At 72.0% G+C, this 57,671-nt stretch carries 47 protein-coding genes and 3 pseudogenes (1 of these 50 running past the window's edge); 34 read left to right on the top strand and 16 right to left on the bottom strand.

Annotation, left to right across the window (positions count from 1 at the left end; all coding sequences use genetic code 11):
- Positions 1-825 (top strand): inositol monophosphatase family protein, encoded by an 825-nt coding sequence (locus CXR04_RS07280; protein WP_101421052.1) that lies wholly within the window; start codon positions 1-3, stop codon positions 823-825.
- Positions 826-1,056: 231 nt separating this feature from the next.
- Here CXR04_RS07280 and CXR04_RS35115 read toward each other — a convergent pair whose 3' ends face one another.
- Complete coding sequence (locus CXR04_RS35115) at positions 1,057-1,233, bottom strand: hypothetical protein (protein ID WP_164492590.1); 177 nt, start codon at positions 1,231-1,233, stop codon at positions 1,057-1,059.
- A 293-nt stretch (positions 1,234-1,526) separates the two neighbouring features.
- Here CXR04_RS35115 and CXR04_RS07275 point away from each other — a divergent pair, with 293 nt between their 5' ends.
- From CXR04_RS07275 to CXR04_RS07260, 4 genes are all read left to right on the top strand, one after another.
- On the top strand, positions 1,527-2,180 hold the full coding sequence (locus CXR04_RS07275; protein ID WP_101421051.1) for a response regulator transcription factor: 654 nt from the start codon (positions 1,527-1,529) through the stop codon (positions 2,178-2,180).
- Positions 2,181-2,219: 39 nt separating this feature from the next.
- Entirely contained in the window at positions 2,220-3,488 is a 1,269-nt protein-coding gene (locus tag CXR04_RS07270) for a sensor histidine kinase (protein WP_101421050.1), read from the top strand.
- A gap of 317 nt (positions 3,489-3,805) precedes the next feature.
- Positions 3,806-4,105 carry a DUF4193 domain-containing protein gene (locus tag CXR04_RS07265; RefSeq protein WP_018838171.1) on the top strand — a complete coding sequence of 100 codons (300 nt, stop codon included), beginning with the start codon at positions 3,806-3,808 and terminating at the stop codon, positions 4,103-4,105.
- An 8-nt stretch (positions 4,106-4,113) separates the two neighbouring features.
- Complete coding sequence (locus CXR04_RS07260) at positions 4,114-4,905, top strand: hypothetical protein (protein WP_234380102.1); 792 nt, start codon at positions 4,114-4,116, stop codon at positions 4,903-4,905.
- Positions 4,906-4,927: 22 nt separating this feature from the next.
- Here CXR04_RS07260 and CXR04_RS07255 read toward each other — a convergent pair whose 3' ends face one another.
- The gene (locus CXR04_RS07255; RefSeq protein ID WP_101421049.1) at positions 4,928-5,380 is read right to left on the bottom strand and encodes a DUF3093 domain-containing protein; all 453 of its coding nucleotides are present in this window, start codon (positions 5,378-5,380) and stop codon (positions 4,928-4,930) included.
- Between the two features lie 71 nt (positions 5,381-5,451).
- Here CXR04_RS07255 and CXR04_RS07250 point away from each other — a divergent pair, with 71 nt between their 5' ends.
- From CXR04_RS07250 to CXR04_RS07235, 4 genes are all read left to right on the top strand, one after another.
- A complete protein-coding gene (locus CXR04_RS07250) occupies positions 5,452-6,033 on the top strand; it encodes a PaaI family thioesterase (protein WP_101421048.1) in 582 nt (193 codons plus the stop codon).
- Entirely contained in the window at positions 6,030-6,551 is a 522-nt protein-coding gene (gene dut, locus CXR04_RS07245; RefSeq protein ID WP_101421047.1) for a dUTP diphosphatase, read from the top strand. Before CXR04_RS07250 ends, dut begins: the two co-directional genes overlap by 4 nt.
- 1 nt (position 6,552) lies before the next feature.
- On the top strand, positions 6,553-7,326 hold the full coding sequence (locus CXR04_RS07240; protein WP_101421046.1) for a DUF3710 domain-containing protein: 774 nt from the start codon (positions 6,553-6,555) through the stop codon (positions 7,324-7,326).
- 199 nt (positions 7,327-7,525) lie between these two features.
- Positions 7,526-10,915 (top strand): FtsX-like permease family protein, encoded by a 3,390-nt coding sequence (locus CXR04_RS07235; protein ID WP_234380101.1) that lies wholly within the window; start codon positions 7,526-7,528, stop codon positions 10,913-10,915.
- 113 nt (positions 10,916-11,028) lie between these two features.
- On the opposite strand, the gene CXR04_RS07230 is transcribed toward CXR04_RS07235, so the two are convergent.
- Positions 11,029-11,475 carry a hypothetical protein gene (locus CXR04_RS07230; RefSeq protein ID WP_159072278.1) on the bottom strand — a complete coding sequence of 149 codons (447 nt, stop codon included), beginning with the start codon at positions 11,473-11,475 and terminating at the stop codon, positions 11,029-11,031.
- Positions 11,476-11,837: 362 nt separating this feature from the next.
- Here CXR04_RS07230 and CXR04_RS35110 point away from each other — a divergent pair, with 362 nt between their 5' ends.
- From CXR04_RS35110 to CXR04_RS07180, 7 genes are all read left to right on the top strand, one after another.
- Complete coding sequence (locus CXR04_RS35110) at positions 11,838-13,877, top strand: hypothetical protein (protein WP_199850414.1); 2,040 nt, start codon at positions 11,838-11,840, stop codon at positions 13,875-13,877.
- Between the two features lie 97 nt (positions 13,878-13,974).
- Positions 13,975-14,973 (top strand): ABC transporter ATP-binding protein, encoded by a 999-nt coding sequence (locus CXR04_RS07205; protein ID WP_101421042.1) that lies wholly within the window; start codon positions 13,975-13,977, stop codon positions 14,971-14,973.
- Complete coding sequence (locus CXR04_RS07200) at positions 14,970-15,740, top strand: ABC transporter ATP-binding protein (protein ID WP_199850413.1); 771 nt, start codon at positions 14,970-14,972, stop codon at positions 15,738-15,740. Before CXR04_RS07205 ends, CXR04_RS07200 begins: the two co-directional genes overlap by 4 nt.
- Positions 15,741-15,914: 174 nt before the next feature.
- The gene (locus CXR04_RS07195) at positions 15,915-18,476 is read left to right on the top strand and encodes a sensor histidine kinase (protein WP_101421041.1); all 2,562 of its coding nucleotides are present in this window, start codon (positions 15,915-15,917) and stop codon (positions 18,474-18,476) included.
- A gap of 92 nt (positions 18,477-18,568) precedes the next feature.
- Positions 18,569-19,252, top strand: coding sequence for a response regulator (locus tag CXR04_RS07190; protein WP_101421040.1), 684 nt, complete (start codon positions 18,569-18,571; stop codon positions 19,250-19,252).
- 32 nt (positions 19,253-19,284) lie between these two features.
- Positions 19,285-19,689 (top strand): OB-fold nucleic acid binding domain-containing protein, encoded by a 405-nt coding sequence (locus tag CXR04_RS07185; protein ID WP_101421039.1) that lies wholly within the window; start codon positions 19,285-19,287, stop codon positions 19,687-19,689.
- Positions 19,686-20,513: a DUF3159 domain-containing protein gene (locus tag CXR04_RS07180; RefSeq protein WP_101421038.1), complete on the top strand. Its 828-nt coding sequence runs from the start codon at positions 19,686-19,688 to the stop codon at positions 20,511-20,513. Before CXR04_RS07185 ends, CXR04_RS07180 begins: the two co-directional genes overlap by 4 nt.
- Before the next feature lie 179 nt (positions 20,514-20,692).
- Here CXR04_RS07180 and CXR04_RS07175 read toward each other — a convergent pair whose 3' ends face one another.
- Together CXR04_RS07175 and CXR04_RS07170 are read right to left on the bottom strand one after the other, a co-directional pair.
- Positions 20,693-21,361 (bottom strand): potassium channel family protein, encoded by a 669-nt coding sequence (locus tag CXR04_RS07175; protein WP_101421037.1) that lies wholly within the window; start codon positions 21,359-21,361, stop codon positions 20,693-20,695.
- 64 nt (positions 21,362-21,425) lie between these two features.
- Positions 21,426-22,097 carry a potassium channel family protein gene (locus CXR04_RS07170; protein ID WP_101421036.1) on the bottom strand — a complete coding sequence of 224 codons (672 nt, stop codon included), beginning with the start codon at positions 22,095-22,097 and terminating at the stop codon, positions 21,426-21,428.
- A gap of 192 nt (positions 22,098-22,289) precedes the next feature.
- On the opposite strand from CXR04_RS07170, the gene CXR04_RS07165 reads away from it, so the two are divergent.
- Positions 22,290-23,648 (top strand): class I SAM-dependent RNA methyltransferase, encoded by a 1,359-nt coding sequence (locus CXR04_RS07165; RefSeq protein ID WP_101421035.1) that lies wholly within the window; start codon positions 22,290-22,292, stop codon positions 23,646-23,648.
- A gap of 92 nt (positions 23,649-23,740) precedes the next feature.
- On the opposite strand, the gene CXR04_RS07160 is transcribed toward CXR04_RS07165, so the two are convergent.
- The 3 genes from CXR04_RS07160 to CXR04_RS07145 all read right to left on the bottom strand — a co-directional run bounded on the left by CXR04_RS07160 (position 23,741) and on the right by CXR04_RS07145 (position 27,929).
- A complete protein-coding gene (locus CXR04_RS07160) occupies positions 23,741-25,141 on the bottom strand; it encodes a CRISPR-associated endonuclease Cas3'' (protein ID WP_101421034.1) in 1,401 nt (466 codons plus the stop codon).
- A gap of 528 nt (positions 25,142-25,669) precedes the next feature.
- A complete protein-coding gene (locus tag CXR04_RS07150; protein WP_159072277.1) occupies positions 25,670-26,587 on the bottom strand; it encodes a hypothetical protein in 918 nt (305 codons plus the stop codon).
- 625 nt (positions 26,588-27,212) lie between these two features.
- The gene (locus CXR04_RS07145; protein WP_101421031.1) at positions 27,213-27,929 is read right to left on the bottom strand and encodes a mechanosensitive ion channel family protein; all 717 of its coding nucleotides are present in this window, start codon (positions 27,927-27,929) and stop codon (positions 27,213-27,215) included.
- A 1,108-nt stretch (positions 27,930-29,037) separates the two neighbouring features.
- Between CXR04_RS07145 and CXR04_RS07140 the strand changes: the two genes are divergently transcribed.
- Complete coding sequence (locus CXR04_RS07140; RefSeq protein WP_101421030.1) at positions 29,038-31,437, top strand: hypothetical protein; 2,400 nt, start codon at positions 29,038-29,040, stop codon at positions 31,435-31,437.
- A gap of 323 nt (positions 31,438-31,760) precedes the next feature.
- Here CXR04_RS07140 and CXR04_RS07135 read toward each other — a convergent pair.
- Positions 31,761-32,530 (bottom strand): IS5 family transposase gene (locus tag CXR04_RS07135; RefSeq protein ID WP_234380713.1). Its coding sequence is split into 2 segments (ribosomal slippage): positions 31,761-32,230 and positions 32,230-32,530, totalling 771 coding nucleotides; the frame shifts between segments, so codons are not numbered across the junction.
- A 376-nt stretch (positions 32,531-32,906) separates the two neighbouring features.
- Here CXR04_RS07135 and CXR04_RS07130 point away from each other — a divergent pair.
- The 3 genes from CXR04_RS07130 to CXR04_RS36860 all read left to right on the top strand — a co-directional run bounded on the left by CXR04_RS07130 (position 32,907) and on the right by CXR04_RS36860 (position 35,352).
- Positions 32,907-33,512 (top strand): TetR/AcrR family transcriptional regulator, encoded by a 606-nt coding sequence (locus tag CXR04_RS07130; RefSeq protein ID WP_101421028.1) that lies wholly within the window; start codon positions 32,907-32,909, stop codon positions 33,510-33,512.
- 677 nt (positions 33,513-34,189) lie between these two features.
- Entirely contained in the window at positions 34,190-34,783 is a 594-nt protein-coding gene (locus CXR04_RS36865; RefSeq protein ID WP_199850412.1) for a transposase, read from the top strand.
- A 77-nt stretch (positions 34,784-34,860) separates the two neighbouring features.
- Positions 34,861-35,352 carry a GNAT family N-acetyltransferase gene (locus CXR04_RS36860; RefSeq protein ID WP_442802359.1) on the top strand — a complete coding sequence of 164 codons (492 nt, stop codon included), beginning with the start codon at positions 34,861-34,863 and terminating at the stop codon, positions 35,350-35,352.
- Positions 35,353-35,520: 168 nt separating this feature from the next.
- On the opposite strand, the gene CXR04_RS07115 is transcribed toward CXR04_RS36860, so the two are convergent.
- Together CXR04_RS07115 and CXR04_RS07110 are read right to left on the bottom strand one after the other, a co-directional pair.
- Entirely contained in the window at positions 35,521-36,909 is a 1,389-nt protein-coding gene (locus CXR04_RS07115) for an N-acetylmuramoyl-L-alanine amidase (protein ID WP_101421027.1), read from the bottom strand.
- A 103-nt stretch (positions 36,910-37,012) separates the two neighbouring features.
- On the bottom strand, positions 37,013-38,182 hold the full coding sequence (locus CXR04_RS07110) for a serine hydrolase domain-containing protein (protein WP_159072276.1): 1,170 nt from the start codon (positions 38,180-38,182) through the stop codon (positions 37,013-37,015).
- Between the two features lie 1,337 nt (positions 38,183-39,519).
- Between CXR04_RS07110 and CXR04_RS07100 the strand changes: the two genes are divergently transcribed.
- Positions 39,520-41,391: a calcineurin-like phosphoesterase C-terminal domain-containing protein gene (locus tag CXR04_RS07100; RefSeq protein WP_199850411.1), complete on the top strand. Its 1,872-nt coding sequence runs from the start codon at positions 39,520-39,522 to the stop codon at positions 41,389-41,391.
- A 1,025-nt stretch (positions 41,392-42,416) separates the two neighbouring features.
- On the opposite strand, the gene CXR04_RS07095 is transcribed toward CXR04_RS07100, so the two are convergent.
- Positions 42,417-43,397, bottom strand: a complete 981-nt coding sequence (locus CXR04_RS07095; RefSeq protein ID WP_101421024.1) for a GlxA family transcriptional regulator — start codon at positions 43,395-43,397, stop codon at positions 42,417-42,419.
- Positions 43,398-43,596: 199 nt separating this feature from the next.
- Here CXR04_RS07095 and CXR04_RS07090 point away from each other — a divergent pair, with 199 nt between their 5' ends.
- The 3 genes and pseudogenes from CXR04_RS07090 to CXR04_RS36855 all read left to right on the top strand — a co-directional run.
- Positions 43,597-44,235 (top strand): HD domain-containing protein, encoded by a 639-nt coding sequence (locus CXR04_RS07090; protein ID WP_101421023.1) that lies wholly within the window; start codon positions 43,597-43,599, stop codon positions 44,233-44,235.
- A gap of 351 nt (positions 44,236-44,586) precedes the next feature.
- The gene (locus CXR04_RS07080) at positions 44,587-46,053 is read left to right on the top strand and encodes a catalase (protein ID WP_101421022.1); all 1,467 of its coding nucleotides are present in this window, start codon (positions 44,587-44,589) and stop codon (positions 46,051-46,053) included.
- Between the two features lie 383 nt (positions 46,054-46,436).
- A pseudogene (locus CXR04_RS36855) lies at positions 46,437-46,876 on the top strand (transposase); the annotation flags it as partial.
- A gap of 6 nt (positions 46,877-46,882) precedes the next feature.
- Here CXR04_RS36855 and CXR04_RS07070 read toward each other — a convergent pair.
- Positions 46,883-47,053 (bottom strand): annotated as a pseudogene (locus tag CXR04_RS07070) (TetR family transcriptional regulator); the annotation flags it as partial.
- Positions 47,054-47,111: 58 nt separating this feature from the next.
- Between CXR04_RS07070 and CXR04_RS07065 the strand changes: the two are divergent.
- From CXR04_RS07065 to CXR04_RS07050, 4 genes are all read left to right on the top strand, one after another.
- Positions 47,112-47,987 (top strand): SDR family NAD(P)-dependent oxidoreductase, encoded by an 876-nt coding sequence (locus tag CXR04_RS07065; protein ID WP_101421021.1) that lies wholly within the window; start codon positions 47,112-47,114, stop codon positions 47,985-47,987.
- Positions 47,988-48,013: 26 nt separating this feature from the next.
- A complete protein-coding gene (locus tag CXR04_RS07060; RefSeq protein WP_234380099.1) occupies positions 48,014-48,760 on the top strand; it encodes an SDR family NAD(P)-dependent oxidoreductase in 747 nt (248 codons plus the stop codon).
- Between the two features lie 270 nt (positions 48,761-49,030).
- Complete coding sequence (locus tag CXR04_RS07055) at positions 49,031-49,330, top strand: hypothetical protein (RefSeq protein ID WP_101421019.1); 300 nt, start codon at positions 49,031-49,033, stop codon at positions 49,328-49,330.
- A gap of 156 nt (positions 49,331-49,486) precedes the next feature.
- The gene (locus tag CXR04_RS07050) at positions 49,487-50,191 is read left to right on the top strand and encodes an alpha/beta fold hydrolase (RefSeq protein WP_199850410.1); all 705 of its coding nucleotides are present in this window, start codon (positions 49,487-49,489) and stop codon (positions 50,189-50,191) included.
- Between the two features lie 174 nt (positions 50,192-50,365).
- On the opposite strand, the gene CXR04_RS07045 is transcribed toward CXR04_RS07050, so the two are convergent.
- Both CXR04_RS07045 and CXR04_RS07040 read right to left on the bottom strand, forming a co-directional pair.
- Positions 50,366-51,664, bottom strand: a complete 1,299-nt coding sequence (locus CXR04_RS07045; RefSeq protein ID WP_101421018.1) for an amidohydrolase family protein — start codon at positions 51,662-51,664, stop codon at positions 50,366-50,368.
- A gap of 75 nt (positions 51,665-51,739) precedes the next feature.
- Positions 51,740-52,909 carry a trans-sulfuration enzyme family protein gene (locus CXR04_RS07040; RefSeq protein ID WP_101421017.1) on the bottom strand — a complete coding sequence of 390 codons (1,170 nt, stop codon included), beginning with the start codon at positions 52,907-52,909 and terminating at the stop codon, positions 51,740-51,742.
- 156 nt (positions 52,910-53,065) lie between these two features.
- On the opposite strand from CXR04_RS07040, the gene CXR04_RS07035 reads away from it, so the two are divergent.
- The 4 genes and pseudogenes from CXR04_RS07035 (at position 53,066) to CXR04_RS07015 (ending at position 56,026) form a co-directional block, all read left to right on the top strand.
- Positions 53,066-53,503, top strand: a complete 438-nt coding sequence (locus CXR04_RS07035) for an Lrp/AsnC family transcriptional regulator (RefSeq protein WP_101421016.1) — start codon at positions 53,066-53,068, stop codon at positions 53,501-53,503.
- An 827-nt stretch (positions 53,504-54,330) separates the two neighbouring features.
- Positions 54,331-54,738: pseudogene (locus CXR04_RS07025) on the top strand (alpha/beta hydrolase); the annotation flags it as partial.
- 77 nt (positions 54,739-54,815) lie between these two features.
- Complete coding sequence (locus CXR04_RS07020; RefSeq protein WP_101421015.1) at positions 54,816-55,274, top strand: MarR family winged helix-turn-helix transcriptional regulator; 459 nt, start codon at positions 54,816-54,818, stop codon at positions 55,272-55,274.
- Between the two features lie 203 nt (positions 55,275-55,477).
- Complete coding sequence (locus CXR04_RS07015; protein WP_101421014.1) at positions 55,478-56,026, top strand: dinucleotide-binding protein; 549 nt, start codon at positions 55,478-55,480, stop codon at positions 56,024-56,026.
- Here CXR04_RS07015 and CXR04_RS07010 read toward each other — a convergent pair.
- A complete protein-coding gene (locus CXR04_RS07010) occupies positions 56,002-56,892 on the bottom strand; it encodes a helix-turn-helix transcriptional regulator (protein WP_101421013.1) in 891 nt (296 codons plus the stop codon). The two genes, CXR04_RS07015 and CXR04_RS07010, sit on opposite strands and share 25 nt — an antisense overlap.
- 137 nt (positions 56,893-57,029) lie before the next feature.
- On the opposite strand from CXR04_RS07010, the gene CXR04_RS07005 reads away from it, so the two are divergent.
- Positions 57,030-57,671: the 5' portion of a helix-turn-helix transcriptional regulator gene (locus CXR04_RS07005; RefSeq protein WP_442802358.1), read on the top strand. The gene runs 267 nt beyond the window's last position; 642 of the gene's 909 nt are visible here — the first part of the coding sequence; it begins with the start codon at positions 57,030-57,032; its stop codon lies off the right edge, out of view.

The raw sequence follows: 57,671 nt of genomic DNA, 5'->3' as shown, positions 1-57,671 counted from the left end.
GTGACCGACGAGCCCCGCCCCGAGCCCGCCGCCGCGCCCCACGAGGAGCTGCTGGCCCTGGCGCTGGAGGCCGCGCGCCGCGCGGGCGAGCTGCTGCGCGACCGCCGGCCCGCCGACCTCGGCGTGGCCGCGACGAAGTCCAGCGCCATCGACGTCGTCACCGAGATGGACTTCGCCGCCGAGAAGCTGATCACCGGCTTCCTGACCGAGCACAGGCCCGCCGACGGGATCCTGGGCGAGGAGGGCGCGAGCCGGCCCGGCACCAGCGGCGTGCGCTGGGTCGTCGACCCCATCGACGGCACCGTGAACTACCTCTACGGCCGTCCCGACTGGTCGGTCAGCATCGCCGCCGAGTACGCGGGCGAGGCCGTCGTCGGCGTCGTGGCGGCGCCGATGCGCGGCGAGACGTACCACGCCGTACGCGGCGGCGGCGCCTTCGTCAACGGCACACCGGCGCACTGCCGGCCCACCCCGCCGATGGACCAGGCGCTGGTCTCCACCGGCTTCAACTACGTCCTCGACGTGCGTGCGCACCAGGCAGAGGTGGCCCGCCTGCTCATACCCCGGGTGCGCGACATCCGCCGCGGCGGCTCGGCGGCGATCGACCTGTGCGACGTGGCCTGCGGCCGGCTCGACGGCTACTACGAGCGCGGCCTGAACCCGTGGGACCTGGCTGCCGGCGACCTCATCGCCCGCGAGGGCGGCGCGCTGACCGGTTCCCGGCCCGGCGGGCGGCCCGACGGGGACCTGACCGTCGCCGCGGTGCCGGGGCTCTTCGAGGCGCTCCAGCGGCTGCTGGACGAGCTGGGCGCCTGGCACGACTGATCCGTCCGCCCCCGCGCCGCACCGCCGTCTCGGGCCGTCCTACGGGCCCACGCCCCGGTCCCTCGCGCACTCCCGGCCGCTCCCGGCGCGTAGGCCCCGCGGGAGCGGCGCCACCTTCCCGCCCGTACCCCGAAACCCCCGTGCCACCGCGCCGACGCCTCCCGGACACCCGCGGACAATGCGGCGCCCCGGCACCGTCGGGGTGCCGGGGCGGTGTGGGCGTCGGGCGGGTCAGACTCCGGAGCCGGCGCCGACCTCGACGCCGTGGTCGGCGGCGAGCCGGCGCAGATCGTCCAGCTCCTCCTGCTCGACCTCGACACCGAACTCGTCGCCTTCCTCGCGGGCGCGGTCCAGCTCGTTCTCGGCCTTCTTGATGCGCTGCAGAATGCCAGCGGTGAAAGCGTCCATTGTGTGCGCCCCCTCGTCGTCGGGTCGAGGCACTGGGGGTGTGCCGACGGTTCAGATCACGGAGACCGTCCTTCCGGCTACAGCCTGTGTGCCGTGCCGGGAATGGAGGCTGGGAAACGTGATCGGCGGGTGTGGAATCGTCCTCCCCGCAGTACCGGGGGTGGAAACATCGGATCCGCAGAATCTTTGGGTGCCCGGCTGCTTACCACCGGTTTACGCCCATTGCAGGCAGGATGGAGCTGGTCAGCAGCACCGTTCCGTGCCCCCACGCACCACGTAGAAAGGACCCAGCCGTGCGCGTACTCGTCGTCGAGGACGAGCAACTGCTCGCCGACGCGGTGGCCACCGGCCTGCGCCGGGAGGCGATGGCCGTGGACGTCGTCTACGACGGCGCGGCGGCCATCGACCGCATCGAGCTCAACGACTACGACGTGGTCGTGCTCGACCGCGACCTGCCGCTGGTCCACGGCGACGACGTGTGCAGCAAGGTCGTCGAGCTGGGCCTGCCCACCCGCGTGCTGATGCTGACCGCCGCGGGCGACGTCCGCGACCGCGTCGAGGGTCTGGAGCTGGGCGCGGACGACTACCTGCCCAAGCCGTTCGCCTTCAGCGAACTCACGGCGCGCGTGCGCGCCCTCGGCCGCCGCAGCACCCAGGCGCTGCCCCCGGTGCTGGAGCGGTCCGGGATCAAGCTCGACCCGGGCCGCCGGGAGGTCTACCGGGACGGGCGGCTCGTGCAGCTCGCGCCGAAGGAGTTCGCGGTGCTGGAGGTGCTGATGCGGGCCGAGGGCGGCGTGGTCTCCGCGGAGCAGTTGCTGGAGAAGGCGTGGGATGAGAACACCGACCCGTTCACCAACGTCGTACGCGTCACCGTCATGACGCTGCGCCGCAAGCTCGGCGAGCCCCCGGTGATCATCACGGTGCCCGGCTCGGGCTACCGCATCTGACGCCCCCGACGCACCCCCACGCACCCGACGGATGGCCTCATGGACGACAACAGACGCTCCGCGTCGGACGAGCTGCCCGCCGGCACCCCGCCCAAGCCCACCTGGGACCCCCCGGAGGGTGCGGCGCCGTACTGGCTGCGCCCGACCATCCGGATACGCCTCACGCTGATCTACGGCGGCATGTTCCTGATGGCCGGCATGGTGCTGCTGGCCATCATCTATCTGCTGGCCGCCACCGCCCTGGACAGCTTCGCCACCCCCTTCAAGCTGCTGGAGAGCAGCGGCACCGTGCAGGTGGCCAGCGGGCCCTGTCCCGAGGTCTCGGACGCCAAGACGTACGACCAGTTCAACGGGATCCTGGAGGCGTGCATCGAGCGGCGCCGCCAGCTCGCCCTGGACTCCCTGCTGCGCAAGTCGCTGCTCGCGCTGCTGGGGATGACGGTCCTGGCCTTCGCCTTCGGCTACGTCGTCGCCGGCCGGGTGCTCTCGCCGCTCGGCCGCATCACCCGCACCGCCCGCAGCGTGGCCGGCTCCGACCTGCACAAGCGGATCGAGCTGGACGGGCCCGACGACGAGCTGAAGGAGCTGGCGGACACCTTCGACGACATGCTCGACAGACTCGACCGGGCGTTCAACTCCCAGCAGCGCTTCGTCGCCAACGCCTCGCACGAATTGCGCACGCCGCTGGCGATCAACCGCACCCTGCTGGAGGTCCAGCTCTCCGACCCCGAGGCGTCGCCGGAGCTGCAGCAGCTCGGCAAGACCCTGCTGGCCACCAACGAGCGCAGCGAGCTGCTGGTGGAGGGCCTGCTGCTGCTCGCCCGCAGCGAGAACGAAATCGTCGACAGGAAGCCCGTCGACCTCGCCGAGGTGGCCTCCCAGGCGCTCGACCAGAGCCGCGGCGAGGCGCAGAGCAAGGGCGTCGAGCTACGCGGGGTGCGCAAGCCCGCGTACGTCCAGGGGAACGGGGTGCTGCTGGAGCGGGTGGGGCTGAACCTGGTGCAGAACGCCGTGCGGTACAACGTCCCCGAGGGGGGCTGGGTCGAGGTGGGGACGGAGGCGCAGCCCGGCGTCGCCGTGCTGACGGTCGCCAACACCGGACCGGTCGTTCCGGCGTACGAGGTGGACAACCTTTTCGAGCCGTTCCGGCGTCTTCGCACGGAGCGTACGGGCAGTGACAAGGGGGTAGGACTGGGGCTGTCCATTGTGAGATCCGTCATTCGCGCGCACGGCGGGACGGTGACCGCACAGCCGCGCGAAGGCGGGGGCCTGGTGATTCGCGTCGCCTTGCCCATGCAGACTGTGTGATACGTCACATTTCACTCAACCCGGTCGTGTGCGCTGCGTCATCGCCGTATTCCGGGAAAAGCCCGTAAGATCCGCGTTTCCGCAGGATGCGGTCACGGGAAGTACACGGGGTGGCGTGCACGAGAAGGGCCCGGGACCGCGTATGGTCCCTTTCGCCATCCGGCCGCGATCACCCCTGCGGGGGGCGGCTGGGTGTCGATTGCGTAACAGACCTTGATGTGAGGCAAAATCTCCGCTTCGGGTCGGGCACAAGACCGGCCTCTCATGCGTTACGTGCGCTGGAGACTCACTGACCACCCGGAGGGGGAGAGCGAAGAATGGCAACGGACTACGACACCCCACGCAAGACAGACGACGACGTCAACGAAGACAGCATCGAAGAGCTGAAGGCGCGGCGCAGCGACAAGTCGGCCGCCGCCGTCGACGTCGACGAATTCGAGCAGAACGAGGGGCTGGAGCTGCCCGGTGCGGACCTCTCCAACGAGGAGCTGTCCGTGCGGGTCCTGCCCCGCCAGGAGGACGAGTTCACCTGCATGAGCTGCTTCCTGGTGCACCACCGCAGCCAGTTGGCCGCCGAGAAGAACGGCCAGCCGATCTGCCGCGACTGCGCGGCCTGAGGCCGGCCGTGGCCCCCACGGCCGGCTCCGGTTCCGACGGGCCGAAGACCGGGATCCTGCAGCGGACGCGCCCCGACCGGCGCGTCCGGGCGGCGCTGGAGCGGGTGGCGGACGCCATCGTGCAGACGGCGCCGCGCGTCCCGGTCCGCGACCTGGCGACCCTGCGCCGGCAGTTCCCCGGGCTCGGCCCGGAGGAGATCGCCGACCGGCTGATCGCCGGTGCGGTGAAGGGGAGTGCCACGGTCGGCGCGGGCATCGGAGCGGTGGCGATGATGCCCGCGCCGCCAGCCATGCCCGCCGAGCTCGCCGCCGAGATCGTGGCGGTGGCCTCGATAGAGCTGAAGCTGATCGCCGAGCTGCACGAGGTGTACGGGGTACGGGCGGCAGGCCCGGCGCGGCAGCGGGCCATGGCGTACCTCGGCGCCTGGACCGACGAGCGCGGCATCGACGCCGCCTCTGTGCTCAAGGGCAGTGTCAGCTTCGACGCCGTACTCGGCGGCCCCATGCGCCGCCGGCTGCGGCAGCAGGTCCTCAAGCGCACCGTGCGGAACCTGCCGAGCCTCGCCCCGTTCCTCATGGGCGCGGCCGCCGGTGCGCTGATGAACCGCAGGGACACGGGCAAGCTCGCCGAGCGCATCCGCGACGACCTGCGCGCCCGCCAGGTCCCGTGGGACGCGCCCCCGCCCGCGGGCGGAGAGCTTGCGGCGCCCGGGGACCCCGGCGGCCGCACCGGCGCCGGGGGCACGGGCACCGGACTGCCGCAGGGCGCCCCGCCGGCGCTGCCGCCTGGCGAGCGCTGAGGCGCGCGCCCGCGCCCCGCCCTCAGCCCGCGGCGGACCGCAACGCCGCGACCAGGCGCTCCGGCTGACGCGTCGACAGGTAGAGATACGGCGTCGGGTCCTCCGGATCCGTGACCTCCACCCGCACCGCCGTCGGGATGTACCCCCGCAGCAGCATGTACGCGCGCGTGTCCGCCTTGTGCGTACGCCAGGCCCGCGCCTCCTCCGCGTCCAGCGCCTGCGCCTCGCCCAGCGCCGTCAGCGGGACCCGGGCGTCGTCGGTGACGAGCTTCCCGGCGACGATGCGGATCCGCGCCGACCCGTACGAGCTGACGCCGACCGCCGCCAGCGCCGTCCCGCCGGCGAGCCCGGCCAGCAGCGGCAGCGTCCCGAAGGGCGTCAGCATCAGCGCCAGGCACACCCCCGTGCCCACCGCCAGACCCCACCAGGAGCGCGGTGCGCTCAGCCGCTCGTCGTAGCTCTGCGTCGTCTCCATGGCACCCAGCCTCCCACGGCCCCCGACCGCGGCTCGGCCACGGGTCGTGTGCGCAGGTAGGCTCTGGCCGCGTGACTGCAAGTGACAAGCTGACCCCGCCGCCCGGCGCCGCGGAACCCGTGCGGCACCCGGACGCCCCGGCGCCGGGACAGCTCCTCGGGTCCCACTACGACCAGTGCTTCGGCTGCGGCGCCGAGCAGGAGCACGGCCTGCACCTGGCCGCGCGGGCGGGCGAGGGCGTGAGCGTGACCGCGGAGTTCACCGTCAAGGCCGCCCACCAGGGCGCCCCGGGCCTCGCCCACGGCGGGGTGCTCACCTCCGCGCTCGACGAGACGCTGGGCGCGCTGAGCTGGCTGCTGCGCACCATCACGGTGACCGGCCGGCTGGAGACCGACTTCCTGCGCCCGGTGCCGGTGGGCACCACGCTCCACCTGGCCGCCCACGCCCGCGCCGTCGCCGGCCGCAAGATCTACTCCACCGCCGCCGGCCGCCTCGACGCCCCGGACGGACCGGTGGCCGTACGCGCCGACGCCCTGTTCGTGGAGGTGAACGTGGACCACTTCGTCGAGCACGGCCGGGACCGCGAGATCCAGGCCGCGATGGCCGACCCCGACCAGGTCCGGCGGGCCCGCGCGTTCGAGGTGAACCCGTGACGGCCGGGCGGGAGCCGGTGGACGTGCTGATCCGCCGCGTCGACCCCGAGGTACCGCTCCCGGCGTACGCGCACCCGGGCGATGCCGGCGTCGACCTCGTCACCACCCGGCCCGCGGAGCTGCCCCCCGGCGAGCGCGTCATCCTGCCCACCGGCATCGCCATCGCGCTGCCCGACGGCTACGCGGCGTTCGTCCACCCGCGTTCCGGGCTCGCCGCCCGCTGCGGCGTGACGCTCGTCAACGCCCCGGGGACCGTGGATGCCGGGTACCGTGGGGAGATCAAGGTGAACGTGGTCAACCTCGACCCGCGCCGCCCGGTGCGGTTCGAGCGTTTCGACCGGATCGCCCAGCTCGTGATCCAGCAGGTGGAGAAGGCCCGCTTCCACGAGGTATCCGAGCTCCCCGGTTCCGCCAGGGGCGAGGGTGGGCACGGTTCGACCGGAGGGCACGCCTCCCTCGGGGACCGTAAGGCCGTTCATGGATACGCTTCGGTCATTGCCGACCGGGAAGGACAGTGACGTGTTCGGACGTCGTCGCAAGGGGCAGGAGGAGCCCGCCGACAAGCTCGCCGACGGCGTGGCCGCGGAGGACGCCGAGGAGTCGGCGGACGAGCAGGAGGACGGGGAGGAGCGCCGCTACGCGCTGCCCCCCGAGGAGCGCCCCGACGGACCGTGGGACATCGGCGAGGTCGAGGACGCCAGCCGCGGCCGGGTGGACCTCGGCGGCCTGCTCGTCCCCGGGGTCGAGGGCATGGAGCTGCGGGTCGAGGTGGCGGGCGACTCGATCGTCGCCGCGACCGTGGTGCTGCGGGACAGCGCGATCCAGTTGCAGGGCTTCGCCGCCCCCAGGAACGAGGGCATCTGGGGCGAGGTCCGCACCGAGATCGCCAACGGCATCACCAAGCAGGGCGGCATCATCGACGAGCGCAAGGACACCCTCGGCTGGGAGCTGCGCGCGCAGGTCCCGGTCAAGCTGCCTGACGGCAAGAGCGGCATGCAGGTCGTGCGGTTCGTCGGCTGCGACGGCCCGCGGTGGTTCCTGCGCGGGGTGATCTCCGGCCACGCCGCGGTGCAGCCGCAGGCGGCGGGGGTGCTGGAGAAGATCTTCCGCGAGACCGTGGTCGTACGCGGCGACGGGCCGATGGCGCCGCGGGACCCGATCGTGCTGCAGTTGCCGACGGACGCGCAGATGGTGCCGGACGGGGTGCAGCAGGACGAGGCGAGCGAGGGCTCCCGCTTCGCGGGCGGCATCGACTCGCTGGCGCGGGGCCCGGAGATCACCGAGGTGCGCTGAGCGCTTCGCGCGGAAGCGGTTGTACGGCGGCGGGCCGGGTCACGACGACCCGGCCCGCCGCCGTGGGGCGTGGGGCGGGCCCCGTGCACCCAGCCGCGCCGCCGTCCCCGCGTAACGAAGCGGTGACGGCGGGTTCTGAGCCTGCCCCGGGGCGTTGCGGCTCGCTTATCCTCCCGGCATCCGGGACATGGGGGGACCGTTGACGGCGACCGTCGCGCGGCCGCGGCGCCGGCTACCGCCGGTGCTGCGGCAGAGCGCGCACCACGGCCTCGTGCTGGCCGCCGCCGCGCTCGCCCTCCTCCTGGCCGTCACCGTCCTCGCCGCGCTCGTCGCGGTCGCCGAGCAGGCCGCGGAGACCGGGGCCAGGGAGCGGCTCGCGGCGGATCCGGATGCGGCGGTGCGGATCAGCGGGGCGTACGACCCGGACGCCGTGGCGCGCGCGGACGGGCCCGTGCGGGGCGCGCTGGCGCGTACGTACGGCGAGGTGGCGCACCGGACGACGCGGCTGGTGCGGGCGCCGGCCGCGCGGGAGCAGCAGTTGGCCGTGGCCGGGAGCGGCGTCGGCGGGCGGGGCGCGGTGGGGCTTTCGCTGCTGTGGGCGGAGGACGCGGGACGGCAGGCGCGGCTGACGGAGGGGGAATGGCCGCGGGCAGGCGGCGGGGCGGCGGCCGGAGGGCCGGTGGAGGTCGTCCTCGACGAGGGGTACGCGGCGCGGCTGGGCCTGGCGACGGGCGACGACTTCGCCCTGGGCGGCGACGAGGACACCGCCGCGGAGGGCGTCGGTGAGGACGCCGGCTCCGGCGGCGCTGCCGCGGTGCGGCCGCTGGCCGTACGCGTCTCCGGGCTCTACGTGCCGCGTGACCCCCGCGCGCCCCTCTGGCAGGACCTCACCGGGACCTTCGGCACCCCCGACAGCATCGGCCTCGTCGACCGGCGCGTCTTCGCCGCGCAGCCCTTGCTCCGGCAGGACGCCACCGCCGTGTGGCTCGCCGTGCCCGACGCCCGGCAGTTACACCTCGGCCAGGTCGAGCCGCTCCGGGAGCGCGTTGTCGCGCTGGCCGCGGGGGACGCCGAGCGGGTCGTCTTCGGCCGGGGCGGCGGCGGGCTCGCCGACGTGGCGGCCGGCACCGACCTGCCGTACGCGCTGCGGCAGTTGGACGTGCCCGTCGCCGTCGCGCGGGCCGGTACGTACCTGCCGGTGGCCCTGCTCGCCTCGCTGGCCCTCGCCGCGCTCGTGCTGACCGCCCGGCAGCTCGCCCGGCACCGCGCCGCCGAGCAGGTGCTGCTCGGCAGCCGCGGCGCCGGCCCGCTGCGGCTCGTCGGCGGGGCCGCGGCGCAGTGGGCGGCGGTGGCGCTGCCCGCCGCGCTGGCCGCGCCGTATCTCGCGGGCCCGCTGCTACGGGGTCTGGCCGGGGCGGGGCTGCTCGACGGGCCGGTGCCGGGGAGCGCCGCGACCGGCGCGGGGTGGACGGTCGCCGCGCTGGCGCTGGCCGTGCACGCCGCCGCGGCGCTCACGCCCGTGGCAAGGGCCGCCCGGGACCGGCGCGCGGTGGCCCGGCTGCGGCGCCGGGTGCCGCGTCTTGCCGCGTACCAGCGGGCGGGTGCGGACCTGGCGCTGGCCGGGATCGCCGCGGTCGGCTGGCTGCAACTGGTCACGTACCGCACGCCGGTCGCCGACTCCGGCGCCGTCGACCCCGTCGTCGTGCTCGCGCCCGTCGCCCTCACCGCCGCGACCGTGCTCCTCGCGCTCCGCCTGCTGCCGCTCGCCGCCCGCGCCGCCGACCGGCTCGCCCGCCGCTCCGCGGGCCTCGTCCTGCCGCTGGGCGGCTGGCACCTGGGCCGCAGGGCGGCCGGGCACGCCGGACCCGCGCTGCTCGTCGCGCTCGCGCTGGCCATCGCGACGCTCGGCGCCACCGCCCTCGCGGTGCTCGACCGCGGCGACCGCGACCAGGCCGCGTTCGCGGTCGGCGCCGACCTGAGCGTCGAGGCCGGGCAGGAGGGCGCGGGCTTCGCGCCGCGCGCGGAGCGCCACGCGCGGTACGGCCGGCTGCCCGGCGTCGCCGCGGCCACGCCGGTGGTGGACTGGGACGTCACCGTCGGCACCTCCTTCGCGGGCCTGACCGCGCTGGACTCCGCGGAGGTGCTGCCGACGCTCCGTACCGGCGCCGCCGCCGGCCCCGTGCCCGCCGTACGGGACGGGGCGGGACTGCCGTACGACGTGCTCGCCGCGCTCGGCGGCACGGCCCCCGTGCAGTCCCACGGGCTGCCGCTGCCCGGCCGCCCCGACGCCCTGGCCATGCGCGTACGGCTGGACGCGGACGGCCCCGGCACCGCCGAGCCGTTCACGCTCACCGCCACCCTGGAGGACGCCGACGGCCTCGCGCACACCGTCTCCGGCCCCCTGCCGCCCGCCGACGGCCGGGCGCACCGGATGAGCCTCCCGCTCGGCGGGTACCAGTACCCGCTGCGGCTCACCGGGCTCCAGTTGCGCACGGAGGAGGAGGCCGCGCAGCGCACGTACCGGCTGACGATCGACGACTTCACGGGCGCCCCGCGCGGCGCCGGATGGCGGGACCTCATCGGCGGCGAGCGGCCCGACCGCGGCCTCGCCGGCTGCCCGGGCCGCAAGCCGGCGCCGACGCGCGGCATGCCGCCGCGCCGCGCCACCGGGTTCGTCCTCTGCGAGCTGCGCACCGCGCCCGGCGCGCTCTTCGACGGCGTGCTGCGCGGCCCGGACACCTCGCTGCCCGACGAGTTGCTGAGCTGGCAGGTCCAACTCGGACTCACCGGCCAGGGCAAGCCGCGGCCCGTGCCCGTGCTCGCCACCGGCGCGCTGCTCGCCGCGGGCCAGGCGGAGGTCGGCGAGACCCTGCGCGCCGGGCTGCCGGGCGGCACGGAGCTGCGGGCGCGGGTCGTCGGCAGCGTCGACGCCGTCCCCGGCACCGACCCGCGGCGGGGGCGGCTGCTGGTCGACACCCGGGTGCTGGCCGCGTATCTCGTACGGGCCGGGCTCGACCCGCCGGTGGAGTCGCACTGGTGGCTGGCCGCCCGCGGCGGCGACGCCGGTGCCGCGGGCGCGGCCGTCGAGCGGCGGCCGGAGCTGGGCACGGCGCGGGACGTGCCGGGGGAGCGGGCGCGACTGGCCGCGTCGCCGTTGCGCGAGGGTACGGACGGGGCGCTGCGGCTGTGCCTGGTGCTGGCGCCGGCGTTCGCCGTCGTCGGCTTCGCGCTGCACAGCGTGCTGGCGGTACGGGCGCGGGCGCGGGAGTTCGCGCTGCTGCGGGCGCTGGGCGTACGGACGCGCCAGTTGACGGCGCTGCTGTGGACGGAGCAGCTCTGCGTCGCGGCGTTCGCCGCCGCGGTGGGCACGGCGACGGGGGTGGCGCTCGCGGCGGCGGTGGTGCCGGCGGTGACGGTCACGGAGACCGGGGCGCCGGTGCACCCGGAGCTGGCGGTGGCGGTGCCGTGGGTGCGGGTGGCGGTGGTCGCGGCGGCGGTGACGGCGCTGATCTGCCTCGCGGTCACGGCGACGGCGCGGGCGCTGGCGCGCACGGACCTGGCGCGGGTGCTGAGGGCGGGGGACGAATGAGGGGGTGGCGGCGGTGGCGTACGGAGCGGGCGGGCGGCCCGGTTCGTACGGGAAAGGCGGCGGGCGCGGCCGCTGCGGACCGGCCTTCCGGCGCGGGCGGCGCGAACAGACGGTCAGCCGCGGGCGATACGGGCCGGCAGAGCGCCGCCGACCGGCCGCCCCGCCCCGCCCGCGGCCCCCGCGCCTGGCGCGAGTCCCGCGCCGACCTGCCCGCCTTCGCCTGCCTCGGCGTGCTCGTCGCGGTCCTCGCCGCCGTCGCCACCGCCGCGCCCCCGCTCCTCGACCGGGCCGCCGGCCGCGCGCTCGTCGGCCGGATCGCCGCGGCGCAGGACGAACGCCCCCTGCTCACCCGCACCGTGACGTTCGGTCAGCCGGTCACCGGGCCGGCGGGGGAGGGCGGGACCCGCGTCGCCGACGACCTGGAGCAGGCCGGGCACGACGTGACCACCGGCTCCCCCGACGCCCTCGACGGCCTCCTCGGCAAGCCCCACCACCAGGTCCACGTCCCCGCCGCCACCCTCGACGCGCCCCGCGGCACCGCCGCCCTCTCCCTGCTCCACACCACCGAGGCCCCCGGCCCCCCGGCTACGCCGCCGGCCGCCCCCCGCGCGACACCGGCCCCGGCGGGCCCGTCGAGATCGCCGTCTCCACCCGCACCCGCGACACCCTGGGCCTGCGCCTCGGCCAGGAGCTGGCCCTCACCCCGCGCGTCGCCGAGCTGGACACCCCCGTCGTCGTCACCGGCTTCCTCCGCCCGGACCCCGCCGCCCGTCTCTGGCGCGGCAACCCGCTCCTCGCCGTCCCGCTCCCCGCCGACCGCGGGCCCGCCGAGGCCCAGGCGCTCATCGCCCCCGGCGCGCTCGACGCCCTCCTCGACCGCGGGCTGCCCCAGCTCACCGTCGAATGGCGGCTCCGGCTGGAGGTGGCCGAGGCGGACGAGGAGCGCGACGAGGTCGCCGCCCGCTTCGCCGGCGACGACGGCCGCGCCGCGCTGATCCGCGCCCTCGCCGCGTACGACCGCGCCTCCGCCGACAACTTCTGCGCCACCACCGGCAACCCCCTGTGCATCTACGGCTCCCACCCCGCCCAGCGCCCGACCCGTACCGACGAAGTCCAGCCGGTCGTCCGCGACTTCGACGAAGAGTGGGACCAGGCCGCCACCGTCGTCTCCTTCGCCCTCGCCTCCGTCGTCGGCGTCGGCCTCGCCGCCGCCCTCGTCACCGCCCGGCTCGCGGTGCGGCGGCGGCTCGGCGAACACCGGCTGCGGCGCGCCCGCGGCGCCTCCGCGCCGGGCGTCGCGCTGTCCCGCGCCGCGCAGTACGCGCCCGTGGCGGGCGCGGCGCTGGCGGCGGGGTACGCCGGGGCGCGGCTGGCGCTGCCCGCCGGCGCGGCGCCGCCGGTGTGGCCGGCGGCCGCGGTCGCGGGTGCGGCCTGGCTGGCGCTGCCCGCGCTGACCTGGGCGGCGGTACGGGACCGGCGGCCGGGCCCGCGCCGCCGCCGGGGGAGTGCGGGGCGGCGGCTGACCGCGGAGGCCGCCGTGCTGCTGCTCGCCGGCGCCGGGGTGTGGGCGCTGCGGGTGCGCGGCACGGCCGGCAGCGGCGCCTCGGACCCGCTGGTCGCGGCGGTGCCGCTGCTGTGCGGTCTGGCGGTCGTGGTGCTGCTGATACGCGCCTACCCGCCGCCGCTGCGCCTGCTGGCCCGGCTCGCGGCCCGCCGCCGCGGCCCGCTCGGGCTGCTGGCGCTCTCCCGCGCCGCCCGCGACGCGCCCGCCGCCGTGCTCGCGCTGCTCGTGCTCGTCGCCACCCTGGGCGCCGCGGTCTTCGGCGGCCTGGTCACCGGCACCGTCGAGGAGGGCCGCCGCGACGCGCTCGCATGGCGGACCGGCGGCGCCGACGCGGTGCTCACCGACGCCGCGAGCCCCGCCGCCGAGGAGGCGCTGCGCCGGGCGCCGGGGGTGGCGCAGGCGGTGCGGGTACGGCTCGTCCGTACCGACCTGACCAGCGCCGCCACCGGCCTCGGGCAGCGCGGCGCCGACGTACTCGCGGTCGACGGGGCGGCGCTGCGCCGGGCCGATCCCGGTTCGGCCGCGGCGGCGGCGGTAGCGGGGCTGGGGGCGCCGCAGCGGGACGGCGCGGGGCGGCTGGTGCTGCCGGTGCTGGCCGGCGGGAAGCGGGGGGAGGCCCGTACCGGCGAGACGTACGAGACGGAGTGGCCCGGGGTGCGGGTGCGGGTCGCGGGCCGGCTGACCGGGGGCGCGGCGCGGGACGCGGCCTTCGGCCCGCTGTACCGGGCAAGCGGTACGGCGCCGGGCGCGGACCGGCCGCTGCTGCTCGCCGACACCGCGGCGCTGGCCGCCGCGGACCGGGAGCGTGCCGCGGACACCCCCCGCGGCACGGCCGCGGTCCTGTACTACGGGACCGCCACCCCCGCCGCCCTCCGCGCCGCCGCGCCCGGCACCGGCTACGGCAGCCCGTACGGGGAACTGCTGATCGCCGCCGAGGAGCGGGCGGCGGACCGCGACGACGGCGTGCTCGGCGCGATCCGCGGCGCGCACGCCGTGTGCGCGGCGCTGGCCGCCGCGCTGGCGCTGCTCACGCTGCTCGTGGAACTGCTGCTCTCCGCCCCCGAGCGCGCCCGCACCACCGCGTATCTGCGCCTCCTCGGCCTCGGCCGGCGCGGCGCCACCGCCCTCGGCGTCCTGCAACTCGCCCCGCTCGCCCTCGCCGCCGCGGCCGGCGGCCTCGCCCTGGGCCTCGCGCTGCCCGCGGCCCTGGGCCCGGCCCTGGACCTCCAGGCCCTCACCGGCGGCCCCACCGCCCCCTCCCGCCACTCCGACCTCCTCCTCACCGCCGCCCTGACCCTCGGCCTGCTCGCCCTCGTCGCCGCGGCGGCGGCCGCCGACGCGGTGACCACCCGCCGAAGCCGCCGGCTGACGGCGCTGCGCCTCGGGGAGGACCGATGACCGCGGCCGCACACGTACGACCGCGGACCCCACGTGCCGCATCCCCGGCCCGTACCGCACCTCCCCGACCGCCCCGGACCCGTCCCAGGAGGTCCGCGTGACCGAACCCCGTACCCCGGCCCAGGACCCGCCCCCCGACCTCGCCGAGCTGGAGGCCGCCGCCCGGGCCGCGCCCGCGGCCGAGGGCGGCGGGCCCGTCGTCGACTGCGACAACCTCGTCCGCATCTTCCACACCGAAGGCGTCGAGGTGCAGGCCCTCCAGGGCCTCGATCTCGCCGTCGCCGAAGGCGAGATGACCGCCCTCGTCGGCGCCTCGGGATCCGGCAAGTCCACCCTCCTCGGCATCCTCTCCGGCCTCGACGTGCCCACCGCGGGCCGCGCCCGCGTCGCCGGGCACGACCTGCTCGCCATGGGCCGCCGCGAGCGGCTGGCGTACCGGCGGCGCACCGTCGGCTTCGTCTGGCAGCAGACCGCCCGCAACCTGCTGCCGTACCTGACCGCCCGGGAGAACGTCGCGCTGCCCATGGCGTACGCCCGCGTCCCCCGCCGCGAGCGCCCCGCCCGGGCCGCCGCGCTCCTCGACGCCCTCGGCGTCGCGGACTGCGCGCACCGCCGCCCCGGCGAGCTGTCCGGCGGCGAGCAGCAGCGCGTCGCCGTGGCCGTCGCCGCCGCCAACCGGCCGCGGGTGCTGCTGGCCGACGAGCCGACCGGGGAGCTGGACACCGCGAGCGGCGAGCAGGTCTTCGCCGCCCTGCGCCGCGCCAACGAGGAGCTGGCCACCACCGTCCTCGTCGTCACGCACGACCCGCTGGTCTCCCGCCAGGTCCGCCGCACGGTGCAGATCCGCGACGGCCGCACCGCCGCCGAGACGCTGCGGGACGAGGAACTGACGGCCGCGGAGTACGCCGTGCTCGACCGCGTCGGCAGGCTGCAGCTCCCGCGCGAGTACGTCGAGCGGTACGGTCTGCGACGACGGGTCCGGCTGACCGCGGAGCGGGACCACGTCGGGGTGTGGCGGGCCGGCGGGGGGCCGGCCGCGCCGGAAGGACAGGGCGAGCCGCCCGGCGGGCGGCACGACGAGGGGGAGCACGCATGAGCGAGGACGCCGGCAGAGAAGGCACGGCGGTACGGGAGCGGGCGGCGGCCGGCGCGGAGGCGATGGTCGTCGTCGAGGACCTGCACCGCACGTACGGCAGCGGCGCCACCGCCGTGCACGCCCTGCGCGGGGTGTCGCTGCGGGTGCCGCGCGGCGAGCTGGTCGCGCTGAAGGGCCGCTCGGGATCCGGCAAGACGACGCTGCTGAACCTCGTCGCCGGGCTCGACGTCGCCGACTCCGGCCGGATCGAGCTGGACGGCGTGGCGCTGTCCGGGCTCGGCGAGGCGGAGCTGCTGGAGCTGCGGCGGGACCGGATCGGGCTGGTCTTCCAGTCGTTCGGGCTGATCCCGATCCTGTCCGCGGCGGAGAACGTCGGGGTGCCGATGCGGCTGCGCAAGGTGCCGCCGCGGGAGCGCGAGGAGCGGGTGGAGCTGCTGCTCGCGCTGGTCGGGCTCGCGGACCACGCCGCGCAGCGGCCGGGGGAGCTGTCCGGCGGGCAGCAGCAGCGGGTGGCGATCGCCCGGGCGCTGGCGAACCGGCCGGCGCTGATCATCGCGGACGAGCCGACCGGTCAGTTGGACGCGGAGACGGGGCACGCGGTGATGGAGCTGCTGCGGGCGGTGGTGCGCGGCGAGGACGTCACGGCGCTGGTGGCCACGCACGACGCGGCGCTGCTGGACCTGGCGGACCGCGTCCTGGAGCTGCGCGACGGGACGATCACGGACCACTCGGAGCCGGGCACGGCCGCGGAGCCGCCGGCCCCCTGACCCGTACGGCCGCGGCCCCCGCCACCCGTACGCCCCACAGCCCCGCGGAGCCCCCGGCCCCCGTCAGAGATGCGTCAAGGTCCGGTCCCCGGCCCTCGCCGGGCGCGCCGGACCGCCCACGCGGTCGTACGCTCGACGGTGCGACACGCACGAAAGCGGACGGACAATCGAGTCATGACACGGGGCAAGCTGCGGATCTACCTGGGCGCGGCGCCGGGCGTCGGCAAGACCTACGCGATGCTCTCCGAGGCGCACCGCCGGCTGGAGCGCGGCACCGACGTGGTCGTGGGCTTCGTCGAGCACCACGACCGGCCGCGCACCGAGGTGCTGCTCCACGGCCTGGAGCAGATACCGCGCCGCGACCTGGACTACCGCGGCACGCGGTTCACCGAGATGGACGTGGACGCCGTCCTCGCCCGCCGGCCCGCCGTGGCGCTCGTCGACGAGATGGCGCACACCAACGTCCCGGGCTCCCGCAACGTGAAGCGCTGGCAGGACATCAAGGAGCTGCTGAGCGCCGGCATCGACGTCATATCGACCGTCAACATCCAGCACCTGGAGTCGCTGGGGGACGTCGTGGAGAACATCACCGGCGTACGGCAGCGGGAGACCGTGCCGGACGCCGTGGTCCGCAAGGCCGACCAGATCGAGCTTGTCGACATGTCGCCCGAAGCGCTCCGCCGCCGCATGGCCCACGGGAACATCTACGACCCCGGCAAGATCGACGCCGCGCTGTCCAACTACTTCCGCCCCGGCAACCTCACCGCCCTGCGCGAGCTGGCCCTGCTCTGGGTCGCCGACCGCGTCGACGACTACCTGCGCGAGTACCGCAGCGAGCACGACATCCGCGACACCTGGCAGGCCCGCGAGCGCATCGTCGTCGGCATCACCGGCGGCCCCGAGGGCCGCACCCTCATCCGCCGCGGCGCCCGGCTGGCGACCAAGGGCGCGGGCGGCGAGATCATGGCCGTCTACATCTCCCACAGCGACGGCCTGACCCCCCTGAACACGGCCCCGCCCGAGGAGCTGGCCGTCCAGCGCACCCTCGTCGAGGACCTGGGCGGTACGTTCCACCACGTCATCGGCGACGACGTGCCGGACGCCCTGCTGGAGTTCGCCCGCGGCGTCAACGCCACCCAGATCGTGCTGGGCTCCAGCCGCCGCAAGGCGTGGCAGTACGCCTTCGGCCCCGGCGTCGGCGCCACGGTCGCCCGCGAGTCCGGGCCCGACCTCGACGTGCACATCGTCACCCACGGCGAGGTCGCCAAGGGCCGCGGGCTGCCCATGGCCCGCGGCGCCAGCCTCGGCCGCGGCCGTATCGTCGCCGGCTGGCTCGTCGGCCTGGTCGGGCCCGTGGTGCTCACCGCGGTGATGCTCAGGCTGGACCGCACCCTCGGGCTGGCCAACGAGGTGCTGCTGTTCCTCTTCGCCACCGTGCTGGCGGCCCTCCTCGGCGGCACGCTGCCGGCGCTGGCCTCCGCCGGGGTCGGCTCGCTGCTGCTGAACTACTACTTCACCCCGCCCGTGGAGACCTTCACCATCGCCGACGCGCGCAACATCGTCGCCCTCGTCGTCTTCTTCGCGGTCGCCGTCGCGGTGGCGTCCGTCGTCGACCTCGCCGCCCGCCGCACCTCCCAGGCCGCCAGACTGCGCGCCGAGTCGGAGGTGATGTCGCTGCTCGCGGGCAGCGTGCTGCGCGGCGAGGGGTCGCTCGAATCGCTCCTGGACCGGGTGCGCGAGACGTTCGGCATGGAGTCCGTGTCGCTCTTCGAGCGGCAGCGCGGCGACGACGGCTGGACCTGCGTCGGCCGCGTCGGCGCCAGCGCCGGCGCCCCCGCGGGGCCGGACGACGCCGACGCCGACATTCCCGTGGGCGACGACATGGCGCTGGCGCTCACCGGCCGCAAGCTGCCCGCCGCCGACCGCCGGGTGCTCGGCGCGTTCGCCGCCCAGGCGGCCGTTGTACTGGAGCGGCAGCGGCTGGCCGCCGAGGCCGTGGAGGCCCGCAAGCTGGCCGAGGGCAACCGCATCCGCACCGCGCTGCTCGCCGCCGTCAGCCACGACCTCCGTACCCCGCTCGCCGCCATCAAGGCCGCCGTCACCTCGCTGCGCTCCGACGACGTCGCCTGGTCCGAGGAGGACGAGGCGGAGCTGCTCGCCGCCATCGAGGAGGGCGCCGACCGGCTCGACGCCCTCGTCGGCAACCTGCTCGACATGTCCCGGCTGCAGACCGGCACCGTCACCCCGCTGCTGCGCGAGGTCGACCTCGACGAGGTGGTGCCGAAGGCGCTCGCCGGGGTGCCCGAGGGGAGCGTCACGCTGGGGATCCCCGAGACCCTGCCGATGGTCACCGTCGACGCCGGGCTGCTGGAGCGCTCGGTGGCGAACGTCGTCGAGAACGCGGTCAAGTACAGCCCGGCCGGCACCCCCGTCCTGGTCCAGGCGAGCGCCCTCGGCGACCGGGTCGAGCTGCGCGTGGTCGACCGCGGCCCCGGAGTCCCCGACAGCGGCAAGGACCGGATCTTCGAGCCGTTCCAGCGCTACGGGGACGCCCCCCGCGGCGCCGGCGTGGGCCTCGGCCTCGCGGTCGCCCGCGGCTTCGCCGAGGCGCTGGGCGGCACCCTCGTCGCCGAGGACACCCCCGGCGGCGGGCTGACGATGGTGCTCACGCTGCGGGCGGCCCCGGGCCGCGGTACCCCCGCGCCCGCCGAACTGCCCGCCCAGGCGACGACGTGACGCCCGCCGTCCCGTACGCGCCCGCCGGCACCCCGGCGGCGCCGGCGCGCGCCCCGTATCCGTATCCTCCGAATGGACGAAAGGCAGCCGCCATGCACCGGGTGCTCGTGGTCGACGACGAGCCGCAGATCGTGCGCGCGCTCGTCATCAACCTCAAGGCGCGCAAGTACGAGGTCGACGCCGCCCAGGACGGCGCCACCGCCCTCAAGCTCGCCGCCGACCGCCACCCCGACGTGATCGTCCTGGACCTCGGCCTGCCCGACATGGACGGCGTCGACGTCATCCGCGGCATCCGCGGCTGGACCCGGGTGCCGATCCTGGTGCTCTCCGCGCGGCACAGCTCGGACGAGAAGGTCGAGGCCCTCGACGCGGGTGCGGACGACTACGTGACCAAGCCCTTCGGCATGGACGAGCTGCTGGCCCGGCTGCGCGCCGCCGTCCGCCGCGCCGAGCCCTCGGCGCCCGCCGGGGACCAGGCCGTCGTCACCACGGACGCCTTCACCGTCGACCTCGCGGCCAAGAAGGTCCACCGCGACGGCGCCGACGTCCGCCTCACGCCCACCGAGTGGCACCTGCTCGAAGTGCTGGTACGCAACGCCGGCCGGCTGGTCAGCCAGAAGCAGCTCCTCAGGGAGGTCTGGGGGCCTTCGTACGGCACGGAGACCAACTACCTGCGGGTCTACATGGCCCAGCTCCGCCGGAAGCTGGAGGCCGACCCGGCCCACCCGCGCCACTTCGTCACCGAGCCGGGCATGGGCTACCGCTTCGAGCAGTGAAACGGACCGCCCCGTGCGGGTACCCTGCGGGCATGGACCCCGCCCGCAGCGCCGACCGACCCGCCGGCCCGTTCCGCCGGCTGCTGGGCCGTATCACCGGCGCCGCGGAGCCGCCGGCGGAGGACAGTCTGCCGCCCGCCGAGGAGACCGCCGACGTCACGCCGATCCGGCAGTGCCACGACCGCGCCGTCGTCACCGTCACCGGCAGTCTCCGCACCGTCACGCTCCAGCCGCGCGCCGGCGTCCCCGCGCTGCAGGCGGAGCTCTTCGACGGCACGGACTCGCTCGACCTGGTCTGGCTCGGCCGCCGCGCCATCACCGGCATCGAGCCGGGCCGCAGCCTGACCGCCTCGGGCCGGATCGCCATGAGCCGCGGGCGGCGGGTGCTCTTCAACCCCAAGTACGAACTGCGACCCCTCGGACAGGAGCAGCGGTGACGTCTTTCCAGAAGCCGGCCGACGAGCGCGCCGGCGGCACCGGCGCGACCGGCGGCCCGCCCGGGACCGCACCCGCACCGGCGCCCTCCGCCGAGGACAGTGCCGCCCGCACCGCCTCCGACGTACCGGAGGGGGACTCGCACGCCGTCACGCAGGCCGCCATGGCAGAGGCGTTCGGCGGCATCCGCGGCATGGTGGAGACCACGGTCCCCGGGCTCGTCTTCGTGCTCGTCTACACCATCGGCTCGGACATCAAGCCCTCCGCGATCGCCGCGCTCGGGGTCTCGGTGCTGCTCGGCCTCTCCCGGCTGATCACCGGTGGCACCTTCAAACACGCCTTCAGCGGCGTCTTCGGCGTGGCCATCGGCGTCGCCTTCGCGAACATGACGGGCAACGCCAAGGACTTCTACCTCCCGGGACTGCTCTACGGCCTCGGGCTGGCGCTCGCGTACATCCTCAGCACCCTCGCGGGCCTGCCGCTGATCGGCGTGATCCTCGGCCCGCTTTTCCGCGAGAACCTGTCGTGGCGCACCCGCAACCCCGGCCGCAAGAAGGCGTACGCCAAGGCGAGCTGGGCCTGGGGCCTGATCTTCCTGGCCAAGTCCGCGATCCTCTTCCCGCTGTACTTCTGGGCCGACCCCAAGGAGTTCGGCTGGGTGATTGTCGCGCTGAAGATCCCGCCGCTGCTGCTCGCGGTCACGCTCACGTACATCTTCCTCAAACAGGCGCCGCCGCCGATCGACGTGATCGCGGAGGCGGAAGCGGAGGAGAAGGCTCAGGCGGAACGGGAGAAGAGCGGCCGGCCGGCGGCCGAGCGCGACTAGGGTCTGTCGTTTGGATCTTCGCCGGGCTCGCGATGCCTGGCACTGCACCTCACGGCGTTGTCGTCGGTCGACGACGCTCCGCGTCGCCTCCCTCCTCCGCCTTGCGATGCACAGCACCAGCCGCCGCTCCCTGACCCGACGAGATCCAAACGACACGCCCCGGCGCGCCCCCCGCCGGGTCAGCCTTCGCGGCGTACCGAAAGAAGCTCCTCCAACTGCTCCTCGCGCGCCTGCGCGGCCACGAACAGCAGCTCGTCGCCCGCCTCCAGGGTGTCGTCGGGCTTCGGGGTGAGGACCGTGCTGCCGCGGATGATCGTCACCAGCGTGGTGTCCGCGGGCCAGTCGACGTCGCCGACGGAGGTGCCCGTGAGGGCCGACTCCTCCGGCAGGGTCAGCTCGACGAGGTTCGCGTCACCGTGGCTGAAGCGCAGCAGCCGGACCAGGTCGCCGACGCTGACGGCCTCCTCCACCAGGGCGGACATCAGCCGCGGCGTGGAGACGGCGACGTCCACGCCCCACGCCTCGGTGAAGAGCCACTCGTTGCGCGGGTTGTTGACCCGGGCGACCACGCGCGGCACCCCGTACTCGGTCTTGGCGAGCAGCGAGACGACGAGGTTGACCTTGTCGTCGCCGGTGGCGGCGATGACCACGTGGCAGCGCTGCAGCGCGGCCTCGTCCAGCGAGGCGATCTCGCAGGCGTCGGCGAGCAGCCACTCCGCCCGCGGCACCCGCTCGACGGCGATGGCGGTGGGGGTCTTGTCGATGAGCAGGACCTCGTGCCCGTTGTCCAGCAGCTCGCCCGCGATGGAGCGGCCCACCGCACCGGCACCTGCGATCGCGACTCTCACAGCGCTGCTCCGTTCACGTCCCCGCGCGCCTCAGCGTGCGGCCGGGCGGCCGCGAGTGCGTCGCTCACCGTCGGTCCTCCGTCTCCGGGCCCTTCGCACAGGCCGCCTCGACCTGCTCCACCTCGTCGGTACGCATGATCACATGCACCAGGTCGCCGTCCTGCAGCACCGTCTTCGCGGTGGGCAGCACGGCCTCGCCCTGCCGGGTCAGGAACGCGACCCGTACGCCCGTCTCCTCCTGCAACTCCGCCACCCGGCGCCCGATCCACGACGCCGAGGTGTGCACCTCGGCCAGCTCCACCCGGCCGCTCGGGTCCCGCCACAGCGGCTCCGCGCCCGAGGGCAGCAGCCGGCGCAGCATCTGGTCGGCGGTCCAGCGGACGGTGGCGACGGTGGGGATGCCGAGCCGCTGGTAGACCTCGGCGCGGCGGGGGTCGTAGATCCGCGCGGCGACGTTCTCGACGCCGAACATCTCGCGGGCGACGCGGGCGGCGATGATGTTCGAGTTGTCGCCGGAGCTGACCGCGGCGAAGGCCCCCGCCTCCTCGATGCCGGCGTCCTTCAGGGTGTCCTGGTCGAAGCCGATGCCGGTGATGCGGCGCCCGCCGAAGCCGGGGCCGAGGCGGCGGAAGGCGGTGGGGTCTCGGTCGATCACCGACACCGTGTGCCCCTGCTGCTCCAGCGTGCGCGCCAGGGTGGAGCCCACCCGGCCGCACCCCATGATCACGATGTGCACGCGGCGTCCCTTCGCCCTGTCTGGCTTTTCTGTTCAAGCTACACACCCTCTGGGCCGGGGAGCACCCCGGGTGGCGCCGGTAGACGGGTGGGGCGGGTGGGACTGCCCGTTCGGTACGGGTCCCGCGGCCGCCTAGACTGGCGCGCGCCCGGCCCGCCCGCAACCACAGACCCAGCCCCAGGAGTCCGCCCCGTGCCCGAAGAACAGCAGGCCCACGCCACGTCCCCGAGTGTGGTCGGGGAGGAGTACGAGGTCGAGGTCGGCCCGGTGGCGCACGGCGGGCACTGCGTGGCCCGTACGGCGGAGGGCCAGGTGCTCTTCGTACGCCACACGCTGCCCGGCGAACGGGTCGTGGCCCGGGTCACCGAGGGACGCGCCGGCGCACGCTTCCTGCGCGCGGACGCGGTCCGGGTGCTGGAGCCGGCGAAGGACCGCATCGAGGCGCCGTGCCCCTACGCCGGCCCCGGCAAGTGCGGCGGCTGCGACTTCCAGCACGTCGCCCCGGGTGCGCAACGCCGGCTGAAGGCCGACGTACTCGCCGAGCAACTGACCCGGCTCGCGGGGCTCACCGCAGAGGACGCGGGGTGGGACGGCACGGTGGAGCCGGTGCCGGGCGACAAGGTGCCGAAGGGCGAGGTACCCGCGTGGCGCACCCGGGTGCAGTACGCGATCGACCCCGGCGGTCACGCGGGCCTGCGCAAGCACCGCTCGCACGAGGTACAGCCCGTGGACCGCTGCCTGATCGCCGCCCCGGAGGTGGAGGAGCTGGGCGTGGAGAGCCGGGAGTGGCCGCAACTGGCCACGGTGGAGGCCATCGCCGCCACCGGCTCCGGCGACCGCCAGGTCGTCCTCACCCCCCGCCCGGGCGGCCGGCTCCCCCTGGTCGAACTGGACCGCCCCGTCTCCGTACTCCGCGCGGAAGACTCCCGCACCCCGGGCGTCCCCGCCGCGATCCACCGCGTCCACGGCCGCGACTTCGTCCGCGAACGCGCCGCGGGCCGCACCTGGCGCGTCGGCGCGGGCGGCTTCTGGCAGGTCCACCCGCGGGGCGCGGACCTGCTCGTCGAGACGGTGATGACGGGCCTGATGCCGAAGAAGGGCGACATGGCCCTCGACCTCTACTGCGGCGTCGGCCTCTTCGCCGGCGCCCTCGCCGAACGCGTCGGCGAGAAGGGCGCGGTCCTCGGCATCGAGTCCGGCAAACGCGCCGCCGCGGACGCCCGCCACAACCTCGCCGACCTCGACCGCGTCCGCATCGAACAGGGCAAGGTCGACCGCGTCCTCCCCCGCACGGGCATCACGGAAGCGGACCTCGTAGTCCTGGACCCACCCCGCACCGGCGCCGGCCGCCAGGTGATCACCCAGATCGCCACCCTCCACCCCCGCCGCATCGCCTACGTCGCCTGCGACCCGGCAGCCCTGGCCCGGGACCTCTCGTACTTCACCGCCGCGGGCTACACCCCGAAGTGGACCCGCGCCTTCGACCTCTTCCCGATGACCCATCACATGGAGTGCGTGGCAGTGCTTGTGAGGGCGGAAAAGGCTGCCTGACCTGGGGTTTTCGTGATGCGCATGATGTGCGTTGTGTGCGGTATGGGCGATATCTTGACGCTGAAACGACGCTCTCCGAGGTATCGTGACGCTCAATTGACGCTCGTTGATCTTGCTCCGAATGCCCCGATGAACTGGACAGACAGCGTTCCCGGCGACCGGTCAAGCCCCTTCTTCCGCCCCCGCAACCACTGGTGCGCCTGCAGGCCAGCCGGGTTCTCCCTCCGCTCAGCGCCTGGAGGGGGGATGCGCTGCATCCCGTCGTCGTCCACCGCGGTGACGGCGCGACTTCCGCTGCGCAGCAAGCCGGCCCAGGTGTCGTTGAAAGCGGCCTTCGCATGGCCGAGGAACACCGAGGACGCACCGTCATCTCGGGGTAGGTGATCTAGCCACGCCAGCAGCCGTGTGAACATCGCGTCCCCGGTGGCCCGGGTCGGCAGTGCCACCATGCAGCCGCCAGCCCCGCTACGCGCCGCCAGGATCTCGGCCGCGGCAAACGCCGCCTCGGTCTTACCCTCACCCATCGGAGCTTCGATGATCACGAGCCCGGCGGGAACCATCTCCCGTGCGGTGCGCACGGCCTCTTCTTGCACCGGACGCACCACGGCGCCCCGGCGGAGTTCGAAGCGGGAGCGGAACAGTACGTCAACTGCCTCCCGCGGTTCATCCGGCTCCCACGGAGTGGGCAGATCAAGCCCTCGCCAGGCTGCCTCCATGCGCTCCTGAGTGCTCCCGAGCCCTTCCTCGTCGAGAGAGTAAGGAAACAACTCAGCGGAACTGGCTATCCAGTCAGCCACGATCACCAACGCCGTCAGGGCCACCTGCGCCGGCTGCGTCAGCTTGACGCGACGCCAGTCACCAAGGCGCGCGTCGGCTCCCGCGAACCGCGCGCACGCGTCCAGCAACTCGTACTGCACAGCCTTCCACGAACGGCCGGCCGGACCCCCGGTCCGCAACAGGTGAGGCCGCAGTTCAAGATCGTGAATCCTCTGATGACTGGGTGGCACGCCGTGATGTCCACCCACCACGACCGCGAACTGACCGCTGGCACGATGTGACCAACCGTGCCGCTCAAGAAGCCATTCCTGCAGCAGCAGTTGCCCGGCGATCCCGTGAGGCGCCAGCTTGCGATCGTCACCCAGCTGCTTCAGGCTCGGCATGTCCAGACCCCGGCTGCGCATGGTCTGAGCCAGGGAATCGCTTTGACACGCGAAGGCAGGCGTGGCCTTGCCGATGTCATGAGACGCCGCCATCCAGACCGCCAACCGGCGCCCGTCCTGCGGACCCCCGGGCAGCCCTTCAGAGACCAACTCCCTGACACTGGGGGGTAGCCACGCATCCCACAGCCTCCCGGCTACTGCGCCCGAGTCGCACATGTGCCGGAACAGCGGAAGCCAGTCATCAGTCTTGCGATCACTCTTCCCCCAGGCCACACGTGCACCAGCAGACAGGCCGCAGAATGCGGCGTGATCAGCCTCGTGGCCCGGAGTCATCCACGCATTCGATCCCATCGGCCATCACATCGGGTGGTAGAGGAAGGAAATGTTCGGACTTGACCGGGTTCGGCTGGCAGGACATTGATTCTGAACGCGGCCGTATCCGGCAGGCGAGACGGGGCGAGACGTCTACTCACGCTCGCCCCGCCTCCACCCCTCAACTCATGTGTGCAGCGAGACGGTCCACATGCGCAGCCTCACCCACTTCCAAGGGCGGCTCCGTACGCGCAGCACCAGAGCTGCGAGCACCAAGACGACGATGAACGTCCAGGGGGCAGCGGCCGGCGAAGCCCGAGAGTGGAGCGTCAGCAACGCCGACAGCGCAACCTCCACCACCCACATCAGTAAGGGGTCCTCCGAAAGTGATCGGTGGCCGATCTCTGCGAGACTGAGGTTTTCTCGGTCACTTTCATTTCCATGTGTTGCTGAGGACGAGGGCGGCTTCGGCGAAGACCTGGTGGATGTGGTCTTCAAGGAGTTGCTTGTTCTGCCAGGCAAGGGTGGAATCGGTGCCCTTGGGGGGAGTTATGGGTGCGCCTCGTCCGGCGCGCGGCTTGTGCCCGGGCGCGCGGCGATGACGGCGGCCGCGGCGCGCTGGGCCGCGGCCAGCTGGCTGTGCGCTTCGGTGATCCGTTCGGCGTAGCGTTTCTGTTCAGCTGCGGAGTGCGCGTTGATGCCTTCCGCCTGCTGCCGGGCCTGGTCGCGCAGGGCGGCCGCTTGCTGCTCGGCTCGTTTCATCACCGACGCGGCCTCATCGGCGGCCCGGTCGCGCTGTTCCAGCGCCTTTTGAAGGGCGTGCTTGACCCGTGCCTCGGCTGATTCGAGCGCTTTGTTGACGGTGCCGGCACGCTCGGCTGCCTGCGTGTCGTGACGCTGTTCCTGTTCGGCCTGGGCCGTGTGCTGGGCGTTGATGACCTCGGTCGCCGCCAGCGCATTGTTCGCGGCGTGTTGCCGGGCTTCCTCCACCACCGCGTACGCGTCCTGCTTCGCCTCAGCGGTGATCCATGCGGCGGTCTCCTGCGCCTGCCGGATATACTGCCCGGCGTGCTCCTCGGCGGTCCTGCGCCGGTCCTCGGCGAGCATGCCGGCAACACGGCACTGCTCGTCGCCCTCAGTACGGGCCGCATCTGGCAGCGCGCTGCTCTCCGTGCGGGCCTGCTCCAGCATCCGCTCCGCCTCGGTCACCGCGTAGATGTAGAGGTTGCGGGCACCTTCACCGAGTTCCTCGAAGGACGGCGGCGGCAGTGCCGCAGCATCCTCGCGCAGCTGCGCCAGCCGCAGCTGACGGCCCCGCAGCTCCGCTTCCAGCTCGACGACACGGTGTCCTGCCGCACGCAGGATCGCAAGCAGCTCGCCGACGACACGGTCGACCTGGTGCGGCGCGTACCCTCGGCCGCGGGTTACCAGCATGAAGTCCCCCGGATGCATCATTCCGCCTTTCACGACCTGACCACTGTGTTCCGTTCCTGGCCCATAGCCTCGAAACCTGCCCGTGGTGGCTTCGGGCGGCCACCCTCTCCAGGGAGCCGCAAACCTGCGCAAACCGCAGGTCCCCGACCGGTGGAAACCCGCGGTGGCCCCATCAGGTGGCGGCAGCGGCAACCTTGCCGTCGAAAAGACGTCGCCGGTGACGGTGGCCGTCCCTGGGCGGCCGTATCGGCGCAGACGTACCGGACACAGGCGGCGGCTGTCCCGCCCGCCCCGGGCCGCCGGCAGCCGGCCGCGGGCGCCCGGGTTTCCCGGCGGTGCACCGGATCACCGCGGGCGCGGGCTTCGACCTCGGCGGAGGGGCGACAACTTCCCGGGACTTCAGGGGCCGCACTTAGTACCGTCGTGGTCCCATATCGGCCAGTCGCAGTGGACCCGGCTGCCGAAGATGATCTGTGCGGTGGGCTCCACCGATCGGTCCGACTCGGGGGGCGTGCCCAGGACCCTTTGCGTCGAAGTGCCTGTGGCAGCACTCCCGTCAGAGCGGATGTCGACGCCTTGGGCGACGCCGTCCGTCTCCTGGTGCGGGCCCCACCGCCCCCGGGGAGCTCAACGCTCGGCCGGGGGCGGTGTGCTGGGATCAGGCTCCGGACGGATCGCGCTCGGCCCGGGCGCGGGCGGACTCTTGCTCCGCCACGTCCAGCCAGCGCTCCCAGCGCTGCCGCATCGGGTTGATCAGGCCGCCGCCGACACCGACGATCAGGATGCCGGCCACGGCCGAGAGCGCGGCGTAGAGGACGGGCTGGGTGACGGTCGTCGCGATGCCCGCCTGGCCGAGCGCGGCGATCACACCGAGGGTGGCGATGACGGCCCACGCGGCTGTCCCGACGGTCTTGCCGTAGAAGACGCTGGAGAGGGCGGCCGTAATCAAGGAGCGAACGACGTTGGCTATGGCCATCGCGACGACTACCAGCACGACAGCGACGATGAGTTGAGGCAGCCAGGTCACGAGTCGGTCGATCATCACGGTGACGGGGTTGGGGCCGAACACGCCGAAGCCGAGCTGCAAGGTAACCAGCAACAGTCCGTAGTAGGCGATGCGGCAGAGCAGCGCCGTGATATCCACCTGGGCATCCGTCAGCAGGCGTGCCGCGCCGGCCCGTTCGGCGAGTTTTTCGCTTCCGGCCTTACGCAAAATTCGGTCCAGGACTCGCGCGGCTACTTTTGCGCAGCTCCAGCCGATGGCGAGGATGATGAGGAACAAGGCGAGTTCGGGAACGAACTGGGCTACTTTCGACCAGGCGTCGTTGAATCCTTCAGTGAAGTTGATCGCAAGGGATGTTTGATTGTGGGACATGATTGTGTCCTTAGGGTGTGAGCGGCCCTTGGGTGGGGACCGAAGTGTCGCTGAGAGAGGCGGGATTACCCCTTGTACGGGCCTGCCCGTGCTTTTCCCCCAGCGATGCCCCGACTCCGCGGAGGATCGCAACCGCCTCCGGTCAAGGGGCCTGAAGTCGACGCCTGTCCAAAGGTGGCACCAGGCGACTTTGCCCGGCAGTGTCCTTCAACCGCAAAAAGCGGTCCGGTCGGTGCACTCCTGCCGCCGCAATCTTGCTAAGGGTGGCCTGGCAGCGCATCCCGTGGTCCCCGGAGTCGGAGAAAGCGTGCGGCGATTGGTGTCCTCCCCGCCCGCCCCGGACCTAAACCTTGGGATCCTCGCACCGCGTCCATGGCGCCACCGGAACGGACCGGGCCCACGGAAACCTGTCAGCAGCCCTGACTACCGCCTTTGCCGGCCTAACCCTCATGCCACTCGCCGCCATTCACCTCGCACGAGGTGTCACAGTTCACAGACTCACGTACTTACTGAGCGGACGGACTTCTGCGTCGATCTGCGGCGGTACCGCCCTAACTGGTCGATCAGCCCCCTCACGCATCGTGAGTAGTCAGACCATTGCAACGGGTAAGGCTGGGCTCCCGGTTGTCGTTTCGGGTCAGGCCGTTCGGGGCAGACGGGATAACGGCCCGGCCCCTCGGCAGGGCTGTTCAGGCATCTTGAAGAGCTGCTGACAGGTGGTTTGCCTCAGGCAACGCTGTGTGTCGTGTGAGCTGTAACCTCGACGATTCCATGTGCGACGTGTCCCGGCGCTGGTGTCGGGACACATGCTGATCACAGTGGTGGTTTTGCAATGCCCGGCTGTTCTGTGTTCGGCCGAGTCGTTGAGCAGACTGCCGGTTGGTGAACCCCGAAGAAACGGAGATCAGGGAAACCATGGCGAGGGAGGAAAAGGCCACCTCGGATCGAAACCACCCCGGACGTGCCCGGCCTGAAAGATCCTCGCCTAGACCGCCCGTCAACCATCGCCGGGCTCGCAGCGCAGACCATGCTCCTCAAGGAGTCTATGCTCGCCGCGGCCAGAGCCAACCCGACAGTGGCTCGTGCGGCACCAGCAGGCAGGAAAAGTATGACCTCGTTCGACAATCTCAGGGCCCGGCTCGCCCGCATCGTGCGGCGGGTCGGGGAGGCCGCGCCGCCGCGGGACGCCGTCGTCCTGCGGTGGCTCGCCTTCGTGGTCGCGGCGCTCGCCACGTCGGTCCTGGTCATCGCGGGTACTGCCCGCTCCACCGTCGCCGACGCGGGCTTCTACCGGGCCGCGCTCGACCGGGAGCACGCCTACGACCGGCTCTACGACCAGGTGCTGGTCGACCCCGAGGCGTCGGGCGTCACCCGCGACCTGCTCGCCCGGCTGCCCGTGCCCGAGTCCGTCGTCACCTCGAACCTGAAGACGGTTCTGCCGCCGACCACGGCGCGGGCCCTGGCCGATGGCGTCATCGGGGACGCGGTGGCGTATCTGCGCGGGGATGGGGACGAACTGACGCTGGAGGTCGACCTGCGGCCGGTGCTCGACAACCTGGGCGCGGTGGGGAACGTCCACTTCGCCGACGTCGTCGCGAATCTCCAGGACAAGCCGGCCCCCGACTACGCGGCCTTCCAATCGGACCTTGGCGAGGCCGTGAGCCGGATCGCGGGCGGCGAGCGCCCCGAGAGGCTGCCGACCCTTGACCTCACGGAGGAGCAGGCGAGGACCGCCACCGACATGGTGCTGCGGGCCGTGCCCGCGGGCGAGCGGGCGGAGTTGCGCCCGCGGCTGCTTACCGCATTGCGCAGCGGTGACCTGGCGACGGCGCTCGCGGAGGTCGGACCTGCACTCTTCGCCGGGCGGGAGTACCGGGCCGCGTGGGGGCTGCGGAACACGGCGGACGGGGTGTCGTGGGACCTGGCCTCCGAGTTCGGCTCCGGCGGCGACGAGCTGGGCCCGGCGCGCGAGGCCCGTTCTTTCACCAAGCTGGGCCTGGGCTGGGTGCAGACCGGTGCGGTCCTGCTGGGGCTGGCCTCGCTGGGCGTGCTGTGGCGGTACGGGCCGCGCGCCCCGGGCCGCCGGCTGATGCGCATCGGCGGGGCGCTGGCGTGCGGCGGCGCGCTGACGTTCGTGCTGGCGCTGGTGGTGCGCGGGATGGTCGGCGGCAGCATCGCCGCCGCGCCGGGGAACTGGCCGGACTCCGCCGCCCGGCTGCTGGCCGACGTCCAGCGCACGGCGCTGGACCGGCTCTACACGGTCGCGCTGACGACGGCGGCGGTGCCGCTGACGGCGGGGGTGCTGCTGGCCGCCGGCGGCTGGCTGTGGCACCGCAGGGCAACGGCGATCGCCGCCGCGAGGGCCACTGATGCTGCCGTGGCAGCAGGGGAGCGGGCCGCGAAGATCCTCAAGACCGGCGAACCGGAAGGCGGGAAGCCGGACGCCAGGAAATCGGATGCCGCCCAACCGGGTGCCGTGCCCGCCGGCCCGGGCGCGCCCGTGCCTGCGCCACCCCTGCCGCCGCGCTACCGCTGGGGCGCGGTCGGCATCGTCGCCGCCGCGCTGGCCGGCGCCGCCTTCGTCCCCAACGCCTTCGGCGGCGAGTCCGACCGCCGCTGCAACGGGCGCGAGGAACTGTGCGAGCTGCGCTACGACGAAGTGGCCCAGCTCGCCTCGCACAACGCGATGGCCACCTCACAGGACCACTTCATCGCCCCCCTGCAGGACCCTTCCATCTCCGGCCAGCTCAATGGGGGCGTACGCGCCCTGCTGATCGACACCCACCGCTGGGAGACCCCGCCGGAGATCACCGAACGGCTGGTCGACTCCGACTTCACCCCGACCATGCAGCGGCAGATCCGCTCCGTACTCAACACCGTCGACCCGCCCCGCAAGGGCACCTGGCTCTGCCACGCCGTCTGCCGCGGCGGCGCACTGCCACTGGTCCCGGAGCTGGAGAAGATCGGCGACTGGCTGGAGCAGAACCCGTCGGACGTGGTTACGCTGGTGGTCCAGGACGGCATCAGCGGCGCCGACACCGCCGCCGCGATGCGCAGGGCCGGGCTGGAGGACGTGGTCTTCACCCCGGACGACGACCCGGACAAGCCGTGGCCGACGCTCGGCGAGATGATCGACGAGGACCGGCGCCTGGTGGTGTTCGCGGAGAAGGCGGACGGCCCGGCGCCCTGGTACCGCAACTTCTACCGGTACGGCATGGAGACCCCGTTCTCATTCCGCACGCCGGCCGAGATGACGTGCGAGCCATACCGCGGCGGCGAGGACAAGCGGCTCTTCCTCATGAACCACTTCGTCACCAACAGCGGCGGCAGCCGCCTTGACGCCGGCCGCATCAACACCCGCGACTATGTACTCGACAGGGCCCGCCGGTGCGAGCAGGAGCGCGGCTGGCCGGTGAACCTGGTGGCCGTCGACTACGCCAATATCGGCGACGCCCGCGGCGCCGTGAACGCACTCAACGACGAACGCATCGCCCGCCACGAGGACTGACCGGCGCCGGATACACCGCAGGACGGCGGCGTAGGGCGGCGTACCGGCGCCGCCCGTACGCCCATCGTCAACCTCGCCCGGCTCCCCCGCCTGAACGGCACGGACAAACCCGAGACCGGACTGGCATCGGACCCACCTGACCAACCCACGAACCTCACGACTTAAACCTCAGTCGTCCCGGCTGTTACGGGCTTCGGTGAGCTTGCGTCCGACACCTGTTTCGTGCTCCGGCCGGGCGCTGGAAGAGAGCGCCGCTGGAGCGGTCCGCGGCCTCTGCGGTGCGAAGATGGGTGAAGCCGCGCCTGGTGTATTAAGACCGTGTCCTACGTGGTGAGGCGGACGAGTCGTTTGTAGCAGCAGAGGGCTGCGGCGAGGCCGAGGAAGGCCAGGTAGTTGCGGGGGTTGCGTTCGTAGCGGGGGCTGAGTCTGCGGTAGCCGGACAGCCACGACATCGTGCGTTCGATCACCCACCTGCGGCGGCCCAATCGTTCGCTGGACTCGATGCCTTTGCGGGCGATCCGGACTCCGATGCGCTTGCCGCGTAACCATTTCCGCAGGTCGGGCCGGTCATAAGCTTTGTCCGCGTGCAGGCGCTCGGGCTTGAAGTATCGGCCGCGATCCGGGTCGTGTCTCGTTTGGTGACCCTCGACCATGGGCTTCAGCCCTTCACTGTCGTGGGTGTTGCCAGCTGAGACGCCGACGACGAGGGGCAGTCCGTTCGTGTCCGACAGGATGTGCATCCTGGAACCCGGCTTGCCTCGGTCCACGGGGCTCGGACCTGTGTGTTTGCCCCTTTTTTTGCCCTGACGTGGGCGGTGTCGAGGACGACGCGGGTGACGTCGATGAGGCCGGCGTCGTCGAGCCGGTGCAGGACTGCTTCATGCAGACGGCCCCAGACGCCGGCTCTGGACCAGATGAGGAACCGCCGGTGGGCGGTGGACTTCGAGATGCCGAAGCAGGGCGGCAGCGCCCGCCAGGCGCAGCCGCTGACCAACACGTAGATGATGGCCGCGAACAGCGTTTCATCAGGGGTGTTGGCTGTTCCGCCGCCCTGCGGCCGTGTTCGTTGCTCCGGGATCAGCGGCCTCGCGATGTCCCACTACCCGTCCGGCATGATCCAACTCCACGTTCCCCGCCCCATACGGGGTCAACGTCCGCCTCACCACGTAGGACACGGCTAAGCGGCTTCCTGACGCCCGCCCGAGCAACGCGGCGCGAAAAGCCTCCAGTTCGCGTCGGATGCGATTGGCGCCGGTTCCCAGATACGGCAGAAACGGGCCATGGGATGCACTGTTCGAACTGACCGACGCACTGCTGTGTGCCGACAGGCTGGTGCCCCGCCGGTGGACCTGACGATGGTGCCCGAACCCCGCTGTGGTCACGGTCGACGGCGCCGACGAATGACCCACGGTCCGCCGCCCAGAACCATGATTGAAGGAGGGAGTACCCACTTCGTACAGTTGGGAGGTATGGCAGAGACCTCCCCCGCTCCCTCCCGGCGCGATGCGGCCCCCGACCAGGCCCGCGCGATGATCGTCGCCGCGGCCCTTCCCCTCGTCATCGAGTACGGCGCCTCCGTGTCCACGGCGAAGATCGCGCGCGCCGCAGGCATTGGAGAGGGCACGATCTTCCGGGCCTTCGCCGATAAAGACGCCCTGCTCGCGGCCTGCATAACCGAGGCGGTACGGCCCGACGACACCCTCGTCCACCTGGAATCGATCGCACTGGACCAGCCACTGGCGGCCCGGCTCACCGAGGCGGCCGAGGTGATGCGCGGCTACATGACGCGCATGCTCGCCGTTACCGGCATCCTCGTGTCGGCCGGGGGACCGGAACGCCCTGCACCTGCCAATCCCGCCAAAGACGGCCGTTCCCCGGATCCCGGCACAGCCCTGGCCGCCCTGTTCGGCCCCGACCAGGACTCCCTGCGATTGGCCCCGGAACGGCTCGCGGACGCCTTCCAGATGCTCCTCATGTCTGCCGGCCGCCCCGGCGCCCCGGATCCGCTGACCACCGAAGAACTGGTGGACCTCTTCCTCAACGGCGCGCTCACGATCCCGGGGGAGGCCCGGTGACCACAAATGACACCTACGACGCGCTCGTGCCCCGGCGCCGGACGGCGATCACGTTTGCCCTGCTGGGCGCGCCTTCCTGGCCATGCTGGACGGAACCGTAGTCAGCACCGCTCTGCCGCGCATCCTCAAGCAATCGGCGGTGACGGTTCCTGGCACGTCTGGCTCGTCACCGCCTGATCCGCGAACTCCATCAGCCTCCCGGACGGAGGGACTCATCCGGATGTGGTGCTCGGCATGGTGGGCGGTCCGATCATCGGCGGCCTGCTGGCCGACCACGCCGGCTGCCGCTGGGCGTTCTGGCTCAACCTCCCCATCGGCCTCGTCGCCTCGGCCGGTACGCCTACGACAGCGGACGCCTGGCCGGTGCCGAGAGGCGCTTCACCACCTCCCTGCGGGCCTCGGCGACCGGCGGCGTGGCCACCATGAACGCGAGCGCGCTCGCGTTCTGGGCAGCTTCCGCTACGCCGCGGGTGACCCCTACGAAACAAGATCACCTCCGGGCGGGTGCTGGCCATGCTCCACGCCCGCGCCGCCCGCGCACACTCCAAGGCTGGCGAGCCCACGGCCGCCTACCGCCAGGCCCGGCCCGTCGCCGACTTCCTCGACCTCACCACGTAGGACACGGTCTAAGAGCTTGTCTCACGTGGTTTCAGGTTGGTGAGGCATGATGCCGTGTCATGGGTGTTGGTCTGTCCCAGCGGCTGGTTCCTGATGATCTCTGGTCGCTTGTCGCTCCGTTGCTGCCGTCGTTTCCTTCGCGTCCGCAGGGAGGCGGTACTGCGCCGGTTGACGAGCGGGCCGTGTTCACGGCCGTCGTGTACGTGCTGACCAGCGGCTGTGCGTGGAGGCATCTGCCGGAGACGTTCGGGGTCTCGCCGGCGACCGCCCACCGCCGCTTTACCGATCCCCGCCATGCCCTCCACGACCGTCACCCGCGGGGCCACGCTCGGCGCCAGCAACACGGCCAACTCGGCCTCGCGGCCGGTGAACGCCGGGAGGTCGTCGGGCGGCGCACCCGCCACCGCGGCCACCCCGGCGTCAGCCGACCCGCCGACCACCCGCGCGTAGGCCGCCCGCCACCGGGCGGCCCCGCCCGCCACCAGCGCCTCGGCCACGTCGGCTGGCAAGTCCGCGTCGAGCCGTCGGCGGCCCCGCTGGAAGCACCGGTGCACGGTGTCGAAGGCGGGCACCTCAGGCACCCCGCGATCGGCTCGGGCGCGGCAGACCCGCCGGTGCACCTCGCGCTCCGACACACCTGCCCAGGCGCGTAACTCCCGCAACCGGGACACCAGGTCATCCACCGTCCTGGCGCCATCCGGCTGCGGCAGCGCGCCGTTGTCGCCGTCGCGTGCGGAGGACGTCATCCGCTCCCCTCGCAGACCCGCCCGATGCCAGCGGTCACCTACCCGCGGAACGCCCCGCCACTCCGGGCACGACCAAGCCGCCGCCGGTGGCCCTCCTCCACAGCCACCAGTGGCACCTCACCCAGCGATCAGTTCGGGCAGCCGGTGGAGAGCTGTGCCACATCTCCATGGTTTTCGTCCACCCCAACCACGGGGGGCGACGGTTGGGCCTGCTCCTGCTCGAAGGCATCTCAGGGGCACGCCAGCAAACAGGGATACTCACACCTCCAGGTATGACCGGTAAGAGCAACGACCGGGCGCAACACCTCTACCGACGCGCTGGCTTCACTCCCAGCGGACGCACCCTCCTGCTCGACAGCGGGGAACCCGTGTTCCATTTCGTCCGCCCCGCTTCATACCCGGAAAGATCAACGCGGTTCCGCTCCGAGGCTGCCCCCGGCCGTCGCGGTACACGCAGCTGGCAATCGCGTCAGTGAACGAGGTCACGCGCTGCCCAGGCGGGACGCTCGGCTGGGCAACGCCAGCCGAGCGTCCCGCCAAGGTCCTGGCCACAGCCAGTTGATCAGTGGGTTACGTCGACCCCCTTGGAGTTCGCCGGACCGGGGGCGCTGTTGCCTGGCTTCAAGCGGGGACGGGGATTGGCGTCAGCACTCGGGGATGTCGCGCCCGTTGTTGTCCTTGGCCTCGTCGTTGCCCCAGCGCGAGAGGTAGTAGGCCGCGACGTACTGGTTTCCCGGGCCTACGTCCAGGTCGGTGCGCAGCCACCAGTGGTTGAAGTTGCCGGAGCTGTCGCGGATCTCCCGGCCCCAGACCTTGCAGAAGACGTAGTTGGTGCCCTGGTGCAGGGTGCCGGTCTCGTTCGTGCTGGTCGGGGAGTCGTACCCGGGGGCGTTGGCGAACGTGTCGACCCAGTACCGGTCGCTGGGCGGGGGCGGACCGCCCGAGCCACCGACCAGTTCCATGTAGTAGTTCCAGTTCCAGTGCGGCCCTGGGTCCGTGTGGTCGTTGCCGGGAACCTCGACATGGCCGAGGATGTGCGCGCGGTCCTTGGGGACCCCGTAGCGGTCCGCCAGGTGTCGGGTGAGCGCGGCCGACGACCGGTACATCGAGTCGGTGAACCAGCTCGGGTCGTCCACCCATCCCTCGTGCTCGATCCCCAGCGATGAGGAGTTGGCGTCTCGCGCATGCCAGGCCGTGTCGCCGTCCCGCACCATCTGTGTGACTTCGCCGTCCGAGGAACGGACCACGTAGTGTGCGCTGCTCTGCGCCGCCGGATTCTGGAACCAGCTGATCGAGCCCGCGTACGAACCTTGCGTCACATGGATGACGATCTTGTTGATCGACGCGGAGCGCCCGGAGTTGTAGTTGCTTGGTGAGGCGGGCACCCACAGCGCGGGCGGGTAGTCCGTGCTCGCGGTGCCGATGTCGCGCGCCGCGTAGGCGCCCCGCTCAGGGGCTACGTCGTGCGCGGCGATCTCCACCTTCTCGCCGTCGACCACAGTGGTGACGCCCTCGGCGAGGACCTCGTAGACGGCGTCCGCGTACAGGGTCGCGCCGGCTTCCCCGGCGCCGCTGTAGCGGGCCACAGCCGGGTACCAGGCGTCGAGGTCGCCTCGTTTGGCTGCGGCCAGTCCCAACGCGTCCGCGTGGTCGCGCAGTACGGCGGCGCCGCCCTCGATGTTCGCAGCGGTATCGCCGCGCAGTCGGCTGGAAGAACGGCCGGTGAGTTCCGCCGCCCGGTGTAGAGACTTGTTGTCGGGGTTGCTGACCAGGTGCATGACCCCGTAGCCGTTGGCCTGGCTGGGCTGGCCGTTGTGGCCGTCCAGGTGGGTCTCGCCGTAGCCGACGGCGGCCAGCAGGTCCCGTGGAACGTCATATTCCGCTGCGGCCTGGTCGAAAGCGGTGTTCAGCGGGTTGCCGTCCTGCTGTGGCTCGGCGGTGGCCTGCGTCCCGCCGACGGACAGCGCAGCGACGACTGCAAGGGCCGCCACCGACACACGCCGTCTGGCTGCTGTGGATGAGCGTCTGCGCATAGGGGACTCCCTGCTGCTGTGGGGGAAAGGATCCCGGGCTAGTGAGAATGGCGCGAGCATGACAATATCCGGATCGCGCCAAGTCGCTTCGAAGGACAGCGAGCTATGCGCAGATCGCGTCGTTCACCATCTTGATCATCGCGTCGGTTTGCGCCTTGCCATCGGCGATCACCGGAGTGTTGTTGACGCCGGTGGAGATCGCACGCTTCCCGTCGCTCACGGTCATCGTGGTGTAGCCGGCGATCTGTCCGGTGTGACCCCACACGTCCTTGCAGTCGGTCTTGAACTGCTGGAGCCCGAGCCCGTAGGCCCCGACTTTGTCCACCGTCTGGAGCTTCTGCATCTCGGCGAGCCGGGCCCGGGGAAGCAACTCGCCCTCCAGCAGCGCGTTCAGAAACGTGGTCAGGTCCCGGCCGGTGGAGACCAGCGCGCCCGCCGCACCCCACACCGCCGGCTCGTAGTTGGTGACGTCGGCGAGCGGCAGCCCGGACACGGACAGATACCCGCGGGAATACGGCCCCGGCAGCCCCTTCTCTCCGGCCCGCGGGTAGAACGTCGACTTCAGGCCCAGTGGTTCGACGATGCGGCTGCGGACCTCAGTGGCCAGGTCACGCCCGGTGACCTTCTTCACCAGCATACCGAGCACCACGTAACCGGTGTTGGAGTACTGGCCCTTGGTCCCCGGGTCGAACTGCTTACCCGCCTTGGTGCCCTCGTTCACCATTTGCTGCTCGCTCGGAGGTACCACTTGCCACGTGGGGTTGAGCAGCAGGACCGCGGACTGAAGGTAGTCGCCGTTGACGAATCCGACGTTGTCCTTGATTCCTGAGCGGTGTTGCAGCAAGTGCCGTACGGTGATCGCTTTCGGATCGAGGCCGGTGCCCTGCACGACGCCGGGCAGGTAGTCCTCGATCGGCTTGTTGAGGTCGATGCGCCCCTCTTCGACCAACTGAAGCACGATCGTGGCGACGAACATCTTGGTCTGGCTGCCCACCCGGAACCGGGTGTCCTCGTTCGGCTTGGCCGTCGGGAACAACTGCGTGCTGCCACTCCCGTAGCCCTGCACTGTGTCGCCGTTGCGGATCGTCGCGGCCGCCCCGATCGAGCCGGTCGCCACCCGGTAGCGGTCCAGCTCCTTCTGAATGAGCGCCGCATCCGACTTCGCCTGACCGGACTTCTCCTTACCCGACTGCACCGCGGTTGCCGAACCGGACACCATCAGCGTGGTCACCACCATCGCTGCGGTTCCGACGAGAACCTTTTTACTACCCATGCAATCCCCTTCATCTCTCACTAATAGGAGTGTTCTCGAAAACGATGTCAACACACCGAGCACGCAAAGCCGTGGGACGGCATCCGTTCGGCCGCGGCCTGGCAACATGGTCTACGTGCCCGGCGCCCAAGGCTGTCCCTCCTGGACCTCCGGCATGGGGAGACCCCGTACTGGGCGCCCCTCCCGCCGAGCATCTGAACACGTCAACCACCGCTCATTTCTCCACCGCGATCCCGACAAAGAAATAGTCTGGCCCCCGGGTGCGCGTCCGAACCATCAGTCCCCATCTCATCGCCTGCGCTTGCCATGAAAGCGATGTTAGACACACGACGGTTTGAGACGAGCGGTGTTTTCGGGCTCCGCCGAAAACCCCTTGTGACGGCGGGAAATGGACCCCAGCCTGCTCCGAATTACTGAGCTTCTTCGAGGTGGCCACCGATCAGGTGACGGTTCGCGAGCCGCGACGAGCGAGGCCCCCGGGCTGTTGATCGAGATGTCTGACGTCCCAATCACCTTGCTCGGGGGCCTCGTTGGTCATCCATCCTGCCGCACTCGACCGGGACTGCTGCAGGGGTGGGTGACGCTGTCACCCGATCACGCAGCAGTCCCGAATGCGCGTGCGGCTGGCAGGTCCCCAGCGTGATCACGTGATCGATGCGCACCGACAAGAGCGTCGGCATGCACGATGAGCCCGTCCATGGGGTGATACCGGCTGCCCCAGAGCTTCGCTAAGGGGCTCGATTGCGGTGTGTGTGCCAGTGCCGGAGGTGGCGCAGGCAGTGAGCCGGTAGTCCGTGCGGCGGCTGTCGCGGGTCAGGCTCCCTCGGACCGCGCGGTGGCCAAGAATGGGCCGCGGATGCCGCTGTTCCGCGATCGGTTGCGCGCAGAGACCCTGCGCCAGGGAGCCGAACTTGCCCTCGCCGATCTTGGCGGATCACCGTCAGGGTCCGCTGGCCCGACATCACTCATTCAAGTTCAGTGGCCGGGCGGTGACTTCGGTGGCGGTGGGGCTGTGCACGCCGTCGGCTGACGCGGTCGCTGCCGCCTCCAGCCGAAAGCGTGCGCGTAGCCGGGCCTTGCAGGGCGGTTCGGCGAGCATCGACTTGACCGCTACCGCGTGACCGCCTAGGGACCGGGCGAGATGGACGGCCGCCTTGCCGCTGCGCCAACAGCGTGGGGTCATGTGCCGTTCTCCCGCAGAGCGGGCGTTGTTCAGGATCGTCCCGAAGGATCTTTCCGCGCAGGCAACAGCACCAACGCGTCTCCCCACGAACCAGCGAGAGAGGTCCATAGTGTTGAACTCCCTGTCGCATCGGCGCGGCAGACTCCGCGTCGGGTTGACCGTCGCGACCGTCCTCGCCGTCGCCGGCACGGCCGCGACCAGCATCCCCGCCCCCTCGGACGCCGCCGCCTCGGACGCCACGACCGCCGACCGCTCTGAGCGGGGTCGTTCCTGGAACCAGACCGCCTACCGGGGTCAGGTCGAGGTCGTCAGGAGTGAGGAGGGCCCGGCCGAACCCGCCACCCTGACCGGCACCGTCTTCGACGACCGCGACCGCGACAGCGTCCACGACCGCCGTGAGCGTGGCGTGGCCGGCGTCGCCGTTTCCAACGGCCGGGAGGTGGTCACCACCGATCGCCAGGGCCGCTACGAGCTTCCCGTACGCGACAACATGACGGTGTTCGCCACCCAGCCGTCCGGGTACCAGGTCCCGGTCGACGCGGCGAACATCCCGCAGTTCCACTACAACCACCTCCCCAAGGGGTCCCCCGACCTGCGCTACGGTGGTATCGCCCCGACCGGGCCGCTGCCGGACGCCGTGAACTTCCCCATGGTGCGCAGCCAGAGCACCGACGCGCGCTCGCAGGAGTGCGTGATCGCCGGTGACCTCCAGCCCTACGACACCACCGAGGTCGAGTACGCCCGCCGGGGCGCGATCGGTGACCTGTCCAAGCGCCACGGCTACGCCGGCTGCGGCAGCCTCTTCATCGGCGACGTCGTCGGCGACGACCTGTCGCTCTACGACGACGTACGCGGGCTCACCGGCCTGCTCAACGGGCCCGCCCGCATGCTGCCGGGCAACCACGACCTGGACTTCGACGCCCCGAACGCCGAGCACTCCTTCGACACCTTCCGCGCCCAACTCGCCCCGGAGTACTACTCCTACGATGCAGGCGACGTGCACGTGGTGGCCCTGAACACGGTCCGCTACCCGTGCACCGGCGAGGAGGACAACGCGGACGGCACGCACCCCGAGTGCACCGACCCCGAGAACACCCCGCGCTACAACGGCTGGCTCAGCGAGGAGCAGCTCACCTGGCTGGAGCGCGACCTGGAGCAGGTCGACGACGACAGCCTCGTCGTGATCGCCAGCCACATCAGCCTCCTCAACTGGGCCGACCAGGGCAGCAGGACCCACCAGGTCGACCAGGTCCAGCGCGTGTACGAGCTGCTGGAAGGCCGTGAGGCCGTCTCCGTCGCGGGGCACAGCCACTCGATCGAGAACATGAAGGCCGGCGACTCGATGGAAGGCTGGCGGGAGCTGTGGGGCGTCGAGGAGATGCCCTTCCCGCACATCACGGCGGGCGCCATCTCCGGCGACTGGTACTCCGGCGCCATGACCGAGAACGGCTACCCCACCGCGCTCGGCCGCGACGGCGGCCGCCCCGGCGTGCTGACCCTCGACGTGCGCGGCAACGAGTTTCGCGAGCGGTACACAGTGACCGGCGAGAGTGACCGCACCCAGACGCAGCTCAGCCTGAACAGCCCGACGTACCGCGAGTGGTACGAGGAGCGCCGGGCCTGGAACGCGGACAAGCAGGGCGCGGCGCCCGAGCCGGGCGACCAGCTCGTCATCGACCGGGACGACCTGGCCGGCGACACCTGGCTGACGACCAACTTCTTCGTCGGCTCCACCGGCTCCACCGTCGACGTCTCCCTCGACGGCCGCCGGTCGAAGTCCGCCACCCGCACCCAGGAGATGAACGGTGAGGCACCGCGCATCGGCGCGCAGTGGTCCGACCCGTACGCGGCCACCGAGCAGCTGACCCACGGCGGCAGCGTCGCCGACCGCAGCATGCACCTGTGGCGCTTCGAGCTCCCGGAGGACCTCGCCGTGGGCAAGCACCGGGCACGGGTCACGGCGACGGACTCCTACGGCCGCCAGTTCACCGACACCCTCACCTTCGAGGTGGTCGAGCAGCACTGACAGGCTCACCTTTCCCGCCGCCTTCCCGGAGGCACCAGGGGGTGCGTCACCGGCGACCAGCCGGCGACGCACCCCCTGCGCATGCACGGCGCGCCCGCCCGCCGTTGGCGCGTCGGAGGGGGCGCCGGGCGGGCCGCCCGACAAGGCATCGACGTCTGCCCACCCTCGCCGCCCCCGGCGCCCTGGACTCGCCGTGCTCCGGCGCCGACTCCGGCTTCGGCGTAGTGGTACGGGTCCCGGTGGGCGCGGCCGGGGCCTGGACAGAATGCTGCGCCGTGCTCGCGGGCCGGGCCGCTTGCTCCCACTGCGCGTCCGGTCCCGGAGAGCCCGACACCGACGTACGGCCCGTCGCCAGAACCGCCACCGCGGCGGCGCTCCCGATCAAGACCCAGCGCATCCGCCTACCTTGAGGACTCCGTGCTCCCGGTGGCGCGCCACGCCGAGGACGGCTGCCAGACTCGGCGGAGTGTTTCCGCACGGGGCCCAGATGCCGTTCAGGATGGCCGCACGGCGCTCCTCGTACTCCGTCTCGGTGATCGCGTTCGACGGCGGCCCAACTGAACGCCTCAACCTGCGAAGCCGAGGGGCGTGTTCTCCGTGGAGGGCTGTACGCGGTCGGCCGGGGCTACGGCGGACGCAGCATAGAGACGACGGCGTTGCGGGATTCGGAAGTTGTCCCCACTACGGGCGGCGCGCGGAGGAGACTCCCGCGCTCACGTTCACCCCCTTGGAGCCCCTTGCGAGGTCACTGGCCAACCTGCCTGGTTGCTGAGCGAGGGGACCGGAGCCGACCCACCGGGAGAGGACCGCCGTGGGCCATCACGAAGCCACGTTGGCGATGCCTTCGCGTTCTGGCAACGGGCCGACGGCCCACCACGGGCCCCTCCGGGTCCGGCTTCCCACCCACCGGCGTTCCTGTTCCCGGCCCTCTCCGGCCGTCCTTCCCACCATCGCGCCTGCCTCTCTGCCGCACAACGCGGACGGTGCCGCGGCTGGGAATCGCAAGCACCGCGGTCGTTCCCGGGCTAGCGCGTCTCGCGGCGGCCCGGTCTGGTCGTGGTGAAGCGGTCCCGGTACTGGCTGGGCGAGACTCCCAGGCGAGCGCTGAAGGTTCGGCGCATCGTCTCCGCGCTCCCGAAACCGGCCTGTCTGGCCGCCTGTTCGATGGTGTGACCGGCGTCAAGCAGGGTGCGCGCGTGGTCGAGCCGCACCCCTTCGACGTACTTGGCCGGGGTGGTGCCGAGTTCGGCGGCGAAGAGCCTGGCCAGATGGCGGGGGCTGACACCGATGCGCGCGGCCAGACTTCCGGCGCTGTGGTCCAGCGCCGGCTCTGCGGCGACCAGGTCCACCACGGCGCGCAGCGAGGGTGCGCGCGGCGGGCGGAGTTCCAAGGCGGCGGAGTACTGGGACTGCCCGCCGGGCCGTTGCATGAACATCACCAGGTTGCGCGCCACGGTCCGGGCCAGGTCGGGGCCCTGGTCCTGCTCGACCAGACCGAGCGCGAGATCGATCCCGGCCGACACCCCCGCCGAGGTGAAGACACCGTCGTCCTCGACGAAGATCGCGTCCGGCAGCACCTCGAGGTCGGGATAGGAAGCCGCCAGCAGCGCCGCGTGGCGCCAGTGCGTGGTCACCCGCCGACCCGCGAGCACACCGGCGGCGGCCAGCGCGAACGAGCCCGTACAGATCGACACCAGCCGACGGGTCAGCGGCCGCAACAGGCGAATCGCCTCGACGAGACCGGTCTCGATGGGGCGGTCGGCCAGGCGGTCGCCTCCGCAGACCACAACGGTGTCGGTACGCGTGACGTCTGCCGCGGCCCCCTCGACGGGCATCCGGATGCCCGTCGAACTGTGGACCGGTTCCCCCGACGGAGAGACGTAGCGCAGCCGGTAGGCGGCGCCGGCCAGATTCGCTTCGGCGAACACTTCGGCCGGCCCGGCGACGTCGAGTGTCTTCACCCCGTCGAACATCACGAACACGACGATGTGTGGACGGCTCTCCATGCGTACTCTCCTCGACCTTGATCGCCCGCGAAGCCCCGTGGACGGTCTTATCAGACCGTTGCCGCCATGTCCGAATGTGTGGCCGCCTCGTCGCTTCCTGCTCTGGGATCGGGGCCGGGCCGGAGGAAGGGTGGAAGCAGTCCACTTGTGGACGTGCTCCAGAAACGACGGCAAGGCCCGGATAGTCAGGAGAGATCTGATGCCCGAAGTGATCGCTGGTATCAGCGTGCCCGACACGGAACTGGTCCGCGAGGCGACCTCGCAGGTCCGTGCGGTGACCGATGACGTGCTGTTCCACCACTCGCGCCGAGTGTTCCTGTGGGGCATGTTGAAGGCTGCCGCCCGCGGGCTGGTCGTGGACCCCGAACTCGCCTATGTGGGCGCCCTCTTCCACGATGCCGGCCTGACGGCGGCGTTCGCGAGCACGGACCAGCGGTTCGAGCTGGACGGAGCCGAGGCCGCCCGGAAGTTCCTGCTCGATTTCGGCCGCTCGGACCAGGAGGCGCGGAACGTGTGGCTGGCGATCGCGCTGCACACCACTCCGGAGGTTCCGCTGAGGCTGGCTCCGGAGGTCGCGGTGGTGACCCTCGGTGTCGAGACGGACGTGCTGGGACTCGATCTGCACGAGATCGGTGCGGAGCAGCGGGCCGAGGTGCTCGCCGCGCACCCTCGCCCGGACTTCAAGAACCGCATCCTTCAGGCGTTCTACGAGGGCATGCGCGACCGCCCCGACACGACGTTCGGAACGATGAACGACGACGTGCTGGCACACTTCGACCCGTCGTTCCGCCGAGCCGATTTCGTCGACATCATCAGGAACAACTCCTGGCCCGAGTGACCATCGCCGCGGCAGCCTCCGACCGGAGCCCGTCGGCGCGCCTGCGCAGGGCCTCCCTGCGGGTCACCGCGCAACGTACTCACCGCGCTGTACGCGGCCCGGGATCGTGAGCAGGACCGAGCCGGCCGGCTCCCCGGCCCGCTACGAGTTGCGCGCGGACGACCACCACCACGTCCTGTGCCGCGAGTGCCGCACTGCCGGCCGACGTCCCGGCCCGGTTCCCTCTGCCGCCCGCGGCTCCGTCGTCGACAGACCGAAGCGATCTTCCGGGGCGTACGCCCCTTCCCACGTGCGCCGCACGCCGGCGCCCGCCGCCCGACCCTTCGTCCCTACGGCTTCGAGGAGAAGCAGATGCCCTTCGAGGACAACACCGACCCGCTGACCACGGCCGCCGGAGCCCCGGTCGCCGACAACCAGAACAGCCTGAGCGCGGGGCCGCGCGGCCCGCTGCTGCTCCAGAACCTGTGGCTGATCGAGAAGCTGGCGCACTTCGACCGCGAGGTCATCCCCGAGCGCCGCATGCACGCGAAGGGCGCGGGTGCGTTCGGCACGTTCCGGGTGACACACGACATCTCCCGTTACACCAAGGCGGCGCTCTTCAGCGCGATCGGCAACACATGCAAGATGTTCGCCCGGTTCTCCACGGTCGCCGGCGAGCGCGGTGCCGCCGACGCCGAGCGCGACATCCGCGGTTTCGCCCTGCGCTTCTACACCGAAGAGGGCAACTGGGACGTCATCGGCAACAACACGCCGGTCTTCTTCCACCGCGACCCGCTGAAGTTCCCGGACCTCAACCGGGCGGTCAAGCGCGACCCGCGTACCAACCTGCGCGACCCGGAGAACAACTGGGGCTTCTGGACCAACCTGCCCGAGTCGCTGCACCAGGTCACGATCATCATGAGCGACCGCGGTATCCCGAAGTCCTACCGGCACATGCACGGCTTCGGCTCGCACACCTTCAGCCTGATCAACGCGGCCGGGGAGCGGCACTGGGTCAAGTTCCACTTCCGCACCCGGCAGGGCATCCAGAACCTCACGGACGAGGAAGCCTCGGCGCTGATCGGCCGGGACCGCGAATCGCACGGCCGCGATCTGTACGAGGCCATCGAGCGCGGCGACAATCCGAAGTGGTCCCTGCACATCCAGGTGATGCCGGAGGCCGACGCGGCGACCTACCGCTTCCACCCCTTCGATCTGACCAAGGTGTGGAGCAAGAGGGACTACCCGCTGATCGAGGTCGGCGAGTTCGAGCTGAACCGCAACCCGGACAACTACTTCGCCGATGTCGAGCAGGCCGCTCTCACACCGGCGAACCTCGTGCCCGGCATCTCCTTCAGCCCGGACAAGATGCTCCAGGGCCGGCTCTTCGCCTACGGCGACGCCGCGCGCTACCGAGTCGGCGTCAACCATCACCAGATCCCGGTCAACCAGCCGCATGCCGCGACGCTGGTCAACTCCTACCACCGCGACGGTGCCATGCGCGTCGACGGCAACCAGGGCGGAGTACCCGGGGTCGAGCCCAACAACTACGGCCGCTGGGCCGAGCAGCCCTCCTACGCGGACCCCGCGCAGCCGAACGGCGCCACCGCCGACCACTTCGACTTCCGCGAGGACGACGACAACTACTTCCAACAGGTCGGCGACCTCTTCCGGCTGATGACCGCAGCACAGCAGCAGGCCCTCTTCGACAACACCGCCCACGCCATCAGGGGCGCCCGCCCGCAGACCGTCGAGCAGCACATCCACAACTGCGCGCAGGCCGACCCCGCCTACGGCAACGGCGTCCGTATGGCCTGCAAAGCCCACGGGGCACTCTGAACGACCTGCGGCGATCTTCCGCCGCAGGTCGTTGCCAACAAGGCCACAGCCGCGAGTGGCTGCGACACGGACCGTCGGGTGATCAGTGAGGAGGGTCTCCACCACATCCGAACCCTGCCGATCGACTCACCCGGCCGCGGGCGGCGGCTGGTGTTCGTCACCCCTGCGGACACGGACGATGAGGACAAGCAATCACCTAGTACTCCAGCAGGATTTCGCTGTGTGACCTGGAGTTTCGCCGGGCGGCTGGAGTGTAGCGGGTCGTGGTGTGGTCCGGGGCGGTCTCACCGAGGCAGCCCCTCGAACGTGCGACAACGCCGCAGGTAGTGACAACGGCGGGCGACTGCCTGGCGTCGTCGGCGCCAGTTCGACCAGCTCAGCGCATGGTGTCGTCCTCGGTAGCCGTGCAGGTGCGGGGGTGGGGGACGACAAGCTGCCTGGTCGATCGCGAGTTGTATCTGCCCAAGACCTGGACCGAGGACCGCGACCGCTGCCGCTCAGCGAAGATCCCCGACGAGCGGACCTTCGCCACCAAGGGCGAGCTGGCCCGGCACATGGTGCCCAAGTCCCAATTCACCGTGGGCTGCCCGCGCATCGACGGGCTGTTCGCGCAGGCTCCGGACGAGGCGTGGGAGAAGATCTCGTGCGGCGACGGCGCGAAGGGCCCTCGCGTCTACCACTGGGCAGCGATCCGGCTTCCCGCCGTCGCATCAGCAAGCCCGACGAGATCGCCTACTACCTCGCCTACGCCCCTTTGGAGACCACCGCCCGGGAGCTGGTGCGGATCGCCGGAACGCGCTGGCAGATCGAGGAATGCTTCCAGGCCGCGATAGCGCAGCATCGCCGACTTGTGCATACCGACCGCGTCGGCGATGTCCGTGAGCGTCACGGTGCGGACGCCGTGCTTGTCGGCAAGGCGCGCGGCAGCCTCCAGGATCGCCGTCTCGCGGGCCTGCTTGGCCGCGGCGCTGCGGGCGCGTGCGAACTGGGGGGTGGTCACCCACACAGCTTAGCGCAACCAGGTTGCGGTATTAGTGAAACCGTGTTGCACTAAAGGGATGAGTACGCAACCGGACACCTGGTTCATCACGGGCTCCTCCCGTGGCTTCGGCCGCTCCCTCGCGACCGCCGCCCTCGGGGCCGGCGCCAACGTGGTGGCGAGCGCGCGCAGGCCCGAGCAGCTCGCCGACCTGGTAGAGAAGTACGGCGACCGCATCCTCCCGGTGGCCCTGGACGTCACCGACGTCACCGCGGCCGAGGCCGCGCTCACCGCCGGCGTCGAGAAGTACGGGCGGATCGACGTGGTGGTCAACAACGCCGGCTACGCCAACCTCTCGCCCGTAGAGACCACCGACGAGGCCGACTTCCGCCGCCAGTTCGACACCAACTTCTGGGGTGTCTACAACGTCTCCCGGGCCGCTCTGCCGCTGCTGAAGAAGCAGGGCTCAGGAGGCATCGTGATCCAGTTCTCCTCGGTCGGCGGACGGGTCGGCCACACCCCCGGGCTCGCCTCCTACCAGGCGGCCAAGTTCGCCGTCGACGGGTTCACCCGCGTCCTGGCCGCCGAGACCGCGCCGTTTGGGATCCGCTACCTCGTGGTCGAGCCGGGCGGCTTCGCCACCGACTGGGCCGGCGCCTCCATGCAGGTCGACGACGTCCCCGAGGAGTACCGTGAGACCGTCGGCGCCATGGGCGAACTGCTGCGCGGCGGAAGCTCCGCACAGGGCGACCCCGACCGGGCCGCGGACATCCTCGTGCGGATCGTCCATGCCGACAACCTGCCCGGCCATCTGCTCCTCGGCGCCGGTGCGGCGCAGATGGCCCTGGACTACTCCCGCAGCCAGATCACCGAAGCCACAGCCTGGCAGGCCGTCTCCGCTTCCGCTGACTCCGGCGCCGACTACCCGGTCGACCTGCCCTCCGCCGCGTCATGACGTCCGGCACCAGCACGGAGCAGACCATGCAGCGCCAGTTCGCCGGGAAGGTCGCCCTCGTCACCGGCGCAGGGTCCGGGATGGGACGCGCCACAGCGGTCCTGCTGGCGCGGCGCGGCGCGGCGGTCACGGTAGTCGGCCGCCGGGAGAACAAGCTCGCCGAGGTCGTCGATGAGATCGCCGCCGCTGGCGGCAGGGCCTTGGCCGTGCCCGCAGACGTCAGCCGGCCCGGCGACGTCGAGCGGGCCGTCGCCCGCACCCTGGCACAGTTCGGTGCACTGCACTACGCCGTCAACAACGCGGGCGTGTCGGGGAACTTCGTCCCGCTGACCGACATGACTCCCGAGCAGTGGCGGCAGATCGTCGACATCGATCTGAACAGCCTGTTCTACGGGCTCAAGTACGAGGTCCCGGCGATCCTTGAGGCCGGCGGCGGCGCTGTCGTCAACGTCTCCAGCGTCTTCGCGGACCGGGGCGGCCCGACCCCGGAGTACTCCAGTGCCAAGCACGGCATCCGCGGCCTGACCCGCTCCGCGGCGATCGAGTTCGGTGCCCGGGGCGTACGGGTTAACGAACTGCAACCCGGTGTGATCGACACGGAGATGACCCAGGCAAACCCCGGGGGCACGCAGCAGGTCGCGGACACCGGTATCCCCATGCGCCGGGTGGGCACCGGGGACGAGATCGCCACGGCCGTTGCCTTCCTGCTCTCCGATGAAGCCTCCTACATCAACGGCGCACATCTCGCCGTCGACGGCGGGTTCCTCGCATAATCCCCACCCGAGCCAACGACGACGCGACCCGTTCAGCCGGGGCGGCAGCGCCGGCGGCAAACTCGCCGCCGACAGGGCCCTTGATGGCGATCGATGGCGGCCACCACCGCCCCGTCCCGCGAGGACGAAGGCGCGCGCTTCGGCCCAGCAGCGGCCCATGGTCCCGCGCCCGCGGTGTAGCAGGTATGCCTCACCTGCTTTGCCGGCATCGATCCGAGCCACCCCCTCGCCTCTCCAAGGCGTTCACCAACGCCGGATCAACCAGGCCCTTTGAGATGGCGGAGGCAGACATGGCCGCATGTCCTGGCCGACCTCGGCCGGGGGCTGGGGCGCCTCGGCCGCCGGGCCGAGGCCATCGCGGCGCTGGCCGAGGCGACGTCCGCCATGGAGCAGTTCGACACCGTGTACCTGCAGGGCTCCGCCCTGGAGGCGCTCGCCGCGCTGCTCGCCGAGGAGGGCCGGGTCGCGGAAAGCCGCCGGACCTACGCCAGGGCGGCGCAGATCATCTTCCAGGCCGTCGGCGACGCGGAGGCGTACCTCCGCTGCCGTGACCTCGCCGCCGCCCCCTGACCTCCGGGCGCCCGGCCCTCGATACCTCCGCGTGCCCGATTGCGCGGCAGTTCTGCGTGCTGTTCTGCATGGCGGCCCTGCGGCGGCGCGGCTTGACTTTGATAGCAGGGACGGGTCCCACACCCGGTGTCGGGGATCGACAGATCAGGAGAGATCATGACGCGCATCCAGAACATCGTGCTCGTGCATGGCGGCTTCGTGGACGGGTCGGGCTGGCAGGGCGTGTACGACGCGCTCACCGCCGACGGCTACCGGGTGGCCGTCGTGCAGAACCCGACGCTGTCGCTGGCCGGCGACGTCGCCGCCACCCACCAGATCCTCGACGGCCTGGACGGCCCCGCGGTGCTGGTCGGCCACTCGTACGGCGGTGTCGTCATCACCGAGGCCGGCAACCACCCGAACGTCGCCGCCCTCGCGTACATCGCCGCGTTCGCGCCCGACAAGGGCGAGTCGGTCGACTCTCTGATCGCCGACCCGCCGCCCGGCGCCCCCGTTCCGCCGATCCTGCCGCCGCAGGACGGCTTCCTCTTCCTCGACCGGGAGAAGTTCGCCGCCGCGTTCGCCGCCGACCTGCCGGCGGCACAGGCCGCGTTCATGGCCGACTCCCAGGTGCCGTGGGGCGTCGACGCACTCGCCGGCGCGGTGTCCGTACCGGCCTGGCGGAGCAAGCCGTCCTGGTACCTGGTCTCCACCGACGACCGCATGATCCCCCCGCCCGCCCAGCGCGCCATGGCCGGGCGCTCCGGCGCGACCGTCACCGAGACCCCCGGCAGCCACGCCGTGTACGTGTCCCGCCCGGCGACCGTGGCCGCCGTCATCACCCAGGCCGCGGAGGGCCTGAACGGGAACCCCCGGGCGTAAAAGCACCTCGCCCACCGCTCGGGAGCCGTGTCACGTCCATGTCCCGCACGCCCAGCCCCCGCAGAGCCGTCACCACCGGTGCAGCCCCGCCACGGCCGGGACGATCACGCCGGCCCTCTCCACTTGCCGCGGTCACCGGCCGCGGCAACCGCAAGCCGACCGTCGCGCGCACGGCTACATGGTGTCGGGCCGCGGACGCCAGGTGCCGTCGAGCCGTACGCCTGCAGCCGCCGCGATGCGGTCGCGGGAAGCGGTCAGCCGGGTCCTGAGCGTGGGCAGGTCCACGCCCACCAGGGCTCCGTCGCGCTTGACCACGCGGCCGGCGGCGAGCACGGTGTCGACCAGCCCGGGATGACCGGCGGAGACGACGGTGCCGACCGGGTCGGCGACCGGGAACACGGTGATGTCGTCGGTGCGCAGCAGGATGATGTCGGCGTCCTTGCCGGGTGTGATGCTGCCCGTGCGGGCGTCGAGTCCGCAGGAGGCGGCGGCGTCGAGGGTGGTGAACTCCAGCAGGTCGCGGGAGTTGAGGCCGCCGTCCAGGCCGCGTTGCACCGCGAAGGCGGTACGCATGGTGGAGAACATGTCGCCGCCGGCCGAGGGGACGTCGTCGACGGACAGGGTCGGGCGCAGGCCGGCGGCCAGTGCCCGGCCGGTCAGTGGGTTGCCGAAGCCCATTTTCAGCTCGACGTCCGGGCTGATCGAGAGCGAGCTGCCCGCGTCGGCGAGCATCCGCAGTTCTTCGTCGCTGATGCCGTTGCCGTGCACGAACGTGGTGGTGTCCCGGAGCAGGCCGTGCTCGTGCAGCTCGGCGATGGGGCGCTGGGTACCGTCGGAGCCGGTGTGCAGGCTGGTGCGCAGGCCGAGGTCGGCGGCCAGCTCCAGCTCCCGGGCGACGGTGTCCAGGCTCGTGTCCTCGGTCCCGCGCAGCCCCCAGGCCATGGTGACCGGGCCGCCGTCGGGCAGCTCGGCGCGGACGCGGCGGATCGCGTCGTCCACGGAGGCGGCGGAGTCCCAGCCCGCACCGAGGCAGAAGACGGACCGCCCCGGTACGTCGCGCAGGGCGGCAATGGCCGCGTCCTCATGCTCGGCGCTCTTCGCGACGTGATACCAGTCCAGCATCGTGGTCACGCCCGCGTGCAGGGCCTCCAGCCGGCCGAGCAGGGTGCCCAGGTACACGTCCTCGGGCCGGTAGTGCGGCTTGACGGTGCCGTGCATGGCGGCGGCCCACTCGGGAAACGTCCAGTCCGCGCCCGCGCCCCGGAACGCGGTCTGCCAGGCGTGACGGTGGTTGTCGACGAAACCGGGCAGGACGATCCGGTCACTCGCGTCGATCACGTCGGCGTCGGTCACCTCGATCCGCTTGGCCACCTCGACGATCACACCGTCCTCGATCAGCACGTCGCCTCGGTGGAGATCGCCGGCAGCCGGGTCCATGGTGACGACGGTGCCGCCGGAGAGCAGGGTCTGCATGGGAGGGTCCTTTGTTTCGGGTGGTTCACGCTCGCGTACGGTGGGCGGGCTGAGGCTGCCGTGGTGCAGGGCGGCTCAGCGGTGTACGGCGTCGGCCGCGGCGAGGGCGTCGGCGACCAGGTCGGCGGTGTCCTCGGTGCCGGCCGCCAGCCGCACCAGGCCCGCAGGGACGGTCTCGGTGATCTGGTCGTCGCTGAGCATTCCCGCCCACATGGACGCCGGGTGCACGGCGAGGGATTCCACCCCGCCGAGGCTGGCGGAGCGGCGGGGGTAGCGCAGACGGGACAGGAAGGCGTCGGCCATCTCGTACCCGCCGGTGAATTCGATGCCGAGTACTCCGCCGAATCCGTTCATCTGCTCGACGGCCAGCTTGTGCTGCGGGTGGGTGGCCAGGCCGGGGTAGTGCACGCGTGTCACGGCCGGGTGGCCGCTCAGCGCTTCGGCGAGGGCGAGGCCGTTGTCGTTGTGCCGTGGCACGCGCAGCGGCAGGGTCCTTATCCCGCGCAGCAGCAGCCAGGCGTCGATGGGGCCGAGCGTGGCGCCGGTGAGCAGGCTGGTGTCCCAGATCCGGTCCAGGACCTTCGCCGGCCCGGCCAGCACTCCGGCGGAGACGTCGGAGTGGCCGTTGAGGTACTTCGTCGCGCTGTGCCAGACGACATCGATGCCGAAGTCCGCCGGGCGCTGGTTCAGCGGTGTGGCGAAGGTGTTGTCCGCCAGGGTTGCCACACCGTGGGCGCGGGCCAGGTCGGCGACGGCGCGCAGGTCGGTGATCTGCAGCAGCGGGTTGCTCGGTGTCTCCACCAGGATCAGCCGGGTCTTGGGGGTGAGGGCCTTCTCGAACGCCCCCTCGTCCCTCTGGTCCACCAGCGTGGTGGACACGCCCAGGCGCGGCAGCAGGTTCTGCAGGACGGAGGCGGTGCCGCCGTAGGTGGACTTCTGCCCGATGACATGGTCGCCGGCAGACACCAGAGCCAGCACGGCGGTGGTGATCGCGGCCATGCCGGACGCGGTGACCATCGCGGCCTCGGTGCCCTCCAGCTCCGCGACGACGGCGGCGGCCTGGGCGTGGTTCGGGTTGCCGAAGCGGGTGTAGAAGTCCTTGCCACGCGGCTCGACGGCGCCGGCGGCGAACGTGGTCGCGTCCTCGGCCGAGAACGCCGCCGTCTGGTAGATGGGCGGCGCCACGGCGCGGCTGGGGTGGGTCTCACGGTCGATGTGAACGGTGACGGTGCTCTTGCCCGGCACGGCTGGCCCCTCCGGAACTCGACGGTATGTCCGTATCCAGCATGGCCGCCCGCGCCATCGGCAAGCCCCGGCTGCGAGCAATCTTGGCAAGATATTGCGCGGAGTCAGGGCACGCGATTGTGCTACAGAATCTTCATGAGCAATATAATTGCTGGTATGGATGATGTGGACCGGTCGATTCTGGCCGTACTGGAACGGGACGGCCGTATCAGCAACAACGAGCTCGCCGCCCGGGTCGGGCTGACGCCCTCGCCGTGCCTTCGGCGCGTACGGCAGCTTGAGGAGTCCGGGGTCATTCGCGGCTACCGGGCGCTGATCGACCCGGCGGCGGTCGGCCGCGGGCTGCGCGTGTTCGCGGGGGTGCGGCTGATGCGGCACACCCGCGCAGCCGTGGTCGCCTTCGAGGAACAGGTGGGGGAGCTGCCGGAGGTCATCGCCTGCCACCACATCACCGGAAACTTCGATTACCTGCTCCAGGTGGAGGTCGCCGACCTGCCCGCCTACGAGGACTTCCACGCCAACCAACTGGCCGCCCTGCCCGGCGTCGGCACGGTCAACAGCTTCGTCATCATGAAGACACTCGACACCGCATGACAGCCCCGACGCCCGCGGCGGCCCATTCTCACGGTCGCCTGGTGACCACGGTTGGTGGGTGCCGCGCGGGCGCGGGCGGTCGGGCTGTCACGCCGTGATGGAGCCGCGGATGCACACGGTGGTGGCGCCGCTGACCCAGACGGTGCCGTCCGGATCGGTGGTGATCTCGATGCTGGCCGCCCGCCCTACCCGGGTGCCTGGGAGACCCGGTAGGTGGAGGGTGCACCGCCGGTGGCGGTGAGCCACTACCCGACACCGGCGTTCATGGTGCCGCACGCAGGGTCCTCGGGAACGGTGGCCCCGGGGGCGAAGGTGCGCATCTCGAAGTGGTGCCCGGATCCGATCCCTCCGGGTGGGCCCCGATCGCACCGACCATCGCGGTCGGGATGAGGGACAGGTCGGGCTCAAGGTCAAGGACTTCCCGGGCGGTGGCCAGCCGGACCACTGCCCATCTGGGCCCGTTGTCCACCCACCGGTGGGTCAGCACCCGCTCCCGGGTGATGCCGAACGCATCGACGATCCGCTCCAGGTAGGCGTCGTCGGGGGCCCCGTCCCGCACCCTGGGCGGGGCGGCGAAGGGCAGCGAGCCGTCCCCCACGGCGCACGGTGACCAGGCCCGCGGGGCACTCCTGCACGATCCGGTCGGCGTACCGTGGCGTACCAGCGCCTGTGGGAGGTCTCCACGGCGCTGCTCGCACAGGCTGGGGCCGCGGCATGACCACCACCGACCTCGTACAGCGCGACGACCTCGGCGCCTTCCTGCGCGCTCGCCGCGAGGCCGCCGACCCCGCCGCGGCAGGCTTCCGCCCCGGGCTGCGGCGCCGGACCCCGGGATCGCCGGGCTGCTGCTCGCGTGCCCGATGCTCGACGATCACAACGACACCCCCTCCGGCCGGCAACTGGCCGGTCTGGGGGTGTGGGACCGTACCTCGAACGACACCGGCTGGACCGCGCTGCTCGGCGATCGCCGCGGCGGCCCGGACGTGCCCGCCTACGCGGCTCCCGCCCGCGCGACGGATCTGTCGGAACTGCCTCCCGCCCTCCTCGACGTCGGCTCGGCGGAGACGTTCCGGGACGAGGTGGTCGCCTTCGCCGCGCGTCTGTGGCAGGCCGGCGGACAGGCGGAACTGCACGTGTGGCCGGGCGGTTTCCACGGATTCGACGCGCTGGTGCCCGAGGCGGAACTGTCCCGGGCGGCACGTACGGCACGGGTGCGGTGGCTGCGGCGGCTGATCAGCGAGCCGTCGGGGATTACGGATGCGGCGGGGACCAGGCCATTGGTGACGCATCAACCTCCTGGTAGCTTCACCTCATGAGTGAACCCCGCTGGCTCGACGACCGAGAGGCCGAGATCTGGAAGACGTACCGGGACCTGCGGCGCGAGCTGCAGAGCGCGATGGACCGGCAACTCGATCGCGACTCCGGTCTGTCCGGCGCGGACTACGCCGTGCTCGCGCCGCTGTCCGAGTCGGCGGAGGGCGTCCTGCGGTCCCGGGAGCTGGGCGGGGTGCTGGGCTGGGAACGCAGTCGGGTCTCGCACCAGATCAGCCGGATGGAGAAGCGCGGCCTGGTCGCCCGGGAGCCATGCGCGGACGACGCCCGCGGCTCGATGGTCCGCGTCACGCCCGAAGGCCGGGCCGCCATCGAGGCCGCCGCGCCCGAGCACGTCGAGACCGTACGCCGCCACTTCTTCGATCCGCTGACCCGCGACGAGGTCGAGACCCTGGGCGTGCTCCTGGCCCGCCTGCTCGACACCCTCGCCAGGCGCTGACCCGACGCCCGGACGCCGGGTGCTTCGTACGGGACCGGCGTCGCGGCGCCAGGTTGTTGACGCGACATCAAAATCTGCCTAGTTTCATTGATGCATCATCAATCGGCTCTAGGTGATGCGCCAGGGCGGGATTCGCCGACGCGAGCGAACCCGGCCCCCGGCAACCTGGTTGGCACAACACCGCAGACACGGAGGGAGCCGGGATGAAGATCACGGTGATCGGGCGAGGCAGAGTGGGTGGCGGCCTCGCCGCGTTGTGGACGGGAGCGGGACACGAGGTGACGGCATTCGGCCGCGAGGGTGGTGACGCCACGGGCGCGGACGTCGTCGTTGTCGCGGTCCCCGGATCCTCGATCGACGACGCGCTGGCCCGGGTTTCCGGCCTCGGCGGCCAGGTCACCGTCGACGCGTGCAACCTGTACGAGCAGCGCGACGACGACTTCCCCTCGCTGTCCCACCGGATCCAGTCGATCGTCGGCGGTCCCACGGCGAAGTCGTTCTCCACGAACTTCGCCGCCGCGTACGCGGAGATCGGCAAACAGCGGGTACGACCGGGCAACCTGTTCGCCGCCGACCCTGGCGCCCGCGACGTAACGGAGCGGCTGATCGTGGACGCCGGCTACGAACCGGTGTTCATTGGCGACCTCGACCCGGGTGCCCGGCTGCTGGAGGACAGCTCGGGCCTGACCAGGGCACTCGCCGGTCGACTCGGCCCCTTCTTCTACCGCTACGCCCGCCCCGGCGAGCTGTAACCCTCTCCCGCCGGCTCGGCCACGGGGACCGCCGTCCGGGCGTCCCTCGGCCGGGTGGCCATGGCCCTCAGCGTCTCGAAGGCGGCTGCCGTCGGGCTGGCCGGTTCGGCTTGATAGACCACCACTTGCTGGTGCGGAGCCCCGTTGACGGTGAACGCCGCGAATGTGATGTGCAGGTCTCCGACCTGTGGGTGCTTGAGATGCTTTCCCTCTTGGGACTTGCTTTTGACGTCGTGCAGCCGCCAGATTTCAGCGAACCCCTCGCTCCGGGCGGACAGTTCCGCTACGACTTCGGCGATACGGGCCGATTCGGGGTCGTGCCCGTAGGCGGCCCTGATCTCGGCGACGCAGGAGTGCGCGGCACGCTCCCATTCCTGGTAGAACTCACGCCCGGCGGGGTCGGCGAACACCATGCGGGCGAGGTTGTCGAACTTCTCGAACCCACTGTGGAGGATGGTGGCGAGGGAGTTGGCCGCCATGATATCGAGGGCCGGACCGACGACGAAGGCCGGAGTGTGCTCCCATCCGTCCATCAGTTGCAACAACTGCTGGCTGACGTCCGTATCGCTCCAGTCGCGGGGGCGTTGTGACGCGGTGAGGCAGAGGCGGTTGAGATGGTCGGTGGACTCCGCGTCCAGTTTCAGGGCCTGCGCCACGGCGTCGAGGACCTGTGACGAGGGGCTGTTCTCACGCCCCTGTTCCAGCCTGATGTAGTAGTCGGAGCTGACTCCGGCGAGCAGCGCCACTTCCTCTCTGCGCAGCCCCGGAACCCTGCGCCGCCCGTGTTCGGGCAGACCGACGTCGTGTGGCTTCAGGGCTTCTCGGCGGGCTCGCAGGAAATCACCCAGAGGCGTCCCATTGCTCATCCTGCAAGGGTAGATGCATTTCAGCAGACAAGAACGATCGGTCGCACACTATGGCGCGACGTAGCGCAGCGTGCACGAAGGGTGGTCGTCCGTTGGCTTGCACTGTGCTTCCCCGGGGGACCCGGATCCTGGGTGTAATGCACCCACCGTCGGCAGAACCGTGCCCGGCGTTCTCCGCCTACCTTGGCAGCATGGACAACGACACACCCCCTGATCCGGTTGGAGGGCTGGGTCGGTTCCTCCGCTCCTGCAGAGAACGCCTCACTCCTGCCGCGGCAGGACTGTCCGCCGCGAGCCGGCGAAAGGTGCCCGGCCTGCGGCGCGACGAGGTCGCGACACTCGCAGGTGTCAGCCTCAGCTACTACACCCGACTCGAACAAGGCCGGGAACTCAGCCCCTCACCCCGGGTACTGGAGGCCCTTGCCCGCGCGCTGCAACTCGGGGACGAGGACAAGGGGAAGCTCTTCCGGCTAGCCCGGCCGGCGGCCCGCCGCACGAGGTCCCCTTCCCGGGTCGAGAAGGTACGCCCGCACCTGCGGCAACTGATCGAGAGCTGGACCAGGACGCCGGCCTTCATCATCGGGCACGCCCAGGACCTCCTGGACACCAACGCGCTGGCCGGCGCTCTCTACCATGACTTCGCACAGCACGACAACGTGCTGCGCATGCTCTTCCTGGACCCCGCGGCGAAGTCCTTCCACCGGAATCCGGAGCGAGCCCGGCATCGTGCGGTCGCCGACCTTCAGCAGGCCGCAGCCGGCACCCCGGAGGATCCCCGC

The sequence above is a fragment of the Streptomyces sp. CMB-StM0423 genome, from assembly GCF_002847285.1.
GTDB lineage: Bacteria > Actinomycetota > Actinomycetes > Streptomycetales > Streptomycetaceae > Streptomyces.
Note: the sequence above shows the minus strand (reverse complement) of the source record. Positions and strands in the feature narration are given on the sequence as shown.

Coding starts and splice junctions, on each gene's coding strand:
- CXR04_RS07255 (WP_101421049.1), bottom strand. CDS start 5,380: ATGGAGACGACGCAGAGCTACGACGAGCGGCTGAGCGCACCGCGCTCC.
- CXR04_RS07060 (WP_234380099.1), top strand. CDS start 48,014: ATGCAGCGCCAGTTCGCCGGGAAGGTCGCCCTCGTCACCGGCGCAGGG.
- CXR04_RS07190 (WP_101421040.1), top strand. CDS start 18,569: ATGCACCGGGTGCTCGTGGTCGACGACGAGCCGCAGATCGTGCGCGCG.
- CXR04_RS07090 (WP_101421023.1), top strand. CDS start 43,597: ATGCCCGAAGTGATCGCTGGTATCAGCGTGCCCGACACGGAACTGGTC.
- CXR04_RS07270 (WP_101421050.1), top strand. CDS start 2,220: ATGGACGACAACAGACGCTCCGCGTCGGACGAGCTGCCCGCCGGCACC.
- CXR04_RS07160 (WP_101421034.1), bottom strand. CDS start 25,141: ATGACTCCGGGCCACGAGGCTGATCACGCCGCATTCTGCGGCCTGTCT.
- CXR04_RS07110 (WP_159072276.1), bottom strand. CDS start 38,182: ATGGGTAGTAAAAAGGTTCTCGTCGGAACCGCAGCGATGGTGGTGACC.
- CXR04_RS36865 (WP_199850412.1), top strand. CDS start 34,190: ATGGGTGTTGGTCTGTCCCAGCGGCTGGTTCCTGATGATCTCTGGTCG.
- CXR04_RS07145 (WP_101421031.1), bottom strand. CDS start 27,929: ATGTCCCACAATCAAACATCCCTTGCGATCAACTTCACTGAAGGATTC.
- CXR04_RS07195 (WP_101421041.1), top strand. CDS start 15,915: ATGACACGGGGCAAGCTGCGGATCTACCTGGGCGCGGCGCCGGGCGTC.
- CXR04_RS35115 (WP_164492590.1), bottom strand. CDS start 1,233: ATGGACGCTTTCACCGCTGGCATTCTGCAGCGCATCAAGAAGGCCGAG.
- CXR04_RS07140 (WP_101421030.1), top strand. CDS start 29,038: ATGACCTCGTTCGACAATCTCAGGGCCCGGCTCGCCCGCATCGTGCGG.
- CXR04_RS07080 (WP_101421022.1), top strand. CDS start 44,587: ATGCCCTTCGAGGACAACACCGACCCGCTGACCACGGCCGCCGGAGCC.
- CXR04_RS07010 (WP_101421013.1), bottom strand. CDS start 56,892: ATGAGCAATGGGACGCCTCTGGGTGATTTCCTGCGAGCCCGCCGAGAA.
- CXR04_RS07035 (WP_101421016.1), top strand. CDS start 53,066: ATGGATGATGTGGACCGGTCGATTCTGGCCGTACTGGAACGGGACGGC.
- CXR04_RS07265 (WP_018838171.1), top strand. CDS start 3,806: ATGGCAACGGACTACGACACCCCACGCAAGACAGACGACGACGTCAAC.
- CXR04_RS07065 (WP_101421021.1), top strand. CDS start 47,112: ATGAGTACGCAACCGGACACCTGGTTCATCACGGGCTCCTCCCGTGGC.
- CXR04_RS07050 (WP_199850410.1), top strand. CDS start 49,487: ATGACGCGCATCCAGAACATCGTGCTCGTGCATGGCGGCTTCGTGGAC.
- CXR04_RS07015 (WP_101421014.1), top strand. CDS start 55,478: ATGAAGATCACGGTGATCGGGCGAGGCAGAGTGGGTGGCGGCCTCGCC.
- CXR04_RS07185 (WP_101421039.1), top strand. CDS start 19,285: ATGGACCCCGCCCGCAGCGCCGACCGACCCGCCGGCCCGTTCCGCCGG.
- CXR04_RS07045 (WP_101421018.1), bottom strand. CDS start 51,664: ATGCAGACCCTGCTCTCCGGCGGCACCGTCGTCACCATGGACCCGGCT.
- CXR04_RS07095 (WP_101421024.1), bottom strand. CDS start 43,397: ATGGAGAGCCGTCCACACATCGTCGTGTTCGTGATGTTCGACGGGGTG.
- CXR04_RS07130 (WP_101421028.1), top strand. CDS start 32,907: ATGGCAGAGACCTCCCCCGCTCCCTCCCGGCGCGATGCGGCCCCCGAC.
- CXR04_RS07200 (WP_199850413.1), top strand. CDS start 14,970: ATGAGCGAGGACGCCGGCAGAGAAGGCACGGCGGTACGGGAGCGGGCG.
- CXR04_RS07020 (WP_101421015.1), top strand. CDS start 54,816: ATGAGTGAACCCCGCTGGCTCGACGACCGAGAGGCCGAGATCTGGAAG.
- CXR04_RS07115 (WP_101421027.1), bottom strand. CDS start 36,909: ATGCGCAGACGCTCATCCACAGCAGCCAGACGGCGTGTGTCGGTGGCG.